The sequence below is a fragment of the Streptomyces sp. NPDC085946 genome, from assembly GCF_044540485.1.
Lineage (GTDB): Bacteria > Actinomycetota > Actinomycetes > Streptomycetales > Streptomycetaceae > Streptomyces.
Map to the genome: position 1 here is coordinate 287,251 of NZ_JBITSF010000006.1, position 57,325 is coordinate 344,575.

The 57,325-nt window shown below is 73.1% G+C and carries 49 protein-coding genes and 1 riboswitch (2 of these 50 running past the window's edge); of the genes, 15 read left to right on the forward strand and 34 right to left on the reverse strand.

Annotated features, from left to right (window positions below; all coding sequences use genetic code 11):
- Positions 1–1,028, reverse strand: the 5' portion of a protein-coding gene (locus ACIF8T_RS15350) for a class I SAM-dependent RNA methyltransferase (RefSeq protein WP_400035107.1). 301 nt of this gene lie to the left of the window's left edge; 1,028 of the gene's 1,329 nt are visible here — the first part of the coding sequence; it begins with the start codon at positions 1,026–1,028; its stop codon lies beyond the left edge, outside the window.
- A gap of 55 nt (positions 1,029–1,083) precedes the next feature.
- On the reverse strand, positions 1,084–3,138 hold the full coding sequence (locus tag ACIF8T_RS15355; protein ID WP_400035109.1) for an APC family permease: 2,055 nt from the start codon (positions 3,136–3,138) through the stop codon (positions 1,084–1,086).
- 495 nt (positions 3,139–3,633) lie between these two features.
- Between ACIF8T_RS15355 and ACIF8T_RS15360 the strand changes: the two genes are divergently transcribed.
- The gene (locus ACIF8T_RS15360; RefSeq protein ID WP_400035111.1) at positions 3,634–4,305 is read left to right on the forward strand and encodes an NAD-binding protein; all 672 of its coding nucleotides are present in this window, start codon (positions 3,634–3,636) and stop codon (positions 4,303–4,305) included.
- Entirely contained in the window at positions 4,305–4,982 is a 678-nt protein-coding gene (locus tag ACIF8T_RS15365) for a potassium channel family protein (protein WP_400035113.1), read from the forward strand. Before ACIF8T_RS15360 ends, ACIF8T_RS15365 begins: the two co-directional genes overlap by 1 nt.
- 79 nt (positions 4,983–5,061) lie before the next feature.
- On the opposite strand, the gene ACIF8T_RS15370 is transcribed toward ACIF8T_RS15365, so the two are convergent.
- The 6 genes from ACIF8T_RS15370 to ACIF8T_RS15395 all read right to left on the reverse strand — a co-directional run bounded on the left by ACIF8T_RS15370 (position 5,062) and on the right by ACIF8T_RS15395 (position 9,647).
- The gene (locus tag ACIF8T_RS15370; protein ID WP_400035115.1) at positions 5,062–5,820 is read right to left on the reverse strand and encodes a DUF3159 domain-containing protein; all 759 of its coding nucleotides are present in this window, start codon (positions 5,818–5,820) and stop codon (positions 5,062–5,064) included.
- A gap of 3 nt (positions 5,821–5,823) precedes the next feature.
- The gene (locus tag ACIF8T_RS15375) at positions 5,824–6,222 is read right to left on the reverse strand and encodes an OB-fold nucleic acid binding domain-containing protein (RefSeq protein WP_400035117.1); all 399 of its coding nucleotides are present in this window, start codon (positions 6,220–6,222) and stop codon (positions 5,824–5,826) included.
- 123 nt (positions 6,223–6,345) lie between these two features.
- The gene (locus tag ACIF8T_RS15380; protein ID WP_400035119.1) at positions 6,346–7,554 is read right to left on the reverse strand and encodes an alginate lyase family protein; all 1,209 of its coding nucleotides are present in this window, start codon (positions 7,552–7,554) and stop codon (positions 6,346–6,348) included.
- Between the two features lie 203 nt (positions 7,555–7,757).
- Positions 7,758–8,513, reverse strand: coding sequence for a DUF3710 domain-containing protein (locus ACIF8T_RS15385; protein WP_400035121.1), 756 nt, complete (start codon positions 8,511–8,513; stop codon positions 7,758–7,760).
- 1 nt (position 8,514) lies between these two features.
- Positions 8,515–9,066, reverse strand: coding sequence for a dUTP diphosphatase (dut, locus tag ACIF8T_RS15390; RefSeq protein ID WP_400035123.1), 552 nt, complete (start codon positions 9,064–9,066; stop codon positions 8,515–8,517).
- Positions 9,063–9,647: a PaaI family thioesterase gene (locus tag ACIF8T_RS15395; protein ID WP_400035125.1), complete on the reverse strand. Its 585-nt coding sequence runs from the start codon at positions 9,645–9,647 to the stop codon at positions 9,063–9,065. Before ACIF8T_RS15395 ends, dut begins: the two co-directional genes overlap by 4 nt.
- Before the next feature lie 58 nt (positions 9,648–9,705).
- On the opposite strand from ACIF8T_RS15395, the gene ACIF8T_RS15400 reads away from it, so the two are divergent.
- The gene (locus ACIF8T_RS15400; RefSeq protein ID WP_400035127.1) at positions 9,706–10,167 is read left to right on the forward strand and encodes a DUF3093 domain-containing protein; all 462 of its coding nucleotides are present in this window, start codon (positions 9,706–9,708) and stop codon (positions 10,165–10,167) included.
- 95 nt (positions 10,168–10,262) lie between these two features.
- Here the strand turns inward: ACIF8T_RS15400 and ACIF8T_RS15405 are convergent, their stop codons facing one another.
- The 4 genes from ACIF8T_RS15405 to ACIF8T_RS15420 all read right to left on the reverse strand — a co-directional run bounded on the left by ACIF8T_RS15405 (position 10,263) and on the right by ACIF8T_RS15420 (position 13,857).
- The gene (locus ACIF8T_RS15405) at positions 10,263–11,249 is read right to left on the reverse strand and encodes a hypothetical protein (protein ID WP_400035129.1); all 987 of its coding nucleotides are present in this window, start codon (positions 11,247–11,249) and stop codon (positions 10,263–10,265) included.
- A gap of 13 nt (positions 11,250–11,262) precedes the next feature.
- Positions 11,263–11,559: a DUF4193 domain-containing protein gene (locus ACIF8T_RS15410; RefSeq protein ID WP_003993510.1), complete on the reverse strand. Its 297-nt coding sequence runs from the start codon at positions 11,557–11,559 to the stop codon at positions 11,263–11,265.
- Between the two features lie 405 nt (positions 11,560–11,964).
- On the reverse strand, positions 11,965–13,197 hold the full coding sequence (locus ACIF8T_RS15415; protein WP_400035131.1) for a sensor histidine kinase: 1,233 nt from the start codon (positions 13,195–13,197) through the stop codon (positions 11,965–11,967).
- Between the two features lie 6 nt (positions 13,198–13,203).
- Positions 13,204–13,857: a response regulator transcription factor gene (locus tag ACIF8T_RS15420; protein WP_010353034.1), complete on the reverse strand. Its 654-nt coding sequence runs from the start codon at positions 13,855–13,857 to the stop codon at positions 13,204–13,206.
- 417 nt (positions 13,858–14,274) lie between these two features.
- Between ACIF8T_RS15420 and ACIF8T_RS15425 the strand changes: the two genes are divergently transcribed.
- Entirely contained in the window at positions 14,275–14,448 is a 174-nt protein-coding gene (locus tag ACIF8T_RS15425; RefSeq protein ID WP_400035134.1) for a hypothetical protein, read from the forward strand.
- Between the two features lie 132 nt (positions 14,449–14,580).
- On the opposite strand, the gene ACIF8T_RS15430 is transcribed toward ACIF8T_RS15425, so the two are convergent.
- Together ACIF8T_RS15430 and ACIF8T_RS15435 are read right to left on the reverse strand one after the other, a co-directional pair.
- Positions 14,581–15,396, reverse strand: coding sequence for an inositol monophosphatase family protein (locus ACIF8T_RS15430; protein ID WP_400035136.1), 816 nt, complete (start codon positions 15,394–15,396; stop codon positions 14,581–14,583).
- 8 nt (positions 15,397–15,404) lie between these two features.
- A complete protein-coding gene (locus tag ACIF8T_RS15435; RefSeq protein ID WP_400035138.1) occupies positions 15,405–16,547 on the reverse strand; it encodes a ferrochelatase in 1,143 nt (380 codons plus the stop codon).
- A gap of 164 nt (positions 16,548–16,711) precedes the next feature.
- Here ACIF8T_RS15435 and ACIF8T_RS15440 point away from each other — a divergent pair, with 164 nt between their 5' ends.
- The 3 genes from ACIF8T_RS15440 to sepH all read left to right on the forward strand — a co-directional run bounded on the left by ACIF8T_RS15440 (position 16,712) and on the right by sepH (position 20,710).
- The gene (locus ACIF8T_RS15440) at positions 16,712–17,953 is read left to right on the forward strand and encodes an MFS transporter (RefSeq protein ID WP_400035140.1); all 1,242 of its coding nucleotides are present in this window, start codon (positions 16,712–16,714) and stop codon (positions 17,951–17,953) included.
- Positions 17,913–19,232, forward strand: coding sequence for a D-arabinono-1,4-lactone oxidase (locus ACIF8T_RS15445; protein ID WP_400035142.1), 1,320 nt, complete (start codon positions 17,913–17,915; stop codon positions 19,230–19,232). The genes ACIF8T_RS15440 and ACIF8T_RS15445 overlap by 41 nt, the downstream gene beginning before the upstream one ends.
- A 443-nt stretch (positions 19,233–19,675) precedes the next feature.
- Complete coding sequence (gene sepH / locus ACIF8T_RS15450) at positions 19,676–20,710, forward strand: septation protein SepH (RefSeq protein ID WP_400035144.1); 1,035 nt, start codon at positions 19,676–19,678, stop codon at positions 20,708–20,710.
- A 101-nt stretch (positions 20,711–20,811) separates the two neighbouring features.
- Here the strand turns inward: sepH and ACIF8T_RS15455 are convergent, their stop codons facing one another.
- The gene (locus ACIF8T_RS15455) at positions 20,812–21,654 is read right to left on the reverse strand and encodes a sulfurtransferase (RefSeq protein WP_400035146.1); all 843 of its coding nucleotides are present in this window, start codon (positions 21,652–21,654) and stop codon (positions 20,812–20,814) included.
- Between the two features lie 312 nt (positions 21,655–21,966).
- Between ACIF8T_RS15455 and ACIF8T_RS15460 the strand changes: the two genes are divergently transcribed.
- Positions 21,967–22,767 carry a VOC family protein gene (locus ACIF8T_RS15460; protein ID WP_400035148.1) on the forward strand — a complete coding sequence of 267 codons (801 nt, stop codon included), beginning with the start codon at positions 21,967–21,969 and terminating at the stop codon, positions 22,765–22,767.
- Between the two features lie 22 nt (positions 22,768–22,789).
- On the opposite strand, the gene ACIF8T_RS15465 is transcribed toward ACIF8T_RS15460, so the two are convergent.
- From ACIF8T_RS15465 to ACIF8T_RS15480, 4 genes are all read right to left on the reverse strand, one after another.
- On the reverse strand, positions 22,790–23,440 hold the full coding sequence (locus ACIF8T_RS15465) for a thymidine kinase (RefSeq protein ID WP_400035150.1): 651 nt from the start codon (positions 23,438–23,440) through the stop codon (positions 22,790–22,792).
- A 47-nt stretch (positions 23,441–23,487) separates the two neighbouring features.
- Entirely contained in the window at positions 23,488–24,681 is a 1,194-nt protein-coding gene (locus ACIF8T_RS15470; RefSeq protein WP_400035152.1) for an alkaline phosphatase family protein, read from the reverse strand.
- Positions 24,681–25,268 (reverse strand): DUF5998 family protein, encoded by a 588-nt coding sequence (locus tag ACIF8T_RS15475; protein WP_400035154.1) that lies wholly within the window; start codon positions 25,266–25,268, stop codon positions 24,681–24,683. Before ACIF8T_RS15475 ends, ACIF8T_RS15470 begins: the two co-directional genes overlap by 1 nt.
- A 91-nt stretch (positions 25,269–25,359) precedes the next feature.
- Positions 25,360–28,179 (reverse strand): GNAT family N-acetyltransferase, encoded by a 2,820-nt coding sequence (locus tag ACIF8T_RS15480; RefSeq protein ID WP_400035156.1) that lies wholly within the window; start codon positions 28,177–28,179, stop codon positions 25,360–25,362.
- Between the two features lie 177 nt (positions 28,180–28,356).
- Between ACIF8T_RS15480 and ACIF8T_RS15485 the strand changes: the two genes are divergently transcribed.
- The gene (locus ACIF8T_RS15485; RefSeq protein ID WP_030563197.1) at positions 28,357–28,638 is read left to right on the forward strand and encodes an HPr family phosphocarrier protein; all 282 of its coding nucleotides are present in this window, start codon (positions 28,357–28,359) and stop codon (positions 28,636–28,638) included.
- A gap of 169 nt (positions 28,639–28,807) precedes the next feature.
- Here ACIF8T_RS15485 and ACIF8T_RS15490 read toward each other — a convergent pair whose 3' ends face one another.
- The 4 genes from ACIF8T_RS15490 to ACIF8T_RS15505 form a co-directional block, all read right to left on the reverse strand.
- A complete protein-coding gene (locus ACIF8T_RS15490) occupies positions 28,808–29,503 on the reverse strand; it encodes a GntR family transcriptional regulator (RefSeq protein WP_400035158.1) in 696 nt (231 codons plus the stop codon).
- 228 nt (positions 29,504–29,731) lie between these two features.
- Complete coding sequence (locus ACIF8T_RS15495; RefSeq protein WP_400035160.1) at positions 29,732–30,502, reverse strand: M23 family metallopeptidase; 771 nt, start codon at positions 30,500–30,502, stop codon at positions 29,732–29,734.
- A gap of 14 nt (positions 30,503–30,516) precedes the next feature.
- A riboswitch (cyclic di-AMP (ydaO/yuaA leader) is annotated at positions 30,517–30,685 on the reverse strand.
- 189 nt (positions 30,686–30,874) lie between these two features.
- The gene (locus ACIF8T_RS15500) at positions 30,875–32,263 is read right to left on the reverse strand and encodes a M16 family metallopeptidase (RefSeq protein ID WP_400035162.1); all 1,389 of its coding nucleotides are present in this window, start codon (positions 32,261–32,263) and stop codon (positions 30,875–30,877) included.
- Positions 32,260–33,663: a M16 family metallopeptidase gene (locus tag ACIF8T_RS15505; protein WP_400035164.1), complete on the reverse strand. Its 1,404-nt coding sequence runs from the start codon at positions 33,661–33,663 to the stop codon at positions 32,260–32,262. Before ACIF8T_RS15505 ends, ACIF8T_RS15500 begins: the two co-directional genes overlap by 4 nt.
- Before the next feature lie 266 nt (positions 33,664–33,929).
- On the opposite strand from ACIF8T_RS15505, the gene ACIF8T_RS15510 reads away from it, so the two are divergent.
- Positions 33,930–36,383 (forward strand): DNA topoisomerase (ATP-hydrolyzing) subunit A, encoded by a 2,454-nt coding sequence (locus tag ACIF8T_RS15510; RefSeq protein ID WP_400035166.1) that lies wholly within the window; start codon positions 33,930–33,932, stop codon positions 36,381–36,383.
- Here the strand turns inward: ACIF8T_RS15510 and ACIF8T_RS15515 are convergent.
- Positions 36,380–37,486: a CobW family GTP-binding protein gene (locus tag ACIF8T_RS15515; protein ID WP_400035168.1), complete on the reverse strand. Its 1,107-nt coding sequence runs from the start codon at positions 37,484–37,486 to the stop codon at positions 36,380–36,382. The two genes, ACIF8T_RS15510 and ACIF8T_RS15515, sit on opposite strands and share 4 nt — an antisense overlap.
- 241 nt (positions 37,487–37,727) lie before the next feature.
- A complete protein-coding gene (locus tag ACIF8T_RS15520) occupies positions 37,728–38,894 on the reverse strand; it encodes a citrate synthase (RefSeq protein WP_400035170.1) in 1,167 nt (388 codons plus the stop codon).
- A gap of 110 nt (positions 38,895–39,004) precedes the next feature.
- On the opposite strand from ACIF8T_RS15520, the gene ACIF8T_RS15525 reads away from it, so the two are divergent.
- The 4 genes from ACIF8T_RS15525 (at position 39,005) to ACIF8T_RS15540 (ending at position 43,870) form a co-directional block, all read left to right on the forward strand.
- A complete protein-coding gene (locus tag ACIF8T_RS15525) occupies positions 39,005–40,270 on the forward strand; it encodes a citrate/2-methylcitrate synthase (RefSeq protein ID WP_400035172.1) in 1,266 nt (421 codons plus the stop codon).
- Positions 40,271–40,323: 53 nt separating this feature from the next.
- Entirely contained in the window at positions 40,324–41,265 is a 942-nt protein-coding gene (locus tag ACIF8T_RS15530) for a sucrase ferredoxin (RefSeq protein ID WP_400035174.1), read from the forward strand.
- A 251-nt stretch (positions 41,266–41,516) separates the two neighbouring features.
- Entirely contained in the window at positions 41,517–43,193 is a 1,677-nt protein-coding gene (locus tag ACIF8T_RS15535) for an ATP-binding protein (RefSeq protein WP_400035176.1), read from the forward strand.
- Positions 43,190–43,870, forward strand: coding sequence for a response regulator (locus ACIF8T_RS15540; RefSeq protein ID WP_400035178.1), 681 nt, complete (start codon positions 43,190–43,192; stop codon positions 43,868–43,870). Before ACIF8T_RS15535 ends, ACIF8T_RS15540 begins: the two co-directional genes overlap by 4 nt.
- 139 nt (positions 43,871–44,009) lie before the next feature.
- Here ACIF8T_RS15540 and ACIF8T_RS15545 read toward each other — a convergent pair whose 3' ends face one another.
- The 3 genes from ACIF8T_RS15545 to ACIF8T_RS15555 all read right to left on the reverse strand — a co-directional run bounded on the left by ACIF8T_RS15545 (position 44,010) and on the right by ACIF8T_RS15555 (position 48,421).
- Positions 44,010–45,602, reverse strand: a complete 1,593-nt coding sequence (locus ACIF8T_RS15545) for a cation acetate symporter (RefSeq protein ID WP_400035180.1) — start codon at positions 45,600–45,602, stop codon at positions 44,010–44,012.
- Positions 45,599–46,150, reverse strand: a complete 552-nt coding sequence (locus ACIF8T_RS15550; RefSeq protein ID WP_400035182.1) for a DUF485 domain-containing protein — start codon at positions 46,148–46,150, stop codon at positions 45,599–45,601. Before ACIF8T_RS15550 ends, ACIF8T_RS15545 begins: the two co-directional genes overlap by 4 nt.
- Before the next feature lie 147 nt (positions 46,151–46,297).
- Positions 46,298–48,421 (reverse strand): type IIA DNA topoisomerase subunit B, encoded by a 2,124-nt coding sequence (locus ACIF8T_RS15555; RefSeq protein ID WP_400035184.1) that lies wholly within the window; start codon positions 48,419–48,421, stop codon positions 46,298–46,300.
- Positions 48,422–48,865: 444 nt separating this feature from the next.
- Here ACIF8T_RS15555 and ACIF8T_RS15560 point away from each other — a divergent pair, with 444 nt between their 5' ends.
- Positions 48,866–49,096: a hypothetical protein gene (locus ACIF8T_RS15560; RefSeq protein WP_365829378.1), complete on the forward strand. Its 231-nt coding sequence runs from the start codon at positions 48,866–48,868 to the stop codon at positions 49,094–49,096.
- A 191-nt stretch (positions 49,097–49,287) separates the two neighbouring features.
- Here ACIF8T_RS15560 and ACIF8T_RS15565 read toward each other — a convergent pair whose 3' ends face one another.
- From ACIF8T_RS15565 to ACIF8T_RS15590, 6 genes are all read right to left on the reverse strand, one after another.
- Entirely contained in the window at positions 49,288–50,148 is an 861-nt protein-coding gene (locus ACIF8T_RS15565) for a S1 family peptidase (RefSeq protein ID WP_400035187.1), read from the reverse strand.
- 131 nt (positions 50,149–50,279) lie between these two features.
- Positions 50,280–51,821, reverse strand: coding sequence for an RNA polymerase sigma factor (locus tag ACIF8T_RS15570; RefSeq protein ID WP_400035189.1), 1,542 nt, complete (start codon positions 51,819–51,821; stop codon positions 50,280–50,282).
- Positions 51,822–52,259: 438 nt separating this feature from the next.
- Entirely contained in the window at positions 52,260–53,147 is an 888-nt protein-coding gene (locus ACIF8T_RS15575; RefSeq protein WP_400035191.1) for a FadR/GntR family transcriptional regulator, read from the reverse strand.
- Between the two features lie 221 nt (positions 53,148–53,368).
- Entirely contained in the window at positions 53,369–55,585 is a 2,217-nt protein-coding gene (locus ACIF8T_RS15580; protein WP_400035193.1) for an ATP-binding cassette domain-containing protein, read from the reverse strand.
- A gap of 105 nt (positions 55,586–55,690) precedes the next feature.
- Positions 55,691–56,449, reverse strand: a complete 759-nt coding sequence (locus ACIF8T_RS15585) for an NUDIX domain-containing protein (RefSeq protein WP_400035195.1) — start codon at positions 56,447–56,449, stop codon at positions 55,691–55,693.
- 130 nt (positions 56,450–56,579) lie between these two features.
- Positions 56,580–57,325, reverse strand: the 3' portion of a protein-coding gene (locus ACIF8T_RS15590) for a glycogen debranching N-terminal domain-containing protein (protein WP_400035197.1). Its footprint extends 1,174 nt past the window's final position; the window shows 746 of its 1,920 coding nt (coding positions 1,175–1,920); the start codon falls outside the window, past its right edge; its stop codon occupies positions 56,580–56,582.

Below are 57,325 nucleotides of genomic sequence, written 5' to 3' on the forward strand. Positions count from 1 at the left end.
ACGCGGTCGAACTCGGCGAGGTTGTGCCGGGCGTCCTCCACCGCGCGCTTGCTCGACTCGATGCCGAGGACCGCGCCCTGCTCGCCGAGGCGGTCGGCGAGGGCGCCCGCGAAGAGGCCGACGCCGCAGTACAGGTCGAGGGCCGTCTCGCCCTTGCGGGGCAGCAGCCCCTGCATGACCGCCGTCACCAGGGTGTCGGCGGCCTTCGGGTGGACCTGCCAGAAGCCGCCGTTGCCGACCCGGTGGGTGCGGCCGTCGGCGCGCTCGCGGACGAAGGGGCGGCCGTGGACGCGGTGGACGCCGCCGGAGCGCTCGTCCACGCGCAGCACCGACACCGGGCGGTCGAGTTCCACGAGCGGCAGCCGCGCGCCCGGCTTCGGGGTCAGCACGACCTGGCGGTCCTGCGAGCCCGTCGCCGCGATCGCCTCGACGGAGTCCATGCCCGTCCAGTCGCGCTTCTCGATGCCGAGCTCGCTGACGCCCTCGGCGGCGATCATGCAGTGGTCGATGGGCTCGATCTCGTGCGAGCGGTGGCGGCGCAGGCCCGCGCGGCCGTCGGCGGTGATCGCGTACTGCACGCGGGTGCGCCAGGACGGGACCTGGCCGGCGGGCACCTTGTCGCCCTCGGCGGGCACCACCGTGCCGTCCCAGCCGGCCTCCTCGGGCGTCAGCCCGGCCAGCCGCTGGAGCTGCTCGGCGACGACCTCGCCCTTCAGGCGCCGCTGCGCCCCGGGCTTGGCGTGCTGCCAGTCGCAGCCGCCGCAGCGGCCGGGGCCGGCGAACGGGCAGGGCGCGTCGATGCGGTCCTTGGAGGCGTCCAGGATCGTGACCGCGTCGGCGCGCAGGAAGCGGGCGCCCTCCTCGCCCTCCGTGACCCGCGCCACGACCCGCTCGCCGGGCAGCGCGTGCCGGACGAACAGCACCTGGCCCTCGGACGTACGGGCGATGCAGTGGCCGCCGTGGGCGACGGGGCCGATCTCGACCTCGTACTCCTCCCCCACCAGCGACTTCCTCGGTTCTGCCTGCATGGCGGGGTGACTCCACTACTTCGGCGAAAGGACGGGCGGACAACAGCCCACCAGTCTACTGGGACGGCGAGGAGTCCTTCGCCCGCTCCTCCGCCGGACCGCGCCGCACCGCGCCCGGCGCGCGCTTGCTCCACTCCTGCTCCCTGCGGGCGCGGCGCTTGGCCGCCTCGGAGGACTGGAGCTGGTACGGCACCGAGGTCACCATGACGCCCGGCGTGAACAGCAGCCGGCCCTTGAGCCGCAGCGCGCTCTGGTTGTGCAGCAGGTGCTCGTACCAGTGGCCGACCACGTACTCGGGGATGATCACGGCCACCGCGTCGCGCGGCGACTCCTTGCGCAGGCTCTTGACGTACTCGATGACCGGCCGCGTGATCTCGCGGTACGGCGAGTCCAGGACCTTCAGCGGGACGTCGATGCCGCGCCGCTCCCACTCGTCGCGCAGCGCCTTGGTCTCCGCCGGGTCGACGTTGACGCTGAGCGCCTCCAGGGTGTCCGAGCGCAGCAGCTTGGCGTAGGCGAGCGCGCGCAGCGTCGGGCGGTGGATCTTGGAGATCAGGACGACGGAGTGGACGCGGGACGGCCGCACGATGTCGTCGCTCGGGCCCTCCGGCGCGGCGATCTCCGCGGAGACGCGGTCGTAGTGCTTGCGGATCGCGGTCATCGTCACGTAGAAGATCACCATGCCGAGCAGCGCGACCCAGGCGCCGTGCGTGAACTTGGTGACGAGGACGACGACCAGCACCAGGCCGGTGAAGAAGGCGCCGAAGGCGTTGATGGCCCGCGAGCGGATCATGTGGCGGCGCTTGGCCTGGTCCCGCTCCGCGGCCAGGTGGCGGTTCCAGTGCCGGACCATGCCGATCTGGCTGAGCGTGAAGGACACGAACACGCCGACGATGTACAGCTGGATCAGGCGCGTGGAGTCGGCGCCGTAGATCCACACCAGGAGCATGGCCGCGCCGGCCAGCAGCACGATGCCGTTGGAGAAGGCGAGGCGGTCGCCGCGGGTGTGGAGCTGGCGCGGCAGGTAGCGGTCCTGCGCGAGGATCGAGCCGAGCAGCGGGAAGCCGTTGTAGGCGGTGTTCGCGGCGAGGAACAGCACCAGCGCCGTGGCGGCGGCCAGCACGATGAACAGGATGCTGCCGTCCCCGAACACGGCCTCGGCGACCTGCGAGATCACCGGGTTCTGGACGTAGTCGGGGCCGACCGGGACGCCGTCGCGGACCAGGTCGACGGCCGGCTTCTCGGCCATCCGGACGTGGGTGGCGGCGGCCAGCGCGATGATGCCGCAGAACATGGTGACGGCGAGCAGGCCCATGAGCGCCAGCGTGGTCGCGGCGTTCCTCGACTTGGGTCGGCGGAACGCCGGGACGCCGTTGGAGATCGCCTCGACGCCGGTGAGCGCGGCGCAGCCGGAGGAGAAGGCGCGCAGGAGGAGGAAGACCAGGGCGAAGCCCGCGAGGCCCGGGTGCTCCGGTTTGATCTCCAGGTCCGCCGTCGGGGCCCGCATCTCGTCGCCGAGCACGATCCCGCGGAACGCCCCCCACGCGATCATGGTGAAGACGCCGGCCACGAAGACGTAGGTCGGGATGGCGAAGAGGGTGCCCGATTCCTTGACGCCGCGCAGGTTCATCAGCGTCAGCAGCAGGATGACGGCGATCGCGCAGAAGACCTTGTGCTCGACGACGAACGGGATCGCGGAGCCGAGGTTCTCGATGCCGGAGGAGATGGACACGGCGACGGTGAGGACGTAGTCGACGAGCAGGGCGCTCGCCACCGTCAGGCCGGCCCGGGGCCCGAGGTTGGTGTTGGCCACCTCGTAGTCGCCGCCGCCGCTCGGGTAGGCGTGCACGTTCTGCCGGTAGGAGGCGACCACCGTGAACATCAGCACCACGACCGCCGCCGCGATCCAGGGGCTGAAGTGGTACGCCGACACCCCCGCGATGGACAGCACCAGCAGGACCTCGCCGGGCGCGTACGCCACGGAGGACAGCGGGTCGGAGGCGAAGACGGGTAGTGCGATGCGCTTCGGCAGGAGCGTTTCCCCGAGCCGGTCACTGCGCAGTGCGCGCCCGATCAGGATCCGTTTGGGCACGTCGGTCAGTTTGGACACAACAGAGGATCGTAGGCCTTCGAACGCGAGGTCGCCCACCCGCCACCCCCGCCCCGCGGGCCCTCTGCCCTCCGGGTGAAATCGTGGAGCCGTGCGGCTGCGGATTCCGCAGGCCGTGGCGATGGCATGGCTATATGACTGATCCTGCCCTTTTCCCCGGCCGTTGCCGCTCCCAGGAGGTTCCATGCACGCGACCGCAGAGCTGATCGGTGCCGCAGTCGCGCTCCTCGGCCTCGGAATCCTGATCCGCGCGAGCGTGCGCAGCATCAGCCGTCGTTGACTGCTTCTTTGCCGTGTCTTGCCGATACGTTGGACAGCAGCGCGCCCGCGGGGCCGCCCGGCCCCCGGGAGGCGTCAGGATTCCGCCACAGCGGCATGATGGTGCCCGGCGGCCCCGTACGGAGGCCGTGCCGTGTTGCCCGGCGAGCCGAGAGAGAGACATGAGCAGAACAGTGACGCGGGCCGTCGGGTCCGTGGGAAGCGTGGTGTGAGGCCGTGCACATCGTCATCATGGGCTGCGGCCGAGTGGGTTCCGCTCTGGCGCAGACCCTGGAGGAACAGGGGCACACGGTCGCGGTGATCGACCAGGACCCCACCGCGTTCCGCCGCCTGGGCTCCTCGTTCGGCGGTCGCCGGGTCACCGGGGTCGGCTTCGACCAGGACACGCTGCGCGAGGCGGGCATCGAGGAGGCCGGCGCCTTCGCCGCGGTCTCCAGCGGTGACAACTCCAACATCATCGCCGCGCGCGTGGCCCGCGAGATGTTCGGCGTGGAGAACGTGGCGGCCCGCATCTACGACCCCCGGCGCGCCGAGGTCTACCAGCGCCTGGGCATCCCCACCGTCGCCACCGTCCGCTGGACGGCCGACCAGATGCTGCGCCGCCTGCTCCCCTCGGGCGCCGAGCCGCTGTGGCGCGATCCCACCGGTGGCGTCCAGCTCGCCGAGGTGCACGCCTCCACGGCCTGGGTGGGGCACAAGATCAGCAAGCTCCAGGAGGAGACCGGCGTGCGCGTCGCGTTCCTCACCCGGCTCGGCGAGGCGATGCTGCCCACCTCGCAGACGGTGCTGCAGGAAGGCGACCTGGTGCATGTGATGATGCGCACCGACGAGGTCGACAAGGTCGAGGCGGCTTTCGCCAAGGGACCCGAAGAGGAGGGCGGTCACTGATGAGGGTCGCCATTGCCGGAGCCGGGGCGGTCGGCCGCTCCATCGCGGGCGAGCTGCTGGAGAACGGCCACGAGGTCCTGCTCGTCGACAAGGCGCCGACCGCGATCTCGGTCGAGCGCGTCCCGCAGGCCGAGTGGCTGCTCGCCGACGCCTGCGAGATCACCTCCCTGGACGAGGCGGCGCTCCAGCGCTGCAACGTCGTCATCGCCGCGACCGGCGACGACAAGGTCAACCTCGTCGTCTCGCTGCTGGCGAAGACGGAGTACGGCGTCCCGCGGGTCGTCGCCCGGGTCAACAACCCCAAGAACGAGTGGCTGTTCAACGAGTCCTGGGGCGTGGACGTCGCCGTCTCCACGCCGCGCCTGATGTCGGCCCTGGTCGAGGAGGCGGTGAGCGTCGGCGACCTGGTCCGCCTGCTCCGCTTCAGCCACGGCGACGCCAACCTCGTCGAGCTGACCCTGCCGGAGGAGTCGGCCCTGGCCGGCACCCAGGTCGGTGACGTCGAGTGGCCCCAGGACACCTCCCTGGTCACCATCATCCGCGGCACCCGCGTGCTGACCCCGACCCAGGAGGACTCCCTGGAGGCGGGCGACGAACTCCTCTTCGTGGCCGCCCAGGCCCGCGAGGAGCAGCTGGAGGACCTGCTGTCCGTGCGGCGCCGGGACACGGCGGGCTGACCGCCGCCACGGCCCGCGGCACAGGAGGAGGGGCGCCCCGGAAGTCCGGGGCGCCCCTCCTCCTGTGCGAGCCGGTGTCCTACGCGTCCTTGCGGTGCCGTCCGCCGGTCGCCCCGTCGCCCTCGGCGGCCCGCGCCGCCTGCCGCTCCTGCTCGGCGCGCTCCTCCGCCTCCATCTCGGCGAAGACGTCGATCGGTGCGGGCGCCTTCGCCAGGAAGACCCACGTCAGCCACACGGCGAGCAGGAACGGCGGGATCTTCAGCGCGACCAGCACCCAGCCCAGCTGGGTGGTGTCGGCCCACCAGTACAGCGGGAAGAGGATCGCGCACTTGGCGAGCAGGATCAGGCCCCAGGCCCAACTGGCCTTGGCGTACGCCTTCTTGCGGCCCGGGTTGCGGGTGCGCCAGGAGAGGTTCTCCTTGAAGACCGGGCCGAGGATGAGTCCGATCAGCGGGACCCCGCACAGGGTGGTGACGATGTACGCGAGTCCCAGGCCCAGCGTGTAGAGCATGCCGGGCAGGTAGAAGTCCTTCGCGTTGCCGGTCATCATCGCGAAGACGACGCCGAAGGCGACGCCGAAGACCCCGCTGAAGGCGTGCTTGACGGTGTCCTTCATCGCCAGCCGGACCACCACCAGCACCAGCGACACCGCGAGCGCGGCGATCGCCGACAGGTGGAGGTCCTTGTTGATCGTGTAGATGGTGACGAAGAGGAGACCGGGCAGCACCGTCTCGACCATGCCCCGGACACCGCCGAACGCCTCGAACAGCGCGGCCTCCGTCACCGCCCGGGCATCGTCGGCAGATGTGTCGTCGGTCGGCTTGTCGAGTGACGTCACGGGCTACTCCCGTCCGAGGGGTCTCAGTTCGTACTTGGGGTTGAACAGCACCCGGCGGCCCCGGCTCATGGAGATCCGGCCCGATGCGATCAGCTTGCGGCCCGGCTCTATCCCCGTGATGGAGCGCCGGCCCAGCCACACCACGTCCAGCGCGGCGGAGCCGTCGAACAGCTCGGCCTCCAGGGCCGGGACTCCGGCACGCGGGCGCAGGGTGACCGTGCGCAAGGTACCAGTAACCGTCACGATCTGGCGGTCCTGGCAGTCGCCGATCCGTATGCAGCCGGCGGTCTCCGCGTCCTCCCGCAGCTCCTCGGACTCCAGGTCCTCCTGCGACGAGGAGAGCCGGTCGAGCATGCGCCGGAACCGGCCCGCCGACTTCTCGGAACGAGGAACAGCACTCATATCTGAAGCGTACCGGGGTGCGCCGGCGGCTTCGTCACCCCGGTGCGCCGCTCCGCGCCGGCCGCTCCCGGCCGTCCGCCGGGCACTGTCCTGACCTGCTCTTCCGCGGCCGGGTCCCGGCGGTCAGGCCGGGTTGTCCCCGTGGGTGAGCGTCTCCCAGGCGACGAAGAGGTTGTTGCTGCCCGCCTGGCGGTTGCGCTCGGTCAGCGCCTGGGTGTTGGTCATGGCGTGGCCGAGACGGTGGTGCAGCGCGTCGAGGCCGACCTCGGTGACCGGCCCGAGCCCGAGGTGCAGGGAGCCGCCGCACAGCCGGCTCGGGACGGCCGTGCCCCGTTCGTCCTTCGCCTGGAAGCCGAGCGCGTGCCGCAGCCGCTCCCCGACGCCCGTGCCGTACAGGTCCTGCCCCTGGATGCGGCTGGTCCCGGCGACGTGCGAGACGGCGGACAGGCCGTACCCGGTGTGCGTGAAGTCGCGGCAGGTCTTCTGGGTGAGCCCGGTGACGAAGGTGGACTGGCCCTGCCGGTACCGGACGATCTCGTCCCGGGTGTCGAGGTTCTGGCCGGGCACGGTCTTCGGCAGGTCGCCGTCGGAGGCGAGGTAGACGTAGGCGGCCGTCCGGGCGCGGAACCTGGCCATGGCCCTGTCGTACGCCGCCTTGTCCTCCAGGAAGACGGAGATGCCGACGGCGGCCTCCGTCATCGACAGCTCCCAGTTGCCGTTGGAGTTCGAGCCGTTGACGATCTCGGGGAGGTAGACGTCCCGCGGCATGGTCGCGAAGCGGCCGGAGCCGGCCCAGGTGCCGGGGTAGGTGTGCTTGATGATCTCGGCGGCCTTCGGCCAGGAGGAGCCGGCCCAGCAGGTCTGCAGGGGCGCGTTGCTGTCGGTGTGGTCCCGGAGCACGGCGGACCAGGCGTCCATCAGCTCGATGGCCTTCCTCGCGTGCCGTTCGTCGCGGGTGACGTACCAGGCGAGGGCCTGCGTGTAGGCGGCCAGGGCGTCCTCGCGCTCGTCGGTGCAGCCGTGGTCGGGACGGGAGTACGAGCCGCACTCGACGACCGCGCGGGGCTCGGGCGTGCGGTTCAGGTCGGCGTACCTGCTCGCCGTCATCTGGTCGAAGGCGCCCTTCCACGGCTGGGCACCGGCGGCGACCCGGCCGCGCGCGAAGTCCAGCTGGGCCCGGGAGACGGTGACGCCGGGGTGGACGAAGGCGGCGGGCGCGGCCTCGGCGCGGCCGGTGTCCGGCCCGAGGAGGAGGGTGCCGACCAGGGCGGTGGTCAGGGCGGCGAACAGCGCGGCACGCGGTCCGCGGCGGCGTGCGGGAGCAGGGGGCATGTGGGGGGCCGTCCGTTCTCGTCCGTGAACGATGAGCGCGCCTTTGAACGCGCGGGATGGCCGGTGACGCCAGGTACAGACCAATAGAACGTCAAGGGTCCGCGCACCCCCGGCCGCGCGCGGGCACGAAAAAGGGCCGTACCCGTGCGGGGTACGGCCCTTGTCTGCGCGCCCGCGGCCGGCGGGCCTCGGCGCTTCCGGGGTCAGCGGACCTCGGTGATCTCCGGACCGCGCTGCAGCTGTCCCATGCCGCCGGCGAAGCGCGAGCCCTGGTCCTCCTGCTGCACGCCCTCGGGAACCATCTGGGCGTCGTTCGGCAGCTTCAGGACGATCGGGTCGCGGGGCGCCATCGGGCCCTCGCCGCGGACCACGACCGTGTCGCGGAAGATCTGCTCCAGCAGCCCGGCGGCCTGCGGCTGCACCGCGCCCTGACCCGAGATGACACCGCGCAGGAACCACCGCGGACCGTCCACGCCGACGAACCGCACGACCTGGAAGCCGCTGGTGCCGTCCGGCAGCTGCACCGGCACCTGGGCCCGCAGCTCCCAGCCCAGCGGCCCCTCCACCTCGTCGACGATGCCGCCCTGCTGGGTGATGCCGGCGCCGATCTCCTCGCGCACCTCGCCCCAGATGCCCTCGCGCTTGGGCGCGGCGAAGGCCTGCAGCTGGATGGCGCTGTCCCGGAGCACGACGGTGGCCGCGACGATCGCGTCGCCCGCGACCTCGACCCGCAGCTCCATGCCGTCGACGCCCGGCACGAACAGACCGCCCAGATCGACCCGGCCCTCGCCGGGCTCGCGGACCTCGGAGCTGTCCCACGGCCCGTCGGGCCGCGGCGCCGGCTCCAGCCTCAGGCGCTCCGCCTCTGCGTCCGCGTCGGTGTCGACACCGTCGACGACCTGCTCGGCCTCGCCGGCCGCGTCCTCGGCGGCACCCTTCTTCTTGCGACGTCCGAACACGTCACTGTCCTTCCCGGTCGGATACGACCGAAGCGTATCGATTCCCACCCGCCTGGCCGCCCGCGGCGGCCTGACCGCTTGTGCCGCTCGTCCCGCCCACGGCGGCATGGCCGCCGGTGGACCCGAAGCCCCCCTCGGCCCGCGCCGAGTCGGGAAGCTCCGCGACCTCCTGGAAGCGGACCCTCTCGACCTGCTGGACGACCAGTTGGGCGATCCGGTCGAAGCGCTCGAACCGCACGGGCTCGCGCGGGTCGAGATTCACCACGATCACCTTGATCTCCCCACGGTACCCGGCATCGACCGTCCCCGGGGCATTCACGAGGGCGACGCCGCAGCGGGCGGCCAGGCCGGATCGCGGGTGCACGAAGGCCGCGTACCCCTCCGGCAGGGCCACAGACACCCCGGTGGGCAGCACGGCCCGTTCGCCGGGCGCCAGTTCGCACGCCTCGGTGGTGCGCAGATCGGCACCCGCGTCCCCCGGGTGCGCGTACGCCGGAAGCGGTACGTCCGGGTCGACGCGCCGGATCAGCACGTCCACGGGAGCGCGGCTCACGGGTTCACCTCGAAGGCACGGGCGCGCCGGACCTGGTCCGGGTCGTTCATGGCGGCCCGGATCTCCTCCTCGCGGCCGTGGTCGACGAAGTGGTCGACCTTGACCTCGATGAAGAGCGCGTCGGCGCGGACGGCGACGGGGCCGTCGGGGCCGCCGATGCGCCCGGTGGCGGTGCAGTAGATCTTCCGGCCGGCCACCGCCGTGACCTCCGCCCGCAGGAACAGGGTGGTGCCGACGGGCACCGGCCGGACGAAGTCGGTCTCCAGCCGCCCGGTCACGGCGATCGTGCGCAGCAGCCAGTTCAGCGAGCCCAGCGTCTCGTCCAGCGCGCTGGCGAGCACCCCGCCGTGCGCGAGGCCGGGAGCGCCCTGGTGGGCGGGGCGCACGGTGAACTCGGCGGTGAGGGACACGCCCTCGCCGGCCCGTGCCTCCAGGTGCAGCCCGTGGGGCTGCTCGCCGCCACAGCCGAAGCACTGGCCGTAGTGCGCGCCCAGGAGCTCGCCGGGCGCGGGGGCCTCGGGGTGCCGCACCGGTGTCACGGCGTCGGCCGGAGGCTGAAGAGCTGCGGAAGTACCACTCACAGGCGCAGACCTTACCCGCGCGTCGGCGTCCTCCCGACACCGTGCCAAGCTTGGTTCCATGCAGCTCTCCGCCGCCCCGTACGAAGAACGCCTCACCGCCCCCCGGTCCTGGTGGCTGCTCTCCTGCCTGGTGGGCGTCTCGATGGCCCTGGTCCTCGCGCCGTTCGGCACGCTGCCGCTGCTCGGCGGCCTGGCCGGCGGCACCGCGGTCGCCGCGGTCGTCGCCAGTTCCTACGGCTCGGTCCGCATCCGCGTGGTCGGCGGCCTGCTCGTCGCGGACGAGGCGAAGATCCCGGTGGCGGCGCTCGGCGAGGCGGAGGTCCTGGACGCCGAGGAGGCCCGCGCCTGGCGCATGCACAAGGCCGACCCCCGCGCCTTCATGCTGCTGCGCGCCTACATCCCCACGGCGCTGCGCGTCCCGGTCACCGACCCCGAGGACCCGACGCCGTACGTCTACCTGTCCACCCGTGAGCCGGAGCGCCTGGCCGAGGCGCTGCGGGCGGCGAGGGACGCGGCCTAGAACACCCGGCCGTACGCGTACACCGGCGCCACCGGCCGCCCCGCGCGTCCTCCGCGCCCCTTCCCGCGGCCCCGGGTGTCCTCGGTCCGGCGGTCTCAGCGCCCGTCGTCCTCGCCGCGGCCCTCGTAGTCCTTGACGGCGTCCTCGGCGATCGCCTCGACGTCCAGGGCGTGCGCCGGGCGCTCCAGGGCGGGCAGGCCGGCGAGCGCGTCCCACGGCACCTGCATCGTCCGCAGGTCCGCCCGGACCCGGTCGGCGAGCTTCCTGGTGTCGCGGCGGTTCATGGCCGCGCCCACGGCGGCCCCCACCATGAACGGCATCAGGTTGGGCAGGTTGCGGACCGTCCGCTTCATGATCCGCTGGCGCAGTTCGCGCTTCATGCGGCTGTTCATCGCCGCGCTCACCGTGGACGGCTTGGCCGCGTCGATGCCGCGCTCCTCCGTCCACGCGTTCAGGTACGCGGTGCTGCGCTCCTTGAGGTTGCCGGCCGGGCGCACGCCGTACACCTCGTGGAGTTCGGCGATCAGCTTCAGCTCGATCGCCGCGACCCCGGTGATCTCGGCGGCCAGCTCCGTCGGCATGGCGGGCGGCACGGGCAGCATCGCCGCCGCCCCGACCCCCGCTCCGACGGTGGCGGTCGCCTTCGCCGCCCCCGCCACGAGCTTGTCCGCGAGCTGCTCGGGCCCGAGGCCCGGGAACTGCCGGCGGAGCGTCGCCAGGTCCCGTACGGGGATCCGCGGGGCCAGGTCGATGATCCGGTCGGCGAGGTACGCGAGCCCCGCCCGTGCCCGGTCCCCGCCCTTGCGGGCGCTGTCCCGGGCCTTGTCCCGGAAGGCCGCCGCCCTTCTGCGGGCGGCCGGCTCCGGACGAGCCGGAAGGGCCCCGGTCCCGGTGGCGGGCACGGGGGCCTCCGCGGCGGCCGGGAGGTCACCCCGGCCGGCTGCCGGTTCGAGCGAGGCCGCCCCCGTGTCGGTGGAGGCCCGCTCGTCGTCACGCGTGCCGTGCTGCGGGCCGTCGGACGGCCCTTCGTCCGCTCCCCGCCGGGAGAAGCGGCGCTTCCGAGGAGGGGTCGAGCCAGTCACGGCCGACCCGCCCTCAGTCGCAGTCGCGGCAGATCGGCTGGCCGTTCTTCTCGCGGGCCAGCTGGCTGCGGTGGTGGACCAGGAAGCAGCTCATGCAGGTGAACTCGTCCTGCTGCTTCGGCAGGACCCGGACGGCCAACTCCTCGTTCGAGAGGTCGGCGCCGGGCAGTTCGAGGCCCTCGGCGGCCTCGAACTCGTCGACGTCCACGGCGGAGGCCGACTTGTCGTTTCGTCGAGCCTTCAGCTCTTCGAGGCTGTCCGAGTCGACGTCGTCGTCGGTCTTGCGTGGAGTGTCGTAATCGGTTGCCATGTCGCTCTCCCCCTCTGGGTGTCTGCGGTGTCTCCAGCGCACGTAACGCGTGAGAGGCCGGACTTGTGCCCGACCCGAGGCGGAGATTTTGCCTCACATCAAGGTCTGTTACTCAATCGACACCCAACCGGACTCCTCATGAGTGATCGGCTTGGATGGCGATGGGGACCGTACACGGTCCGAAGGCCGCACTACAAAGGCGTCTCACCGTGTACTTCCCGTGATCAAGACCCCTGAAAACCAGGAGTTTCCCGGCTTTCCGGCCGGACTCATGATCACGGAGAGTAGAGAGTCGGAAAACCGCACCTGTGATCGATCACACACCGGGACGCCCGGACCTCGCGCCGAGAATTCAGCGCAAAGCGAACATCCCCGTGTGCCGGGGCGCCGATCGACGGCATGATCTCAGACCGGCAGCGTGACCCGCATCACGAGCCCGCCCCCCTCGCGCGGCTGGGCGTAGATGTGCCCGCCGTGCGCCCGGGCCACGGACCGGACGATGGACAGGCCGAGGCCGACGCCCTTGTCGCTGCCCGTGCGCTCGGTGCGCAGCCGCCGGAACGGCTCGAAGAGGTTGTCGACCTCGTACGCCGGCACGACCGGGCCCGTGTTGGTGACCACCAGCACCGCCTGGCCGTGCTGGACCTCGGTGGTGACCTCCACCCAGCCGCCCTCGGGGACGTTGTAGCGCACGGCGTTCTGCACCAGGTTCAGGGCGATGCGCTCCAGCAGCACGCCGTTGCCCTGGACGACCGCGGGTCCGCGCTCGCCGCGCAGCTCCACGCCCTTGGCGTCCGCCTCGCCGCGCACCTGGTCGATGGCCTGCCCGGCGACCTCGGCGAGGTCCACGGGCTTGCGCTCGACGATCTGGTTGTCGCTGCGCGCGAGCAGCAGCAGGCCCTCCACGAGCTGCTCGCTGCGCTCGTTGGTGGCCAGCAGCGTCTTGCCGAGCTGCTGGAGCTCCACCGGCGCCTGCGGGTCGGACAGGTGCACCTCCAGCAGCGTGCGGTTGATCGCCAGCGGGGTGCGCAGCTCGTGCGAGGCGTTGCCGACGAACCGCTGCTGGGCGGTGAAGGCCCGCTGGAGGCGCTCCAGCATGTCGTCGAAGGTGTCGGCCAGCTCCTTGAGCTCGTCGTCCGGGCCGTCCAGCTCGATGCGGCGGGACAGGTCCGAGCCCGCCACCGCGCGGGCGGTGCGGGTGATCCGGCCGAGCGGGGACAGCACGCGCCCGGCCATGGCGTAGCCGAACGCGAAGGCGATCACCGCGAGGCCGAGCAGGGCCAGCAGGGAGCGGCTGAGCAGGTTGTCCAGGGCGTTCTGGCGCTGCTCGTTGACGCATTCGTTCATGGCGCTGTTGAAGGTGCTGGGCGAGGCCTGGTCGGGCAGGTTGCAGATCTCGCTGGTGACCTTGCCCTCGACGATCCTGAACGGCAGTTCGCTGCCCACGTTCAGCGCCTGGGCGGCCAGCAGGTAGATGATCGACAGCAGCAGGATGCCGGCGATCAGGAACATGCCGCCGTAGAGCAGCGTGAGTCTTATCCGGATCGTCGGGCGCAGCCAGGGGAAGGGCTGCACGGGCCTGCGGGGGTCCCAGGTGGGTTTGGGGGGCGCCTGGGGAGGCGCGGGGGTGGTGGCCACGGGGCATCAGATCCGGTAGCCGGAGCCGGGGACGGTGACGATGACCGGCGGCTCGCCCAGCTTGCGGCGCAGGGTCATGACCGTGACGCGCACGACGTTGGTGAACGGGTCGGTGTTCTCGTCCCAGGCCTTCTCCAGCAGCTGCTCCGCGGAGACCACCGCGCCCTCGCTGCGCATGAGGACCTCCAGCACGGCGAACTCCTTGGGCGCGAGCTGGACCTCCCTGCCGTCGCGGAAGACCTCGCGGCGGTTGGGGTCGAGCTTGATCCCGGCGCGCTCCAGCACGGGCGGCAGCGGCACGCTGGTGCGCCGCCCCAGGGCGCGCACGCGCGCGATCAGCTCGCTGAACGCGAACGGCTTGGGCAGGTAGTCGTCGGCGCCGATCTCCAGGCCCTCGACACGGTCGCTGACGTCACCGGACGCCGTGAGCATCAGCACGCGGGTGGGCATGCCGAGTTCGACGATCTTGCGGCAGACGTCGTCGCCGTGCACGAGCGGGAGGTCGCGGTCGAGGACGACCACGTCGTAGTCGTTGACGCCGATGCGCTCCAGGGCGGCCGCACCGTCGTACACGACGTCGACGGCCATGGCCTCCCGGCGCAGTCCGGTGGCCACCGCATCGGCGAGCAGCTGCTCGTCCTCGACGACGAGTACGCGCACGTCGCTTGTCCTTCCTCATGTCCGCCCGCGGACGCCGGACGGGGCGCGCGCGGGCAGGGGTCTTCGGGGGTGTGTGCCTCCATCCTGCCCTTTTCGGCCATAAGTCGGCGGTAAGGCGGGGTGAGCACAGGGTTGCGGGAAGGGGCGGGCGAGGGGAAGAAGAGATTTTCTCGTGCGGTTGAGGTTTCCGCGGAAGATGGCCCGGGGAGGACGGCTTTACATCCCGCGATCACGCTCTGCTTGTACCGCACCACCATGCGGTGCGGCATCCCTCCGCTTCCGCAGAGCGGCGTGGATGTCCGGCACCGTCGCCGCCCGGCCGACCGGCGCCGGGCACCCCTCGCAGACGTGATCGCCCCTTCCGAATGGCACACCCCCGTGCCAGCCGACCCACGACCCAGGACGAGGGGGCGCAGCATGGACGCATTCACCGCAGGACTTCTGCAGCGCATAAGGGCGACCGAGTCCGATCTGTCCCGGGCTCGCGACGAGGGCGACGAGTTCCTCGTCGAGGTGGAGCAGGGCGAGCTCGACGACCTGCGCCGCCTCGCCGCCGAGCACGGTGTGGAGGTCAGCGCGTTCAGCGTCTGATCCGCGCGTACGGCAGGGCCCCGGCGAATCCAGCGCCGGGGCCCTGTCGTGTCTGCGTACCCGGCCGCGCCGGCGTCCGGAACGCGGCCGGAACACCTCTTCCCGCCGGCGCCGGAGGCGTCCGCCCGGGCGTCAGTCGTGCCAGGCGCCGAAGTCCTCCAGCAGCCGCTGGAGGGGCTCGAAGACGCCGGGGGTACCCGCGACCGTCAGGTCGCGTGACGGGCGCTCTCCGGGCCGCCCACCGGTCAGCGCGCCCGCCTCCCGGGCGATCAGGTCGCCCGCCGCGACGTCCCACGCGTTCAGCCCGCGCTCGTAGTAGCCGTCGAGGCGGCCCGCGGCCACGTCGCACAGGTCGACCGCGGCCGAGCCCCCGCGCCGGATGTCCCGCAGCAGCGGGATCAGCCGCCGGGCGACCTCGGCCTGGTGGGCGCGGACCTCGGTGACGTAGTTGAAACCGGTGGAGACCAGGGCCTGCTCCAGGGGCGGCGCGGGGCGGCAGGCGAGCCTGCGCTCGCCGTCCCGGGCGTCGGTGGCCCAGGCGCCGCCGCCGCGGACCGCGTGGTACGTCTCGCCGCGCATCGGAGCCGCGACGACCCCGACGACGGTCTCGCCGTCCTGCTCGGCGGCGATGGAGACGGCCCAGGTGGGCAGCCCGTACAGGTAGTTGACCGTGCCGTCGAGCGGGTCGATCACCCAGCGCACGCCGCTGGTGCCCTCGGTGGCGGCCCCCTCCTCGCCGAGGATGCCGTCGTCGGGGCGGTGGTCGGCGATCAGGCCCGTGATCAGCTTCTCCGCCGCGATGTCCATCTCCGTGACGACGTCGATGGGGCTGGACTTGGTCGCGGCGACGGCGAGGTCGGCCGGGCGGCCGTCCCGCAACAGCTCGCCCGCGCGGCGGGCGGCCTCACGGGCCAGGTCGAGCAGGTCCGAGTGGAGGGGGTCGGTCACGGGGCTCCTCACGCGTAGGGGCTGTCGGCGCCGGCCGCGGCGGGCCGGGGGGCACGGGCGGGGCAGCAGCCCACCGGGCACAGCTGGTGGCTCGGGCCGAGCGCGCCCAGGGCGCACGGTGTGACCTGCTGCCCGCGCTCGGCCTGCGCGCGCTCCAGGACGAGCTCGCGGACGGCGGCGGCGAACCGCGGGTCGGCGCCGACGGTGGCCGAGCGGCGCATCGGCAGGCCCAGCTCCTCGGCCTTGGCCTTGGCCTCCGTGTCGAGGTCGTACAGGACCTCCATGTGGTCGGAGACGAAGCCGATGGGGGCGATCACGACGGCCGGGACGCCGGCGGCGTGCCGCTCCTCCAGGTGGTCGCAGATGTCCGGCTCCAGCCAGGGGATGTGCGGGGCGCCGGAACGGGACTGGTAGACGAGCTGCCAGGGGTGGTCGACGCCGGTGCGCTCGCGGACGGCGTCGGCGATCAGCCGCGCGACGTCCAGGTGCTGCCGGACGTAGGCCCCGCCGTCGCCGTGGCCCTCGACGGGACCGGAGGTGTCCGCGGCGGAGACCGGGATGGAGTGGGTCGAGAAGGCGATGTGGGCGCCGTCGCGGACGTCCTCGGGCAGCTCGGCGAGGGACCGGAGCACGCCGTCGACCATGGGCTCCACGAAGCCCGGGTGGTTGAAGTAGTGCCGCAGCTTGTCGACCGCGGGCAGCGGCAGGCCCTCCTGTTCGAGGGTCGCCAGCGCGTCCGCGAGGTTCTCGCGGTACTGGCGGCAGCCGGAGTACGAGGCGTAGGCGCTGGTGGCGAGGACGAGGACGCGGCGGCGGCCGTCGCGGACCATGTCGCGCAGCGTGTCCGTCAGGTAGGGGGCCCAGTTGCGGTTGCCCCAGTAGACCGGCAGGTCCAGGCCGTGCCCGGCGAAGTCCTTGCGCAGGGCGTCCAGCAGCGCGCGGTTCTGGTCGTTGATCGGGCTGACCCCGCCGAACATGAAGTAGTGCTGTCCGACCTCCTTCAGACGTTCCCGGGGGATGCCGCGCCCGCGCGTCACGTTCTCCAGGAACGGGACGACGTCGTCCGGGCCCTCCGGGCCGCCGAACGAGAGCAGGAGCAGGGCGTCGTAGGGAGTGGCGTCGTGGGGGGTGGCATCGAGCGCGTCTGACATGGGTCGATCCTCCCATCCGGCACCGACAGCCGGAAAACGGCGGGGGGTCCGGTACCGGCCGCGGTACCCGGAAAGCGGTGCGTTAGGGTCACCTAACCAGTAAGCTCTTTCGACTGCGGTCGCACCTTACTGAGCCTTTTCCCGCGCGCCCTTCGGAGAACCCGTTGCCCAGCCCCTACCGCGCCCTGTTCGCCGCCCCCGGCTCCAAGGGCTTCTCCGCCGCGGGCTTCCTCGGCCGCATGCCGCTGTCGATGATGGGCATCGGCGTGGTGACCATGGTCTCCCAGCTCACCGGCCGCTACGGCCTGGCCGGCGCCCTGTCGGCCACCATCGCGCTGGCCGCCGCGGTGGCGGGCCCGCAGGTCTCGCGCCTGGTCGACCAGTACGGGCAGCGGCGCGTGCTGCGCCCCGCCACCCTGCTCTCGCTCGTCGGGGCGGCCGGGCTGCTGTTCGCCGCGCACTACGGGTGGCCGGACTGGGTGCTGTACGTGTGCTGCGTCGGCGTCGGCTGCGTGCCGAGCGTCGGCGCGATGATCCGCGCCCGCTGGGCGGCCCTGTACCGGGGCACCCCGCAGCTGCACACCGCGTACTCCTTCGAGTCCGTGGTGGACGAGATCTGCTTCATCTTCGGGCCGATCATCTCCATCGGCCTGTCCACGGCGTGGTTCCCGGAGGCCGGTCCCCTGCTCGCCGCCTGCTTCCTGGCGGTCGGCGTCTTCTGGCTGACCGCGCAGCGCGCCACCGAGCCGGAACCGCACCCGCGCGGGAAGACGGGCGGCGGCGGCAGCGCGCTCCGCGCGCGCGGTCTGCAGGTCCTGGTGGCCACCTTCGTGGCGACCGGGGCGATCTTCGGTGCCGTCGACGTGGTCACGGTCGCCTTCGCCGAGGAGCGGGGGCACAAGGCCGCCGCGAGCCTGGTGCTCGCCCTGTACGCGGCCGGTTCCTGCGTGGCGGGCATGGTCTTCGGGCTGATGCGCTTCTCGGGAGCGCCGGAACGCCGGTGGCTGCTGGGCGTGTGCGCGATGGCCGTGAGTATGATCCCCCTCCTACTGGTCGGGAACCTGCCGTTTCTGGCCGTGGCGCTGTTCGTTGCGGGTCTGGCCATCGCTCCCACGATGATCACGACGATGTCCCTCATCGAAGAGCACGTACCACGCACGCAGTTGACCGAGGGCATGACCTGGGTGAGCACCGGACTCGCGGTCGGGGTCGCGCTCGGTTCCTCGGTGGCCGGCTGGGTGATCGACGCGGCCGGGGCGCGTGCCGGGTACGTGGTGCCGGCGGTCGCCGGGGCCGTCGCGGTCGCGGTCGGTTTCCTCGGGTACCGCCGGCTGCGCAGGCCGGCTCCGGGTCGGGGAGGCTCCGTTGGGCAGCACAGCGAGCGGGAACAACGGCACGTGGCGTAACTGGGGCGGCAACGTCGTCGCACGACCCGCGCGGGAGGTCGCCCCCGCCTCCGTCGAGGAACTGGCCGAGGCGGTACGCCGGGCCGCCGAGGACGGCCTCCAGGTGAAGGCCGTCGGCAGCGGCCACTCGTTCACGTCCATAGCGAGCACCGACGGCCTGTTGATACGCCCTCATCTGCTGACGGGCATACGCCACGTCGACCGGGAGGCCATGACGGTCACGGTGGAGGCCGGCACCCCGCTCAAGAGGCTCAACGTGGCCCTCGCGCGCGAGGGCCTGTCGCTGACGAACATGGGCGACATCATGGAGCAGACCGTCTCCGGGGCCGTCAGCACCGGCACGCACGGCACGGGCCGCGACTCCGGTTCGATCGCGGCGCAGATCCGCGCCCTGGAGCTGGTCACCGCCGACGGCTCCGTCCTGACCTGTTCCGAGGAGGAGAACCCGGAGGTCTTCGCGGCCGCCCGGATCGGTCTGGGGGCGCTCGGCGTCGTCACCGCGATCACGTTCGCGGTGGAGCCGGTCTTCCTGCTCACGGCCCGCGAGGAGCCGATGCCGCTCGACCGGGTCCTCGCCGACTTCGACGAACTGTGGGCCGAGAACGAGCACTTCGAGTTCTACTGGTTCCCGCACACCGGCAGCACCACCACCAAGCGCAACAACCGCAGCGCCGGCCCCGAGCGGCCCGTGCCGCGGCTCAAGGGCTGGTTCGAGGACGAGTTCCTGTCCAACGGCGTCTTCCAGGTGGCCAACTGGGTGGGCCGCGCGGTCCCCGCCGCCGTCCCCGCGATCGCCCGGATCTCCGGCAGCGCCCTGTCGGCGCGGACCTACACCGACATCCCGTACAAGGTCTTCACCTCCCCGCGCCGGGTGCGCTTCGTGGAGATGGAGTACGCCGTTCCGCGCGAGGCCGTCGTCGGCGCGCTGCACGAGCTGAGGGCCCTGATCGACCGCTCGGGGCTGCGGATCAGCTTCCCCGTGGAGGTGCGGACCGCCCCGGCCGACGACATCACGCTGTCCACGGCGTCGGGACGCGACAGCGCCTACATCGCGGTCCACATGTTCCGGGGGACGCCCTACCAGCGGTACTTCACCGCCGCCGAGCGCATCTTCACCGCGCACGAGGGGCGCCCGCACTGGGGCAAGGTGCACACGCGGGACGCCGAGTACCTCTCCGAGATGTACCCGCGCTTCGGCGAGTTCACGGCGCTGCGCGACCGTCTCGACCCGGACCGGCGCTTCCAGAACGCCTACCTGCGGAGGGTCCTCGGGGCGTAGCCGGTACGCTCACCCGCGCGGGACGGGCACGCACGAGCGAAGCCATTGGTTCCCTTTCTGGCGATTGCGTGAAGTTCGCCACGTTCCGAGACCGGAAAACCGGGCAGGGGGCGGCCAAGTCGCACGCCTTGACAGAAGTTGGGCGGCGCGCCCATCCACGCAGGTGGTCCGAATGGAGTACTGTTGCGAGCCCTGGGTGCGGGCTCCCGTCAGGGTGCACGGACCTCGGAGGACCGCCGGGAGGGGGCTAGTTGCACAGGGTGACGGTGTTGGTCACTTAGCGTTGCGAATAGGTAACCGTGCCATAACGGCGTTCCAGGGCCCGCGCCCGACACGCCGGGCAACTCGGCAAGGTTGTGGCAGGCTGCACCCGGGCAGGCCACACTCGACTAGCGGAAGCAGCGACGCACGTGACGTCGGCAGGCACCACCCGGGAGGTCCCCATGCCCGAACTGCGTGTCGTGGCCGTCTCGAATGACGGCACACGGCTGGTGCTGAAGGCTGCGGACAGCACGGAGTACACGCTTCCGATCGACGAACGGCTCCGCGCCGCCGTGCGCGGCGACCGTCCCCGCCTCGGCCAGATCGAGATCGAGGTGGAGAGCCACCTCCGCCCCCGCGACATCCAGGCGCGTATACGAGCCGGCGCGACCGCGGAAGAGGTCGCGCAGATGGCCGGCATCCCCGTCGACCGCGTCCGCCGCTTCGAGGGCCCGGTGCTCGCCGAACGCGCCTTCATGGCGGAGCGGGCCCGCAAGACCCCCGTCCGGCGTCCCGGGGAGAACTCCGGCCCGCCGCTGGGCGAGGCCGTCCAGGAGCGGCTGCTGCTGCGCGGCGCGGACAAGGACACCGTCCAGTGGGACTCCTGGCGCCGTGACGACGGCACCTGGGAGGTCCTGCTGGTCTACCGGGTCGCGGGCGAACCGCACTCGGCGAGCTGGACGTACGACCCGCCGCGGCGGCTCGTGCAGGCCGTCGACGACGAGGCGCGCTCGCTGATCGGCGAGTCCGACGACCTCGCCGCGCCCGAGCCCAGCTTCCCGTTCGTGCCGCGCATCGCCCGGCTGCCCCGCGACCGCCCGCTGGACCGTCCCGCCGACCGCGAGCGGCCGAGCCTGCCCGCACCGGTGCCCGAGCCGGCCGAGGAGGGCGCGGGCGAACGCGACTCGCTGACCAGCCTGCTGGAGGCGGTGCCGAGCTTCCGCGGCGATCTCGTGGTCCCCGAGCGGGCGCCCGACTCCGACGAGGAGCCGACGGAGAACGAAGCCGAGGCGGAGGAACCCCCGGCGCCCGCGGCCTCGGCCGGATCCGCCTACGCGGACGTCCTCATGCCGCGCTCCGTCGGCAGCCACCGCGACCGCCTGGTCGGCGCCACCGACCGCCAGGCCGAGGCGGACGGCGTCCGCCCGGGCCGCCGTGCGGCGGTGCCGAGTTGGGACGAGATCGTCTTCGGGACGCGGCGCAAGAAGCAGGAGTAGAAGCAGGAGCAGGAGCGGGCGGGCTCACGGAGTCGCACGAAGGGCCGCGGCCGGTCGGCCGCGGCCCTTCGCCGTACCCGCGTTCCCGCGGAAGGCTCGCGCTACTGCGGGTCCGGTCCCGTGGCGACCGGACGGTCCGGGTCCGAGGACCACTCCGACCAGGAACCGACGTACAGCGCCGCCGGGATGCCCGCGACCGCAAGGGCCAGCACCTCGTGCGCGCCGGAGACGCCCGAGCCGCAGTACACGCCGACGTCCGCGCCGTCGGACACGCCCAGGTCCTCGAAGCGGGACCGCAGTTCCCCGGCGGGCAGGAAGCGGCCGTCCGGGCCGACGTTCTGCGTCGTCGGCGCGGAGACCGCGCCCGGGATGTGCCCGCCCACCGGGTCGATCGGCTCCACCTCTCCCCGGTAGCGCTCCCCCGCCCGGGCGTCCAGCAGCACCCCGGACCGGGCCAGGGCCGCCGCCGCGTCGGCGTCGAGCAGCCCCGACGCCGCCGGACGCGGCTCGAAGTCGCCCTCGGCGGGCGCCGGGACGTCCGTCGTCAGCGCTCCCTCCCAGGCCGGCAGCCCGCCGTCGAGGACGCGCACGTCCGGGTGACCCGTCCAGCGCAGCAGCCACCACGCCCGGGCGGCCGCCCAGCCCTGCCCGCCGTCGTAGGCCACCACCGGACGTCCGGGCGACACGCCCGCCCGGCGCATCGCGGCGCCGAACCCCGCGAGGTCGGGCAGCGGATGCCGGCCGGCCCCGCCCGGCGCGCCCGCCAACTCCCGGTCCAGATCGACGAAGACGGCCCCGGGGAGGTGTCCGGCCGCGTACTCGGCCCGCCCGTCGAACGGCGGCTCGCCGGCCGCGCTGAGCTGCCAGCGGACGTCGAGCAGGACGGGCGGGTTCGGGCCCGCCAGGGCCTCGGCGAGTTCCGGTGCGGAGATGATGGCGTTCATGGCCCCATCCTCGCGCACGGGCCGGCCGGGCGTCCCCGCTCCGGCAGCTCCGCGACCGGAGCGTCCTGAATACGGCCTGTACGGGAACGGACACATGCTGTACAGCTGATCGACACACGTCAGCGAGCGCGCCGCGACGGACCGGAGCCCCGCATCGGGCATCCTCCGGGCAGGGGCCGCCACGCGGGGCGTGCCCGACTCGCCGCGCCACGGCCGGTGCGAGCTTCGGCACCGGATCCGTCGGGCGGACGCGCACGGCCCCGGCGGGGCCGAGGAGAGCACGGCCACCGCGGGGCCGAGAAGAGAGTGACGATGACCGACGCATCGGGGTCCGCCCGCCCGAACGGCGAAGCGCCCGCTCGGCACACGCCCGGCACACCCTGCTGGGCGAGTCTGATGGTGCACGGACCGGCCGCCACCCAGGAGTTCTACGGAGCGCTGTTCGGCTGGGAGTTCCAGCCGGGCCCGCAGCAGCTCGGCCCCTGCCTGCGGGCCCTGCTGGGCGGACGCGAGGTGGCCGGCATCGGCCACCTGCCGCCGGACCTCCACCTGCCCGTCGCCTGGACGCCCCACTTCGCCTCCGACGACGTGGACCTGACCGCCGAGAGCGTCCGGCTGCGCGGCGGCACCATCGGGGTCGGCCCGCTGGACGCCGCCGACGCCGGCCGCCTGGCGATCGGCTCCGACCCGTCGGGGGCGGTGTTCGGCATCCGGCAGGCGCCCGCCCACCACGGCACCGCCGTCTCGGACGTGCCCGGCACCCCGGTCTGGAACGAACTGGTCACCTTCGAGTCGGAGAACATCGCCAAGTTCTACGCCACGGTGTTCGGTTACGAGGAGGAGCCGGACGTCTCCGTCGACCACGACCACGTCACCCTGCGCCTCGACGGCCGCCCGGTCGCCGCCGTCCACGGCCGGGGGCGCGCCCTGGCCCACGACCGGGGCGCGCACTGGACGACGTACTTCCGGGTGGCGGACACCGACGACGCCCTGGAGCAGGTGCGGCGCCTGGGCGGCCACGTGGCCGGAGCGGCCCGGGACACCCCCCGGGGCCGGGTGGCCGCGGTGACGGATCCGGAAGGGGCCCGCTTCTCGCTGCTGGGTCCGCGCTGAACGGGCCCGCGACGGGGTGCGCTCAGGCGTGCGGCACCGGCAGCACGTCCGGGGAGAGCGCCGCCGCGCGGGCCGTCGCTGCGGTCATGCGGCGGCGGTGGTGGCGGCGGCACAGCACCTCGTAGCCGACCTCGTCGGCGGAGTCGGTGACGTCGCCCACGACCACCTGGGCGCCCTCGACGACCATGACGCCGCCGACCGTGCGGGCGTTGTGCGTGGCGCGGGCGCCGCACCAGCACAGGGCCTCGACCTGGAGCACCTCGACGCGGTCCGCCAGCTCCACCAGCCGCTGGGAGCCGGGGAACAGCTTGGAGCGGAAGTCCGTCGTGATGCCGAAGGCGTAGACGTCGACGCTCAGGTCGTCGACCACGCGCGCGAGCTGGTCGATCTGCTCCGGCGCGAGGAACTGGGCCTCGTCGGCGATCACGTAGTCCGCGCGTCCGCCCTGCGAGAGGTGGTCGACGAGGTGCGCGTAGAGGTCCATGTCGTCCGCCACCTCGACCGCGTCCGTGACCAGGCCGAGGCGTGAGGACAGCTTGCCCTCACCGGCACGGTCGTTGCGGGTGAGGATCATGCCCACGAGGCCGCGCGCCGAGCGGTTGTGCTCGATCTGGAGAGCAAGCGTCGACTTCCCGCAGTCCATCGTTCCGGAGAAGAAGACCAGCTCGGACATGGGGAGTTGAGCACCTTTCGGCGGAGGGGCGGGGCGGTGGGGGCGGTTCAGGAGCGTACTTCGAGCAGGGGGACCAGCTGCTCGGCAGGGGTCATGGAACCGTGGTTGCCGACCATCGCCGACTCCTTCGGCTCCCGCTCGGAGGCGATCAGCAGCACGTCGTCGCGCGCGGCGGCGACCACGTCGCCGATGCGGTGGTACACCCGCTCGTCGACCTGCGGGCCGAACCAGCCCGCCGCGATCGCCTCGTCCCGCGAGGCCACCCAGAACTGCTCGCCGAGCACCTCGCGCCAGCAGGTCAGCACGTCGTTCTCGGCGCCCCGCACGGCGTAGACGTGCCGGGCGCGTCCCTCGCCGCCGAGCAGGGCGACACCGGCGCGCAGCTCCCAGTCCTCGTCGAAGTCGATGCGGTGCTGCTCGTCGAACGGCACGTCGATCATGCCGTGGTCGGCGGTGACGTAGAGGGCGCTGCGCGGCGGCAGTTGCTCGGCCAGGCGCTGGACCAGGCGGTCGACGTGCATCAGCTGGCCGCGCCAGGTGTCGGAGTCGACGCCGTGGCGGTGGCCGGCGCCGTCGAGCTCGGCGTAGTACGTGTAGACCAGGGCGCGGTCGCCGGCGGCGAGTTGCTCGGCCGCCAGGTCCATGCGCTCCTCGCCGGACAGCCGCCCGTGGAAAGTGCCGCCGCTGAGCGCGACCTTGGTCAGCGGGGTGGTCTCGAAGGCCGGGGAGGACACCTGGGCGGCGTGCACCCCGGCCTCGTGGGCCAGCTGGAAGACCGTGGGGTACGGCTGCCAGGGGCGCGGCGGGGCCCACGGCTGCCAGCGCAACTGGTTCATCAGCTCGCCGGTGTCCGGGTTGCGCACGGTGTAGCCGGGCAGGCCGTGGGCGCCCGGCGGCAGGCCGGTGCCGACGGAGGCGAGGGAGGTCGCCGTGGTCGCCGGGTAACCGGCGGTGAGGGGCCGGCCCGTGCCGCCGCGCGAGCCGGCCAGGAGGGACGCCATGAAAGGGGCCTCGTCGGGGTGCGCCCCCAGCTGCTCCCAGCCGAGGCCGTCGATGAGGAACACGCAGGCGCGGTCGGCGGGCGCCAGCTCCTCGATCCCGCCGGTCATGCCGGGCACGCCCATGCCGGCGGCGAGCGTGGGCAGCAGGTCGGCGAGCGAGCCGGTGCCGTAGGCGGGCACGGGCGCGGAGTCGACGGCGAGCGGTTCCGGGTGGTGGTCCCAGGAGGCGAGGTGCGTCATCAGCGGGTGACGTCCGCGGTCGCCTCGGAGAGGGCCTGCGCGAAGGCGAGCGCCTGGCGCACGGTCTCCGGGCCGTCCCCGGCCTCGCTGACGCGCAGGCTGAGGTCGTCGGCCGTCGAGCTGCCCGTGTAACCGTGGTCGGCATCGCAGTTGGGGTCGCCGCAGGCGGCGGGCTCCAGGTCGATGCGGGAGACGGCGCCCCAGCCGATGGTGAGCACCACCTCGCGGGGCAGGGTGCCCGGGGTGTACTGCTCCGGGTTCCCGACCACCCGGCTGACCACGATGGACGAGATCCGGCCGAGCTTGACGGACTCCGTGGACGTTGTCGCGTACGGGGTCGGCGAGGTGGTGTCGGCGGTCTGCTCGTCGGTGTGGCTGACGATGAAGCGGTGGTCGGTGAGGACCAGCACGGTCACGTGCCGCCGCACCTCGTTCTGGTCGAACGTCGTCTCCTGGTGGACCAGGTACGACCGGATGGGCTCGCCGCCCACGGCGGCCTCCACCGCTTCGGCCACGAGAGCCGGGTAGTAGCCGCTGCGCTCGATCGCCGTGCGCAGCCCCTGGGTCGTCGTACTGGTCTTGGCCATGACGCCCATCCTACGGCGGGCCACTGACTGCGAGGCACCGCTCGCCCGCCGTGCGCACCCGGGGAGGAGGTGGGGGAAGGATCCGCGGGCCTCAGTACGCGGGGAGGGTCCGCGGGCCCAGGTCGTCGCGGGCGGGGGGCGGCGCCAGGCGTACGGAGGCGCCGAGCACGCTCAGCCCGCGCGGGGCGACGACGACCGGCTCCAGGGTGACCGCGACGACCTCCGGGTGGTCGTCGACCAGCCGGGACACGCGCAGCAGCAGCTCCTCCAGCGCCGGGGTGTCGACCGGCGCCGAACCGCGCCAGCCGAACAGGAGCGGGGAGGTCCGGATCGACCGGATCAGCGAGGTCGCCTCCCGGTCGGTGACCGGGACCAGCCGGTGCGCCATGTCCCCGAGCAGCTGGGAGGCGGCCCCGGCCAGCCCGAAGGAGAGCACCGCCCCGGCCGCCGGGTCGATGACGGCCCGTACGACGGTGTCGACGCCGCGCGGCGCCATCCGCTGCACCACCGGGCGCACCTCCTCGGGCCTGCCGAAGAGGTCCGTCAGCTCGGCGTACGCCCGCCGCAGTTGCTCCTCGTCCGTGAGGTCCAGGCGGACGCCGCCCAGGTCGGCGCGGTGCCGCAGGTGCGGGGCGGTGGCCTTGAGGGCGACGGGGTAGCCGAGGGCGCGCGCCGCGTCGGCGGCGGCGTCGGCCGTCGGGGCGACCAGGGCGCGGTGCACGTCGATGCCGTACATGCCGAGCAGGTCGCAGGTCGCCTCGGTGCCGAGCGTGAGGCCCTGCCCGCGCGTGAGCAGGCCGTCGATCAGCCGGGCGGCGGCCTTCTCGTCGATGTCCTCGTACTCGGGCACCTTGCCGGGCTCGGCGGCCTCCCGCCGCCACTGGGCGTACGTCACCGCCTGGGCGAGGGCGCGCACGGCGCGCTCGGCGGCGGGGTAGGCGGGGATGAGGCGGGCTCCCTCGGGGGCCTCGACCGCGGACGGCGGACGCCGGTCCGGCGGGAGGGTCTGGGCACCGCCCGGGGTGGCGGCCCCGGCCTGGGGCGCGGTGCTCGCCGCGGCGGACAGCGCCTGGGCCAGTCCGCCGAGCTCCACGTGGACCACGAGGACCGGCTTGGAGGGGACCGCGGCGGCGGCCGACCGCAGGGCCTGTGCGAGGGCCGCGTCCCAGGCCGCGCTCTCCCCCACGGTCGGTATCGCGGTCACCACGACCGCGTCGCAGGTGTCGTCGGCCAGCGCCCGGGACAGCGCCGCGTGGAAGTCCGCCGGCGTGGCCGCGGTGGTCAGGTCCAGCGGGCGGTGGGGCCGCAGCCCTTCGGCGAGGCACGCGTCGTAGCTGAGCAGTCCCAGCGACTCGGAGTTGCCGAGGATGGCCACCCGGGGCCCGGCGGGCAGGGGCTGGCGGGCGAGCAGCAGGCCCGCGTCGACGAGGTCGGTGATGGTGTCGACGCGGATCACGCCGGCCTGCCGCAGCAGCGCCGAGACGGTGGCGTGCGGCAGCCGGGTCGCGCGCACGGCGTGTCCCTGGGGGGCCGCTCCGTGCCGGGCGCCCTGGACCACGACCAGCGGCTTGGCGGCGGCCGTGCGGCGTGCGAGGCGGGTGAACTTGCGGGGGTTTCCGATGGACTCCAGGTACATGAGGACCACGTCGGTGTCGGGGTCCTCGTACCAGTACTGCAGGAGGTCGTTGCCGGAGACGTCGGCCCGGTTGCCGGAGGAGACGAAGGTGGAGACGCCGGTGACGCCGGTGACGCCGCCGCCGCGCCGGTGCAGCCGGGACAGCAGCGCGATGCCGATGGCCCCGGACTGCGCGAACAGGCCGATCCGGCCGGGGCGCGGCATCTCGGGGGCCAGTGAGGCGTTCAGCCGGACCTGCGCGGAGGTGTTGATGACCCCGAAGGCGTTGGGCCCGATGATCCGCATGCCGTACGCGCGCGCGTGCCGGACGAGGGCGCGCTGGCGCTCGCGCCCCTCGGGGCCGCTCTCGGCGTACCCGGCGGAGAGCACCACCAGTCCCTGCACGCCGTGCTCGCCGCACTCGGTGACCACGTCGGGGACCTGCTCGGCCGGGACCGCGACGACCGCGAGGTCGACGGGGGCGTCGATGTCCCGCACCGAGCGGTAGGCGGGCACCCCGTCGAGCTCCTCCTGCTTCCCGGGCAGCGCACGGTTCACGGCGTACAGGCGGCCGGTGAAGCCGGCGTCGCGGATGTTGCCGAGCACGCTGCGGCCCACGCCGCCGGGGGCGCGGCCGGTGCCGACGACGGCGACCGAGCCGGGCGCGAGGAGCCGCTGCACCGACCGGGCCTCGGCGCGCTGCTCGCGCGCGTACTGCACGGCCACCGAGCGGTCCGTGGGTTCGAGGTCGAACTCCAGGCGGACGACGCCGTCCTCGAAGCTGCGCTTCTGGGTGTACCCGGCGTCGGTGAACACCTTGATCATCTTGGTGTTGGCGGGCAGCACCTCGGCGGCGAAGCGGCGGATGCCGCGCTCCCGGGCGACGGCCGCGACGTGTTCGAGGAGCGCGGAGGCGACGCCCCGGCCCTGGTGGGCGTCCTGCACCAGGAAGGCGACCTCGGCCTCGTCGGCGGGCGCGGACGCGGGCATCCCGTCGGCGCCGATCCGGTCGTAGCGTACGGTGGCGATGAACTCGCCGCCGATCGTGGCCGCGAGTCCCACCCGGTCCACGAAGTCGTGGTGCGTGAAGCGGTGGACGTCCTTCGCGGACAGGCGCGGGTAGGGCGCGAAGAAGCGGTAGTACTTCGACTCGTCCGACACCTGCTCGTAGAAGCTGACCAGGCGGTCCGCGTCGTCGACGGTGATGGGGCGGACACGGGCGGTGCCGCCGTCGCGCAGCACCACGTCGGCTTCCCAGTGGGCGGGGTACTCGTGCCGGTCCGACGAGGTCTGCATGGGCCCCAGAGTACGGCTCGCGTCCGGCAGCGGCGCGGGGCAGTCTGTGGAGGACGGAGGTTCGGGCCGAGGCCGCGGCCCGATCGCCGCCGTCCCGGCGGGGACGCGCGTCCCTTCCGGGCTTCACGTTGTGGGAAACTGGTCTAGACAACCCTGAACACCGAAGGGCAGCAACACATGGCTGAGCGCCGCGTCAACGTCGGCTGGGCCGAGGGCCTCCACGCCCGCCCCGCCTCCATCTTCGTCCGAGCCGCCACGGCCGCAGGCGTCCCGGTGACGATCGCCAAGGCAGGCGGCAACCCCGTCAACGCGGCCTCCATGCTGGCCGTCCTCGGCCTCGGCGCCCAGGGCGGCGAGGAGATCGTCCTCGCCTCCGACGCCGAGGGCGCGGACGCCGCCCTGGACCGGCTGGCCAAGCTGGTCGCCGAGGGTCTCGAGGAGCTCCCCGAGACCGTCTGAGCCGCAGCGCGGCAAGGGGCCGGGCCGTGTCGTCCTTTTCGGGCGGCGCGGCCCGGCCGTTTTTCACGGCGGGCGCCCGAGAAATTCGAGGGCACACACGGGGCGCACGCGGAAAAGGGCAGCGGAAATAACCCCCGCGAATACCACTTCTTTGTATACGGCGCCCGTGTTAATACCGCAGATTCGGCGTGTTTACGGGATGTTGCGAATTCCTCACACGCTCCGCGCGGTCGCCGCCCGGGCCCGGCCGCAGCCGGTGCGCGGCGGTCGCGCGCTCGGTGTGCAGCGCCGTGAGCGCCCGCGCGCGCTCGCTGTCGCCGCGCGCCACCGCGTCCACGATCGCGCCGTGCTCCGCCCAGGAGTCCGCGGGGCTGGCCGACGCCTCCACGGAGTACATCCAGGCGATCTTGTGGCGCAGCTGGGTCAGCATCGCCGTCAGGGCGGGGCTGCCGCAGGCCTGCGCGAGCGTCTCGTGGAACCAGCCGCCCAGGGAGCGCAGGTCCTCGCTGTTGCCCCGGCGGGCCCGCTCCTGCCCCAGCCGGACCAGGCCGCGCAGCACCTTGAGATGGGCCTCGGTGCGGCGCTGGGCGGCCCGGGAGGCCCCGAGGGGCTCCAGGAGCATGCGCATCTCCAGCAGGTCGCCGGCCTCCTGCTCGGTGGGTTCCGCGACGCACGCGCCCGCGTGCCGCCGGGTCACCACGAAGCCCTCGGCCTCCAGGGTGCGCAGGGCCTCCCGGACGGGCACGCGCGAGACGCCGTAGCGGCGGGCGAGCAGTTCCTCGGTGAGCCGGCTGCCGCGCTCGTAGACACCCGCGACGATGTCGTCCCGGATCGCCGTGCACACCGAGTGCGCCGGAATACGCATGACCGACCTCCGCCTTAATCCCCGTGAAACGTCGACGATGGACGCGTGTTCCGTGACTCTATTGCAATGAGCCGGAATTTCCGACGGCGGGCCGGAATCCATGGATATTTTTTGGACAACCGGCCGTTTCGGCCGGCCGTTCCGGAACGGCGAAAGCCCCGGCTCGGGGAGCCGGGGCCGTGCGGAGCGGGCGTCCGCCGGCGTGCGCGCGCCGGGACGGAGCTCGTCTCAGAGGTTCACGCCGTGCGCGCGGAGGTAGGCGACGGGGTCGATGTCCGAGCCGTACTCGGCGCTCGTACGGGCCTCGAAGTGCAGGTGCGCGCCGGTGACGTTGCCGGTCGCGCCGGACAGGCCGATCCGCTGGCCGGGGACGACCTGCTGGCCCACCGTGACGCCGACCGACGACAGGTGCCCGTACTGGGTGTAGGTGCCGTCGTTCATCCGGATGACGACCTGGTTGCCGTAGGCCCCGCCCCAGCCGGCCTCGACGACGGTGCCCATGCCGACCGCCTGGACGGGGGTGCCGCTCGCGGCGTGGAAGTCGACGCCGGTGTGGCTGCCGGAGGACCAGACGGCGCCGCCGGCCCGGTAGCCGGTGGAGACGTAGGAGCCGGCGATGGGCGACACGAACGTGTTGAGGCGCTTGCGCTCGGCCTCCCGGGCGGCGCGCTCCTTGGCCTCACGGGCCTTCTCGGCGGCCGCGGCGGCCTTCTCGCGCGCGGCCTCCTCGGCGGCCCTGCGCTCGGCCTCGGCCTCCTCGGCGGCCTGCTTCTGGGCGGCGGCCTGGGCGTCGACCTGCTCGGCCACGGAGTCGCCGATGGTGACGACGGGGGTGAGCGCGGTCTGCTCGACGACGGGCTCGGAGGCGGCGAAGGCCGGGGCCGCGACGGAGCCGACCACGCCGGTGGTGGCGAGGGCGGCGACGCCCGCCGCGCGGGCGGTGCCGCGCTGCACGCGGCTGGGACGGCGGTGCTTCCCGGTGGCGCGGGTGAACGCCATGAAGTGTGTGGGTCCTTTCCTTCCTTCTCGCCTACCGGGTTAGCTGACGGGTTCGGAGCAGGAAGGTCTCCTACGGACCCCCTCGCGGCTCGCGCGGGCGTCCGATTCACCCCGGGGGACGTGGTGCGATGGGTCCCCGGCTCCCCTGGCTCGCGCCGTACGGGGACTCGGCGATGACTGCCCGCTGCCGCGGGTGCGGCGCACTGCCTGACGAACAGCCGGGACGAAGCTAAGCGGGCCGACTTTCAATTCCCAAACGAATCGCGGCTTTTGTAGCGCATCCCACAGGCCAGACAGGCAACTCCTGCCCCAATTCGGGCATAAGGAAGCCCTGGCGACTCCGTGTCACCAGGGCTCCCCGCGCACGTGCCCCTACTCGGCGGGGACCACGGTGACTTCGCCGATGCCGAGGGCCGCCACGGGCTCCTCGATGCGGCTCGCGTCGCCGACGAGGACGGTCACCAGCCGGTCCACCGGGAAGGCGCTCACGGCCGCCGCGGTGGCCTCCACGGTGCCGGTCGCGGCGAGCTGCCGGTACAGCGAGGCCTGGTAGTCGTCGGGCAGGTGCTGCTCGACCTGGTCGGCCAGCGTGCTCGCGACGGCCGCCGCGGTCTCGTACTTCAGCGGCGCCACCCCCACCAGGTTCTGCACGGCCACGTCGCGCTCGGCGTCGGTGAGCCCTTCCGCGGCCAGCGTGCGCAGCACCGCCCACAGGTCCTGCAGGGCGGGGCCGGTGTTCGGGGTGTCCACCGAGCCGCTGATGGCGAGCATCGCGGCACCCGTGCCCTCCGGGGTGGAGCGCAGAACCTGCGCGAACGACCGCACGCCGTAGGTGTAGCCCTTCTCCTCGCGCAGGACGCGGTCCAGGCGGGAGGTGAGGGTGCCGCCGAGGCAGTACGTGCCGAGCACCTGCGCGGGCCAGACGCGGTCGTGCCGGTCCGGGCCGATCCGGCCGATCAGCAGCTGCGTCTGGACGGCGCCGGGACGGTCCACGATGACGACGCGTCCGGTGTCGTCGGCGGTGACCGGCGGCACCGGCCGCGGGTCGGCCGCGGAACCGGTCCACGCGCCGAGCGTGTCGCCGAGCAGCGCGTCGAGGTCGATGCCGGTGAGGTCGCCGACGACCACGGCGGTGGCCGTGGCGGGGCGGACGTGCCGGTCGTAGAAGGCGCGGACGGCCGCGGAGTCGATCTCGGCGACCGTCTCCTCGGTGCCCTGCCGGGGCCGCGACATGCGCGAGTCCGCCGGGAAGAGCTGCCGGGAGAGCTCCTTGGCGGCCCGCCGGGAGGGGTTGGCCAACTCGTGCGGGATCTCGTCGAGGCGGTTGCGCACCAGCCGCTCGACCTCGCTGTCCGCGAAGGCGGGCGCCCGGAGCGCGTCGGCGATCAGGCCGAGCGCCTTGGCGAGGCGGGAGGCCGGCACCTCCAGGCTCAGCCGGACGCCCGGGTGGTCGGCGTGCGCGTCGAAGGTGGCGCCGCAGCGCTCCAGCTCGGCGGCGAACTCCTCGGCGGAGTGCTTGTCGGTGCCCTCGGAGAAGGCCCGCGCCATGATCGTGGCGACGCCGTCGAGACCGGCCGGCTCGGCGTCCAGGGGCGCGTCCAGGAGCACCTCCACGGCGACGACCTGCTGGCCGGGACGGTGGCAGCGCAGCACCGTGAGCCCGTTGCCGAGGGCGCCGCGCTCGGGCGCGGGGAACGCCCAGAGCCGGGGCTCGCCCGCCTGCGGCCGGGGGTGGAACTCCATCGGGGCGAGCTCGGTCACTTCGCCGCCTCCTCGTTGTCGTCGGTGGCTTCCACGGTCGCCGCGGACCGGGGGTCTTCGGTGCGCTCCGCTTCCTCGGCGTGCTCCGGGTCGGCGGGGGCGGTCGGCTCGTAGACGAGCACCGCGCGGTTGTCGGGCCGCAGGCGGGCCGCGGCGATCTCCCGGACCTCCTCGGGCGTCACCTCCAGCACCCGCTGGACGGCGGTCAGGGCGAGCTGCGGGTCGCCGAACAGCACGGCGTACCGGCACAGTTCGTCGGCGCGGCCCGCGACGGTGCCGAGCCGGTCCAGCCACTCGCGCTCCAACTGGGCCTGGGCGCGCTCCATCTCCTCGGCCGTGGGGCCCTCCGCGGCGAACCGGGCGAGCTCCTCGTCGATGGCGGCCTCGATGACCGGCACCTCCACGTCGCCGGACGTCTTCACGTCCAGCCAGCCCAGGGAGGGCGCCCCGGCGAGCCGCAGCAGGCCGAAGCCGGCCGCCACCGCCGTGCGGTCGCGCCGCACCAGCCGGTTGTACAGGCGGGAGGACTCGCCGCCGCCGAGGACGGTGAGCGCCAGGTCGGCCGCGTCGCACGCGCGCGTGCCGTCGTGCGGCAGGCGGTAGGCCGCCATGAGGGCGCGCGCCGGGACCTCCTCCTCGACGACCTCGCGCAGCTGCTCGCCGATGACGTCGGGCAGCGAGCCGTCGCGCGGGGCGGGCTTGCCGTCGTGGGCGGGGATGGAGCCGAAGTACTTCTCGATCCAGGCGAGGGTCTGCTCGGGGTCGATGTCGCCGACGACCGACAGCACCGCGTTGTTCGGCGCGTAGTACGTGCGGAAGAACGCGCGCGCGTCCTCCAGGGTCGCCGCGTCCAGGTCGGCCATGGAGCCGATCGGCGTGTGGTGGTAGGGGTGGCCCTCCGGGTAGGCGAGGGCGGTCAGCTTCTCGAACGCGGTGCCGTAGGGGACGTTGTCGTAGCGCTGCCGGCGCTCGTTCTTGACGACGTCGCGCTGGTTCTCCATGGACTCGTCGTCCAGGGCGGCCAGCAGGGAGCCCATGCGGTCGGCCTCCAGCCAGAGGGCGAGCTCCAGCTGGTGGGCGGGCATGGTCTCGAAGTAGTTGGTCCGCTCGAAGCTGGTCGTGCCGTTCAGCGAGCCGCCCGCGCCCTGGACGAGCTCGAAGTGGCCGTTGCCCTTGACCTGGGCGGATCCCTGGAACATGAGGTGCTCGAAAAGGTGAGCCAGGCCGGTGCGCCCCTTGACTTCGTGGCGCGAGCCGACGTCGTACCAGAGGCACACCGCCGCGACCGGGGTCAGGTGGTCCTCGGAGAGCACCACGCGCAGGCCGTTGGCCAGGCGGTGCTCGGTCGCTGTCAGGCCCCCGGAGCCTGCCTGGGTTGTGGCCGTGTGACCCATGGGCATGTACGTCCTCTCGATCGCCGAGCGGTCGTCGAAACCGCCGTTTTCCTGCCGGTCCTGCCACTGTATGCAAGCGTGCGGGACCCTGGTGGAGTTCCCGGGCGGCGTACGCCCACAGCGAGATCGGCACGACCACGGGCGGACCGCGTAGCCTGCGGACACTGCCAGTGCGGGGCCGCCGATGCCGGGTCCTGGTCCGCGCTGTCAGTGCCGCGGTCCACAATGGTCCGCGTCAGACCCGTCCACGCCTCAGCAAGGAGCCGGCAGCGATGGCCCGCCGCAGCACGAAGACCCCGCCGCCCGACGACCCGTACGAGGAGAAGATCCTCGACATCGACGTCGTCGACGAGATGCAGGGCTCCTTCCTCGAGTACGCGTACTCGGTCATCTACTCCCGTGCCCTGCCGGACGCGCGCGACGGCCTGAAGCCGGTGCACCGCCGCATCGTCTACCAGATGAACGAGATGGGCCTGCGCCCCGAGCGCGGGTACGTCAAGTGCGCCCGGGTCGTCGGCGAGGTGATGGGCAAGCTGCACCCGCACGGCGACGCGTCGATCTACGACGCGCTGGTGCGCATGGCCCAGCCGTTCTCCATGCGCGTGCCCCTGGTCGACGGCCACGGCAACTTCGGCTCGCTGGGCAACGACGACCCGCCGGCGGCCATGCGGTACACCGAGTGCCGGATGGCCGAGGCCACGAGCCTGATGACGGAGTCCATCGACGAGGACACCGTCGACTTCCAGCCCAACTACGACGGCCAGGAGCGCGAGCCGGTGGCGCTGCCCGCCGCCTTCCCGAACCTGCTGGTCAACGGCGCCTCGGGCATCGCGGTCGGCATGGCCACGAACATGCCGCCGCACAACCTGCGCGAGGTGATCGCGGCCGCCCGCCACCTGATCCGGTACCCGAACGCCGACCTGGACGCGCTGATGAAGCACGTCCCCGGCCCCGACCTGCCCACCGGCGGCCGGATCGTCGGCCTGTCCGGCATCCGGGACGCCTACGAGTCGGGCCGCGGCACGTTCAAGATCCGCGCGACGGTCACCGTCGAGGACGTCACGGCCCGCCGCAAGGGCCTCGTCGTCACGGAGCTGCCCTTCACGGTCGGCCCCGAGAAGGTCATCGCCAAGATCAAGGACCTGGTCGGCTCGAAGAAGCTCCAGGGCATCGCCGACGTCAAGGACCTCACCGACCGGCAGCACGGCCTGCGCCTGGTCATCGAGATCAAGAACGGCTTCGTGCCGGAGGCGGTCCTGGAGCAGCTGTACAAGCTGACGCCGATGGAGGAGTCCTTCGGCATCAACAACGTCGCCCTGGTGGACGGCCAGCCGCTCACGCTGGGCCTGAAGGAGCTCCTGGAGGTCTACCTCGACCACCGCTTCGACGTCGTACGGCGCCGCTCCGAGTTCCGCCGCGGCAAGAAGCGCGACCGCCTGCACCTGGTGGAGGGCCTGCTCACGGCCCTGCTGGACATCGACGAGGTCATCCGGCTGATCCGCTCCAGCGAGAACTCCGCGCAGGCGAAGGAGCGCCTGATGGGGCACTTCTCGCTCAGCGACGTGCAGACGCAGTACATCCTGGACACCCCCCTGCGCCGTCTGACCAGGTACGACCGCATCGAGCTGGAGACGGAGAAGGACCGGCTCAACGCCGAGATCGAGGAGCTGACCCGGATCCTGGAGTCGGACGCCGAGCTGCGCAAGCTGGTCTCCTCGGAGCTGGCCGCGGTGGCCAAGAAGTTCGGCACCGACCGCCGTACGGTCCTGCTGGAGTCGTCCGGCGCCCCCGCCGCCGTACCGCTGCAGGTGGCGGACGACCCGTGCCGGGTGCTGCTGTCCTCGACCGGCCTGCTCGCCCGCACCGCGAACGGCGACCCCTTCCCGGAGGACGGCTCCGGCAGGCGCGTCAAGCACGACGTGATCGTCTCGGCGGTGCCGGCCACGGCCCGCGGCGAGGTGGGCGTGGTCACGTCGGGCGGCCGCCTGCTGCGGATCAACGTGGTCGACCTGCCGCAGCTCCCTCAGGAGATGCCGACGCCGAACCTGTCGGGCGGCGCGCCGCTGGCGGAGTTCGTCTCCCTGGAGGACGACGAGGACGTGGTCTGCCTGACCACGCTCGACGAGTCCTCGCCGGGCCTGGCGCTCGGCACCCGGCAGGGCGTCGTCAAGCGGGTGGTGCCGGACTACCCGGCCAACAAGGACGAGCTGGAGGTGATCACCCTCAAGGAGGGTGACCGGATCGTCGGCGCGGTCGAGCTGCGCACCGGCGAGGAGGACCTGGTCTTCATCACCGACGACGCGCAGCTGCTGCGCTTCCAGGCGTCCCAGGTCCGCCCGCAGGGCCGCCCGGCGGGCGGGGTGGCGGGCGTCAAGCTCGCCGAGGGCGCGAAGGTCATCTCCTTCACCGCCGTCGATCCGGCGGTGGACGCGGTCGTCTTCACGGTCGCGGGCTCGCGCGGCACGCTGGACGACTCCGTGCAGACGACGGCCAAGCTGACCCCGTTCGACCAGTTCCCGCGCAAGGGCCGGGCCACCGGCGGCGTGCGCTGCCAGCGGTTCCTCAAGGGCGAGGACTGCCTGTCCCTGGCCTGGGCGGGACCGTCCCCGGCCCGCGCCGCGCAGAAGAACGGCTCCCCGGCGTCCCTGCCGGACATGGACCCGCGCCGGGACGGCTCGGGCGTCTCGCTGCCGAAGACGGTGTCGGTGGTGGCGGGGCCGGCCTAGGCCCCGGTGTCCGCGGGTTCGTCGGCGTAGGGGGTCCACTCGGTGGGCCCCTCGTCCTCGGGGTCCCGGACGTAGCGGAGGACGCCCCACATGCCGCGCTCGTCGGCGTGCGGGGTGTCGCTCTCGCAGGCCTCCAGCTCCTTGCCGAGGGCGGGGGTGTCGATGCCGGAGCCGATGAGGACGAGCTGGGTGAGGCGTTCGTCGCCGGGTGCCCAGGGCTCCGGGTAGAAGCGGAGGAACCGGCCGACGGCGTGCACGCCGTAGCGGTTGCGCGGGTCGTGCGCGCCGAAGTCGACGTAGCCCTTGATGCGGTACAGCCCCTCGGGCCGGCTGTCGAGGAACTCCATCAGCCGGCGCGGGTCGAGGGGGGTGCCGGTGACGAAGGAGAGGCTGTCGTAGCCGGTGTGCAGGTGTCCGGCGTGCTCGTCCGGGCCGTGGTCGTGCAGGTCGTCGAAGGAGAGCTGGCCGACGCGCTCCTCGCCGGGCCGGCAGTCGAAGAGGAACTCCGGGTCGATGCGTCCGTAGGAGGCCGGGACGACGGCGGCGCGGTCGACGAGGGACCGGACGAGCCCGAGCACCCGTTCCCCGTCGGCGGCCCGGTCGATCTTGTTGACCACGACGAGGTCGGCGAGGCCGAGATGCCGGTCGATCTCGGGGTGCCGGGCCCGGGTGTCGTCGAACTCGGCGGCGTCGACGACCTCGACGAGCCCGCCGTACACGATGTCCGGCTGTTCGCTGGCGAGCACCATGCGCACGAGTTCCCGGGGTTCGGCCAGGCCGCTCGCCTCGATGACGACGACGTCGATGCCGAGGGCGGGCTGCGCGAGCCGCTCCAGGTAGGTGTCCAGCTCACCGGCGTCGACGGCACAGCACAGGCACCCGTTGCCCAGGGACACGGTCGAGTCGCCGAGCGCGCCCGCCACCGCCATCGCGTCGATCTCGATGGCCCCGAAGTCGTTGACGACGGCGCCGATCCGGCTGCCGCCGCTGCGGTGGAGGAGGTGGTTGAGCAGCGTCGTCTTCCCGGATCCGAGGAATCCGGCCAGGACGACGACCGGGATCCGGCGCGGGCCGGGGCCCGGGCTCTGACGCGGCTGGCTCACCGTGCGACCTCTCTCCCACCGACGCGCGCCGGCTCGCGGCCGCGGCACACGTACGAAGAATCAATGCCGGTCCAGGATATGAGCGCGTCGTCGCCGTCGACGCCAGGCGCTGCCCCCGTGCGGGCCGCTGTCCCGGACGCCCGGCCGTCCGGACCGCAGGGCACGTACGGGGCCGGGCACCGGCCCGGATGCCCCGGCAGCGCGCCTGAGCGGCGCGGTGCGGCGCCGGGGCACGCTCGTCTCACGCCGCTCCCGGCACCGGCACCGGCGCCTCCGGCCCCACATAGCGCGCCGCCGGCCTGATGATCTTCGAGTCCTCCGCCTGCTCCAGGATGTGGGCGCTCCAGCCCACCACGCGCGCCGCCGCGAAGGTGGGGGTGAACATCTCGCGCGGCAGGCCGCAGAGTTCCATGACGAGGCCCGCGTAGAACTCGACGTTGGCGTGGAGGTCGCGTCCGGGCTTCAGTTCCGCGAGGATCGCCTCCACCCGGCGTTCCACCTGGACCGCGAGGTCCACGCGGGGGCCGCCGAACCGCCGGGCGATCTCCCGGAGCATCCGGGAACGGGGGTCCTCGGTGCGGTAGACGGCGTGCCCGAAGCCCATGACGCGTTCCCCGGACAGCACCCGTGCGCGCACCCAGGCATCGATGCGCTCGGGGCTGCCGATGGCGTCCAGCGTGTCCAGGGCCCGGCTCGGCGCTCCTCCGTGCAGCGGCCCGGACAGCGCCGCCACCGCCCCGGCGAGGCACGCCGCCACGTCCGCCCCCGTCGACGCGATGACCCGGGCCGTGAAGGTCGACGCGTTGAATCCGTGGTCGACGGTGGAGATCAGGTACTGCTCGACCGCCCGGGCGTGCCGCTCGTCGGGCTCCGCGCCCGTCAGCATGTACAGGTAGTTCGCCGCGTACGGCAGGTCCTCCCGCGGCTCCACCGGCGTGCGGCCCCGGCCCAGCCGGTACAGCGCGGTGAGCAGCGTCGGTACGGCCGCGGCCGCCTCCAGCGTGTCCTGGCGGCGCCGGCCGGCGTCGATGTCGTACACCGGGCGGTACCCCTTGGCCGCGCCGAGCAGCGAGAGCGCCGTGCGCATCCCGGCGAGCGGGCCGGAGCGCCCGCCGGCCGCCGCGATGGCGGGCAGGGCCGCCCGCACCTCCGCCGGCAGCCGCCGCAGGGCGGCGGTCTCGGCGGCGAAGGCGGCGCCGCGCCGGGCGTCCGGCAGCTCACCGAGGACGAGCAGGTGCCACACGTCCTCGAAGCTGCGGGTCCGGGCGAGCTCGACGGCCGAGTACTGCCGGTAGTGGTAGAAGCCCTCGTGACCGCGGACGTCACCGGTACGGGTGTCGGCGACGACGACACCCGCCAGTCCCCTCGGTACGTCGATCGATGCGGCGGCCGGCCTGGTGGCGGACATGTTTCCTCCCTCGACTTGATTCGACTCTCCATGCATGACCGAATGCCTGTCAATATTGATTGAATCAATAGAACCATCAATGAGTCGCGGAGACGGATACGGTGACCTCCATGCGCGACCAAGACCCCGCCCCGATCGACACCGGACGGCGCCTGAGCACCAAGGAGGCCGCCGAGCTGCTCGGCGTGAAGCCGGAGACGGTCTACGCCTACGTCAGCCGCGGCCAGCTCAGCAGCCGGCGTGCCCCCGGCGGCCGGGGCAGCACCTTCGACGCCGGCGAGGTCGAGGCGCTCGCCCGGCGCAACAGGCGTGAGAGCGCGGGGAGTCCGGGCTCCGGCGGCGAGCTGTCCGTGCGGACCCGCATCACGCTCATCGAGCAGGACCGGTACTACTTCCGGGGCGTCGACGCGGTGGACCTGGCGGCCCGCCACACCTACGAGGAGGTCGCCGAGTGGCTGTGGACCGGCCGGATCCGTCCCGGCGCCGCCTTCACCGCGCCCGCCGCCTCCGTCGCCGCCGCTCGCCGGGCCGCCGACGCGCTGCCCGAACACACCACGCCGACGGACCGGTTGCGGGTCGCCGCGATCGCCGCGGCGAGCGCGGACCCGCTGCGGTTCGACCTGTCCGAGGACGCCGTGCTCGGCGCCGCGCGGACCCTCGTCCCCACCCTCGTCGCCGCTCTGCCGCCGCTCCGGCTCACCCCGGCCGGTCGCCCGGACGAGGGCCCGCTCGCCGGCCGGCTGTGGACGCGGCTCAGCGGGCGCGACCCGGACGCCGCGTCGCTGCGCGCCCTGGACCGCGCGCTCGCCCTCCTGGCCGACCACGACCTGGCCGCCTCGACGCTCGCCGTCCGCGTCGCCGCGTCGGCCCGCGCGCACGCCTACGCGGCCGTCTCCGCCGGGCTCGGCGTCCTGGAGGGCCCGCTGCACGGCGCGGCCGGCGGGCTCGCCCACCGGCTGCTGCTCGACGTCCTGGAGCAGGGCGACGCCGCGCCCGTGATCGCCGGCGAGCTGCGGGCGGGCCGGCGCGTCCCCGGACTCGGCCACCGGCTGTACGCGGGCGAGGACCCGCGCGCGCGTGCCCTGTTCGCGCTCCTGGAGGAGATCCCGTGCGCGGCGCCCGCCCTCGCCGCGGCCCGCGACGTCGTCGCCACCGCCGCCCGCCGCACGCCCCTGCACGCCAACGTCGACCTGGCGCTCGCCGTGCTCACCACGTCCTTCGGCATGCCCGCCACGGCGGGCGAGACGATCTTCGCCGTGGCCCGTACGGCGGGCTGGATCGCGCACGCGCTGGAGGAGTACGGCGAGCGCCCGCTGCGGATGCGCCCGAGCGGGGTGTACGTGGGTCCCAGGCCGCCGCGGGCACTGCCGGAGTAACGCACGGCGGGGCCGGAAGTCATCGCGGCGCAAGTCAGGTTAGGCTCACCTCTGTGAGTACGTGCTCAACCGCGTCCCGGGACCACGACGAGCCCGTTTCGGGAACCGCGGCCACCGCGAGGACCTGGCTGCTGCTGGAGCAGCCCGGGCCGTGGGGCGCCAAGGCGCTCACTTCGAGCCACCTGGACCCCGCCCTGGGCCGCGCCCTCGACGCGGCCGCGAAGGGCACGGACGTACGCATCGCGCTCATCCGCCGCCCCGGACGCCACGCGGACCGCCGCGTGCCCGCCACGCGGCGGGTCTACGCGGCCCACACCGTGCCCGGACGGGTGTGGCTGCACGGCGCCACGATCGGCGATCCCCGGCGCCTGCTCGACCTGGACTTCCGCGCGCTCGGCAGGGGCGACCACCGCGGCTTCGACACGGTGCTCGGCGGACGCCCCCACGAGGGCGGCCCCCTCGCCCTCGTCTGCACCAACGGCAAGCGCGACCGCTGCTGCGCGCTGCTCGGCCGGCCCCTCGCGGCGGAACTCGCCTCGTCCGGGGCGCAGGACGTCTGGGAGGTCACCCACCTGGGCGGTCACCGCTTCTCGCCCACGGTGCTCGTCCTGCCGTACGGGTACGCGTACGGCCGGGCCGAGGCGGACGCCGTGCGGGAGGTGCTGCGCGGCGCGCGGGAGGGCCGGATCGTCGTGGCGGGCTGCCGGGGGAACTCCGCCTGGGAGCGGCCCGGCCAGGCCGCCGAGCTGGCCGTGCGCACGGCGGCCGGCGAGTACGCGGCGGAGGCGCTCGACGTGGTCCGCACGGACGGCGCCGCCCCGCGCTGGGAGGTGACCGTCGCCCACGCCGACGGGCGGCACTGGCGGGTCGTCGTGGCCCAGGGCGCGTCCCTGCCGCCCCGCCCGGAGAGCTGCGGTGTGTCGGTGCTGGGGTCCCCCGCGCGGATGGACGTGGTGGAGATCCGCGAGCTGGCGGTGGCGGCGCTGGCCGGCTGACGGCCCCGGGACGAGCCCTCCCGGGGCGTCTCCACGCGCGCGTGCCGTCCGCGTCGCACCCACTCGGCGGAGCGCAGCCGTGCGCCCCGGCCGGGTGCCCCGCGCGACACCCGGCCCGGCACCTCCTGCCCCGGCCCGGCATCCGGTACCCCGGCACGCCCGCCCCGCCCGCAGCCTCCCCACCCGCCCCACCAGGAGACGCACGCCACACCCCTACGGCACGGCGTACCCGTCCACGTACCGTCGTGGGTATGAGCCGCACTCCCCCCGCACGCCGCCTGCGCCTCGGCCTGCCCAAGCGGGTCTTCTCGCAGGTCCTGCTGATGCAGGTGGCGATCGCCGCGGGTGTCGCGGTGCTCGCGACCGGGCTGTTCCTGGCGCCGCTCGGCGACCAGCTGGACGACCAGGCGATGCGCCGCGCGCTCGCGATCGCGCAGACCACCGCCCAGCAGCCGCAGATCGCCGAGGACCTGACGCGCACCCGGCCGTCGCCGGACGGGCCGGTGCAGCGGGAGGCGGAGCGGATCCGGAAGGCCACCCGCGCGGAGTACGTCGTGGTGATGGACCGGCGCGGGGTGCGCTGGTCGCACACCGACCCGCGGCGGATCGGCGGGCTCGTCTCGACGGACCCCGGCCGCGCGCTGGCCGGGCACGAGGTCATGCAGATCGACGACGGCACCCTGGGCCGCTCCGCCCGCGGCAAGGTGCCGCTGCGCGACGGCGACGGCGACATCGTCGGGGCGGTGTCGGTCGGCATCGCGTACGACAGCGTCCGGGCCCGGCTGCTGCACGCCATCCCGGGGCTGTTCGCGTACGCCGGCGGCGCCCTGGCCGTCGGCGCGCTGGCCGCCTGGCTGATCTCCCGGCGGGTCCAGCGGCAGACCAGGGACCTGGCCTTCTCCGACATCGCGGCGCTGCTCGCGGAGCGCGAGGCGATGCTGCACAGCATCCGGGAAGGCGTCGTCGCCCTGGACCGCGCCGGCCGCATCCGCCTGCTCAACGACGAGGCGCAGCGCCTGCTGGACATCGACGGCGACGCGGTGGGCAGCAGCCCCGACGAGGCGCTCGGCACGGGCCGTACGGCCGACGTGCTGGCCGGGCGGGTGACCGGGACGGACCTGCTCACCGTGCGCGGGCAGCGCGTGCTGGTCGCCAACCGCATGCCCACAGACGACGGCGGAGCGGTGATCACCCTGCGCGACCGCACCGAGCTGGAGCAGCTCGGCCGGGAGCTGGACTCCACCCGGGGCCTGATCGACGCGCTGCGCGCCCAGGACCACGAGCACGCCAACCGCATGCACACCCTGCTGGGCCTGCTGGAGCTGGAGATGTACGACGACGCCGTGGAGTTCGTCGGCGAGGTGGTCGGCGACCACCGGGCCACCGCGGAGCAGGTCACCGAGCGGATCGGGGACCCGCTGCTCGCCGCCCTGCTGGTGGGCAAGGCGGCCGTCGCGGCCGAGCGCGGCGTCACGCTGTGGGTCTCGGACCGCACGCGGCTGCCGGACCGGCTGGTCGACCCGCGGGGACTCGTCACCGTCCTGGGTAATCTCGTCGACAACGCCCTGGACGCCGCCGCGGGCACCGCGCACGCGCGCGTGGAGGTCGAGGCGCGCGCCGAGGGACGCACCGCGGTCCTGCGCGTGCGCGACACCGGACCGGGGATCCCGGAGGAGCACCGCGAGATGATCTTCGCCGAGGGCTGGTCCACCAAGAAGCCGCCGGCGCACCGCGAGCGCGGCATCGGGCTCTCCCTGGTGCGCAGGCTCGCCGAGCGGCAGGGAGGCAGCGTGACGGTGACAGAGGCGCACGGCGGGGGCGCGCAGTTCACCGTCGTGCTGCCGGAGGCGCTGGCCGGGCCGGGCCCGGAACCGGCGGTCCTGGGCGTGCCGTCCGCCGCGCAGAGCGTCGAGGAGGAGTCGCGATGATCGAGGTCCTGGTCGTGGACGACGACGTCCGCGTCGCGCGGGTGAACGCCGCCTACGTCGAGAAGGTGCCGGGCTTCCACGTCGCCGGCGAGGCCCACAGCGCGGCGGAGGCACTGCGCCGTCTGGAGATGCCGCCCCGCCTCGACCTGGTCCTCCTGGACCACTACCTGCCCGACGGGACGGGGCTCGCGGTCGTCCAGGAGATGCGCCGCAGGGGCCATCAGACGGACGTGATCATGGTGACGGCGGCCCGGGACGTGTCCACCGTGCAGGCGGCGATGCGGCACGGCGCGCTGCAGTACCTGGTCAAGCCGTTCGCGTTCGCGGGCCTGCGTGCCAAGCTGGAGGCGTACGCCCAGCTGCGCCGCACCCTCGACGGCGGTGGCGAGGCCGAGCAGGCCGAGGTGGACCGCATCTTCGGGGCCCTGTCGGCGCCGTCGGAACCGGACCTCCCCAAGGGCCACTCCCCCACCACCGCCGAGCTGGTCCGCCGGTCCCTGATGAACGCCGAGGGCCCGCTGTCCGCCCAGGAGATCGCCGAGCGGACCGGGGTGAGCCGTCAGACGGCGCAGCGCTACCTGAAGCTCCTGGAGCGCACGGGACGGGCCCGGCTGACCCTGAAGTACGGCGACGCGGGCCGCCCGGAACACCGTTACGTGTGGGCGACCCGCGCCTGAGGGCACGGCCCATAGGGGGCGGGGAAGGAAACCGTGCCCCCTCTCGATACGGATCCGCGGGCCGGCGCGCTCAGCGCGGTGCGCACGGCCCGCGCCGCCCGCGCCCGGCCGTCCCCGGGGGCCGCGGGGACCGCGGGGACTACGCGGCCCCCGCCCCGGTCAGCGACCGCACCTCCGTCTCGGCGTGCTTGGCCTCGTCCGGGACCTCCGGCGAGGTGACGGTGCCGAGCCAGCCCGCGAGGAAACCGAGCGGGACGGAGACCAGGCCGGGGTTCTGCAGGGGGAAGTACTGGAAGTCGGCGTCCGGGAAGAGGGACGCGGGGCTTCCCGAGACCACCGGGGACAGCAGCACCAGGACCACGGCCGGGACCAGTCCGCCGTAGACGGCCCACACGGCGCCGCGCGTGGTGAAGCCGCGCCAGAACAGCGAGTACAGCAGCACGGGCAGATTGGCCGAAGCGGCGACGGCGAAGGCGAGGCCCACCAGGAAGGCGACGTTGAGGTCGCGCGCCAGCAGGCCCAGGGCGATCGCGACGACACCGATGCCGACGGCGGCGACCCGGGCCACGGCCACCTCGCTGCGCTGCCTGCCGCCCCGGCGGCGCAGGGACGCGTACAGGTCGTGGGCCACGGACGCCGAGGAGGCGAGCGTGACGCCGGCGACCACGGCGAGGATCGTGGCGAAGGCGATCGCGGCGACGACCGCGAACAGAACCGTTCCGCCGGTGGAGGAGGCGCCGCCGCCCAGGTCGAGCGCCAGCAGCGGCACCGCGGTGTTCCCGGCCGCGTTGGACCCGCGGACGGCGTCGGGCCCCACGATGGCGGCCGCGCCGAAGCCGAGGACGATCGTCATCAGGTAGAAGCCGCCGATGAGGCCGATCGACCAGACGACCGAGCGGCGGGCGGCCCGCGCGGTGGGCACGGTGTAGAAGCGGGACAGGATGTGCGGCAGTCCCGCCGTGCCGAGGACGAGGGCGAGTCCCAGGCTGATGAAGTCGAAGCGGGCGGTCCAGTCCCCGCCGTACTTCAGCCCCGGCGCCAGGAAGGCCGCCCCGTGCCCGCTGCGCTCGGCCGCCGTGAGCAGCAGCCGGTCGACGTCACCGTGGAAGCGCACCAGGACGAGCACGGTGAGCACGATCGTGCCGCCGAGCAGCAGGACCGCCTTGACGATCTGGATCCACGTGGTGGCCCGCATCCCTCCCAGCGACACGTAGATCACCATGAGCGCGCCGACACCGATCACGGTCCCGGTCTGCACCGACTCGTCCGTGCCCCCGAGCAGCAGCGCGACCAGGCTGCCCGCGCCCACCATCTGCGCCACCAGGTAGAGAACGGACACCGTGACCGAGGAGGTTCCCGCGGCGATCCGCACGGGCCGTTCCCTCATGCGCGCCGCCACGACGTCGGCGAGCGTGAACCGGCCGCAGTTGCGCACCAGTTCGGCGACGAGGAGGAGCACCACGAGCCAGGCCACCAGGAAGCCGACGGAGTACAGCATGCCGTCGTAGCCGTAGAGCGCGATGAGCCCGGAGATGCCGAGGAAGGAGGCGGCCGACATGTAGTCGCCCGCGATGGCAAAACCATTCTCCAGGGGGGTGAAGAGACGGCCGCCCGCGTAGAACTCCTCCGCCGAGCCCTGCCGCCGGCGGCTCGCCCACGTCGTGATCGCCAGGGTGACGGCGACGAAGGCGCTGAACAGCAGCAGCGCCAGCGTCCGGTGGTCCCCGCTCATGACGCACCGCCTCTCGCTCCGCGGGTCATCTCCTGGGTGTCCCAGCGCAGTTCGAGGGCCGCCCGGTCCCTGCGCAGCCGCGCGTGGCGGACGTACGCCCAGGTGAGCAGGAAGGTGGTGAGGAACTGGCCGAGCCCCGCGAGCATCGCCACGTTCACGGCGCCCGTCACGGGCCGGGCCATGAGCCCCGGGGCGGCCGTGGCGGCCACGACGTAGGCCAGGTACCAGGCGAGGAAGGCGGCGACGGCCGGCACGACGAACCGCCGGTACCTGCCGCGCACCTCCTGGAAGGCCGCGCTGCGCTGCACTTCGAGGTACACGTCGGCCGCCGCCGTCCCGTCCGCCGTACGTGCCGGCGGCACCGCCGGTCCGGGAGCCGCCGCGCCGGCCGACTCGCCCCAGCCGGAGGCGAGCGCGTCGTACCAGGGGTCGTCGTACCCCGTCTGTCCGGCTTCCTCGGCGAGGGCCGCGGCGGGCGCGTCGGGGTGCGCGGCGGAACCGTCGTGACCACCCCCGTCCACGCGGGGGTGACCGTTGCTTGACTGCATGTCCAAGGATGGACAGAACGGGAAGATCCCCGACTCTTCTTCCCCGTGCTCTTCACCCCATCAGGTGACGCACCTCCCCGGTGCCGCCGCGGACGTGCCGGCGGCCGCCGCGCCGGGCCCCGTCCACCGGCCCGGCGCGACGGCGCCCTACGCGTCGATCCGCGAGCGGTCCAGCGTCGCCGCCGAGTTGGAGATGAACTCCTTGCGGGGGGCGACGTCGTTGCCCATCAGCAGGTCGAAGACCTGCTCGGCGGACTCCAGGTCGGTCAGGTTGATCCGGCGCAGGGTGCGGCGCCGCGGGTCCATGGTGGTCTCGGCCAGCTGGTCCGCGTCCATCTCGCCCAGACCCTTGTAGCGCTGGATGGAGTCCTTGTAGCGGACGCCCTTGCTCTGGAACTCCATGAGCTTGTCGCGCAGTTCGCGGTCCGAGTACGTGTAGACGTACTTGTCCTGGCCCTTCTTCGGCTGGACCAGCTCGATGCGGTGCAGCGGCGGCACCGCGGCGAAGACCCGGCCCGCCTCGACCATCGGCCGCATGTAGCGGTGGAACAGCGTCAGCAGCAGCGTGCGGATGTGGGAGCCGTCCACATCGGCGTCGGTCATCATGATGATCTTGCCGTACCGCGCCGCGTCGATGTCGAAGGTCCGGCCCGACCCGGCCCCTATGACCTGGATGATCGCGCCGCACTCGGCGTTCTTCAGCATGTCCGTGACGGACGACTTCTGGACGTTGAGGATCTTGCCGCGGATCGGCAGCAGCGCCTGGAACTCGGAGTTCCGGGCGAGCTTCGCCGTACCGAGCGCGGAGTCCCCCTCGACGATGAACAGCTCGCTGCGGTCGACGTCGTCGCTGCGGCAGTCGGCGAGCTTGGCGGGCAGCGAGGAGGACTCCAGGGCCGTCTTGCGGCGCTGGGCGTCCTTGTGCTGCCGCGCGGCGATGCGCGTCCGGGCCGCGGCGACGGCCTTCTCCATGACCACCCGGGCCTGCTGGGCGGCGTCCCGCTTGGTGGAGGTCAGGAACGCCTTGAGCTCCTTGGTGATCACGTTGTTCACGATGCGGCGGGCCGCCGAGGTGCCGAGCACCTCCTTGGTCTGGCCCTCGAACTGCGGCTCGGCCAGACGCACGGTGACGACCGCCGTGAGGCCCTCCAGGGCGTCGTCCTTGACGATGTCGTCCTCGGCGACGCGCAGCAGCTTCTTGGCGCGCAGCACCTCGTTCATCGTCTTGGCCACGGCCTGCTCGAAGCCGGCGACGTGGGTGCCGCCCTTGGGGGTGGCGATGATGTTGACGAACGACTTGACCGTCGTGTCGTAACCGGTCCCCCAGCGCAGCGCGACGTCGACGCCCAGCTCGCGGGTGACCTCGGTGGGCGTCATCTGGCCGCGGTCGTCCAGGACGGGCACCGTCTCCTTGAAGGTGCCCTGCCCGGTGAAGCGGAGGACGTCGCAGATCGGCTTGTCGCTCGCCAGGAACTCGCAGAACTCGCTGATCCCGCCGTCGAAGCGGAACGACTCCTCGCCCTTGCTGCCGCCCTCGCCGAGACCGAACTCGTCCCGGACGACGATGGTCAGGCCGGGCACCAGGAACGCCGTCTGGCGGGCGCGCTGGTGCAGGTTGTCCAGGGAGAGCTTGGCGTCCTTGAGGAAGATCTGGCGGTCGGCCCAGTACCGCACGCGCGTGCCGGTGCGGGTCTTGGGGATCTTCTTGGTCTTGCGCAGCCCGCTCCTGGCCTCGAACTTCGCGTCCGGGCCGTTCCCGCCGAAGGCGCCGGGGACACCGCGGCGGAAGCTGATGGCGTTGGTGTGCCCGCCGCGGTCCACCTCGACGTCCAGCCGGGCGGACAGCGCGTTCACCACGGAGGCGCCCACGCCGTGCAGACCGCCGGAGGCGGCGTACGAGCCGCCGCCGAACTTGCCGCCCGCGTGCAGCTTGGTCATGACGACCTCGACGCCGGAGAGGCCGGTCTTGGGCTCGACGTCGACCGGGATGCCGCGGCCGTTGTCCCGGACCTCCACCGAGCCGTCGTCGTGGAGGATCACCTCGATGTGGTCGCAGTAGCCTCCGAGGGCCTCGTCCACGGAGTTGTCGATGATCTCCCACAGGCAGTGCATCAGACCGCGGCTGTCGGTCGAGCCGATGTACATACCGGGGCGCTTGCGCACGGCCTCGAGCCCTTCGAGGACGAGCAGGTGCCGCGCGGTGTAGTTGGAACCGTCCCGGTCTGCTCCTGCCAGCAGCGCTGTGGACGGGACGGACGTCTCGGCGGTCACGCGGTTCGCTCCTCGCTGAATTTCAGGTGGGGCCCTTCTGGGTAAGGGCGCGGCTTCGGTTACCGGTGAGAGGGTACCGAGGCCTGGTAGAGCCGTTGTAACGCCACCCTCGCCGGGATCTCACCCTAGTCCACGATCGCATGCATGTTCGATCCCTCGATGGAGTGAAGTACACATCACGTTCCCTTCGAGGCATGAACCATTTAGGCTCCGGGCACGTCCTCATGAACAACCCGGCAAGCCAGCCGGCGAGGATTGACACTGACCGACAGCGCGAACCCGTACGGCACGACAGACACGCACTACGGCACATTCGCCGCCAACCGGCAGCAGCCAGCCGCCTCGGAAAGATTTTTTCGAGGAAAAGCCGCGAGCGGGAACGTTTTGGGGCTGGTTGGATGTTGACCCTGGTACGACAGCTCGTCGAGCTAGAGAAGAGGCGACGTGACTACTGTTCTGACTTCCGCAAGCCCGCTGACGGCCGCTGACCGATGCGACCGCTGCGGCGCCCAGGCCTACCTGCGCGTCGTCCTGCTGAGCGGCGGAGAACTGCTCTTCTGCGCCCACCACGGCCGCAAGTTCGAGCCGGAACTCAAGAAGATCGCCGCTGAGATACAGGACGAGACGGAGCGGCTGACCTCCATTCCTGCCACCGCTTCAGAAGATGAGCGCTGACCCCTAGCGTCCCGACGACGAGCCGAGCCGGCACAGGCCGGTGAAGCGGGCGGTTGCCTCTGCACGCAGAGGCAACCGCCCGTCGTCGTACGCGGGAGGAGCCGACCGGTCTGCGTTGCCCCCAGAAGCCCGGTCACGCCCTGGCACACCCCGGAACCCGCCCCGGCTCCACGGTGTCCCCAGCAGCCCGCTCAGGCCCCGCCGGGCGCGCTGCGCGGCCCGCCGGCGTCCGTGTCCCAGCCGAGTTTGCGCATCACGTCGGAGACACGGGTGTAGACCCCCGGGCTGCCCGCCCGCCCGCAGCCGCTCCCCCAGGAGACGAGTCCGATCAGCCGCCCCTGGGCGACCAGCGGCCCGCCGCTGTCCCCGTGGCAGGCGTCCGGACCGCCCGCGAGCTCCCCGGCGCACAGCATGGTCTCCGCCCCGTACGTGCCGTCGGAGCTCCCCGGATACGCCCGCTCACAGAGCGCGTCGGGCAGCACGCGCACCCGGGCCGCCCGCAGACTGTGCGGGTAGTCACCCCCGCCCGTGGCGTCCCCCCACCCGTAGACCGTCGCGGCCGTGCCCATGCCGTAGGCGAGGTCGCCCTCGGCCGCCATGTCGATCACCGCGTCGGCCGGGACGGACTCGGCCAGGGTGAGCACCGCGAAGTCACCGGACTTGACGCCCTCGTCGTAGTGCGGGTTCACCCACGTCGCCGTCACGGCGATCTCCCGCCCCTGGTCCGAGAGCAGGTCCGTGCGTCCCGTGATGACCTTGAGGTCGCCGGCCCGGTCCGGCGGGGCGCCCAGGGTCTCCTCGTCCACGCAGTGGGCCGCGGTGAGCACGGTGGTGGGACCGACCGCCACGCCTCCGCAGAACTGTCCCGCCCGGCTCTCCCCGAACCGCTCACGGCTGGAGAGCGCCACGGTCCACGGACTCTGTGACACGTCGACCGGGAATCCGCCGACGACGACGTCGGCGACCGCGGGGGTGGCGGACGCCAGCGGTATCGCGGACGCGGCGGCCGCCAGGACCAGCGGTCCGGCCAGATACCGGGCAAAGCGACGCATGCGCACTCCTCACTCTCGGGTGATCGTGGGACACCCAGAGTGATACAGCCCGCCGTGCCTCGCACCCGCAGGACGGCGTGAGGCCCGGCCCCCTCGAGGGGGCCGGGCCTCACGCGTCGTACGACCGCGGCCTAGTCGAGGTAGTCGCGCAGGACCTGCGACCGCGACGGGTGGCGCAGCTTCGACATCGTCTTGGACTCGATCTGGCGGATGCGCTCGCGCGTGACGCCGTACACCTTGCCGATCTCGTCGAGGGTCTTCGGCTGACCGTCGGTGAGACCGAAACGCATGGAGACGACGCCCGCCTCGCGCTCGGACAGGGTGTCGAGCACGGAGTGCAGCTGCTCCTGGAGCAGCGTGAAGCTGACCGCGTCGGCCGGGACGACGGCCTCGGAGTCCTCGATGAGGTCACCGAACTCGCTGTCGCCGTCCTCGCCCAGCGGGGTGTGCAGCGAGATGGGCTCGCGGCCGTACTTCTGGACCTCGATGACCTTCTCGGGGGTCATGTCGAGCTCCTTGGCCAGCTCCTCCGGGGTGGGCTCGCGGCCCAGGTCCTGGAGCATCTGGCGCTGCACGCGCGCGAGCTTGTTGATGACCTCGACCATGTGCACCGGGATGCGGATGGTGCGCGCCTGGTCGGCCATCGCGCGGGTGATCGCCTGACGGATCCACCAGGTGGCGTACGTGGAGAACTTGTAGCCCTTGGTGTAGTCGAACTTCTCGACCGCGCGGATCAGACCGAGGTTGCCCTCCTGGATGAGGTCCAGGAAGAGCATGCCGCGGCCGGTGTAGCGCTTGGCCAGGGAGACCACCAGGCGGAGGTTGGCCTCCAGCAGGTGGTTCTTGGCGCGGCGGCCGTCCTCGGCGATGATCTCCAGCTCGCGCTTGAGCTTGGGGGCGAGCTTGTCGGAGTTGGCCAGCTTGTCCTCGGCGAACAGACCCGCCTCGATGCGCTTGGCGAGCTCGACCTCCTGCTCGGCGTTGAGCAGGGGGACCTTGCCGATCTGCTTGAGGTAGTCCTTGACGGGGTCGGCGGTGGCACCGGCGGCGGCGACCTGCTGGGCCGGGGCGTCGTCCTCGTCCTCGTCGGAGAGGACGAAACCGGCGCTCTCGGTGCCCTCGGGCTCGTCGGCGACCTTGGTGTCCTCCAGCACCTCTTCCTCGAGGAGCTCGACCTCGTCGTCCTTCTTGGCGCCGGTCTTCTTGGCCGCCGTCTTCTTCGTGGCGGCGGCGGTGGTCTTCTTCGCCGTCGCCTTCTTGGCGGTCGCCTTCTTGGCAGCAGCCTTCTTGGCGGGGGCCTCTTCCTCGGCGGCGGGGTCGGCGGCGGGCGCCGCCGGCGTGGCGGTGGCGGTGGCCTTCCTGGTGGTCACCGTCTTCGCCGCGACCGTCTTGGTGGCGGTGCGCTTGGCGGGACTCTTCGCTGCGACGCTCTTGCGGGTGCGCTTGGGCTCTGCGGCACTGACCATCAGCGTCACACCCTCTTCCTCGAGGATCTGGTTGAGGCTGCGCAGTACGTTCTTCCACTGAGTGGCCGGAATCTGGTCAGCTTCGAAGGCCCGACGCACGTCATCGCCGGCGATCTGCCCCTCAGCCTTTCCCCGCTCGATGAGCGCCATGACAGAGACGGACTCGGCGATCTCCGGCGGGAGCGTACGGGATGTGCTGGCCGACACGAACAACCTCTCGGAACGTTGGAAAACGGCTTCCGGCCCCGTCCACAGGGGACAGGAGCCGACCGCCGGCTTGGGGATGGGCCGACGGTGCGGGCGGGGGCCGGGAGATGCACAGCGCCGTCACCGGCGTCCGTATTCCCTCCGCGGCTGTCACCTCTTAGGTCATCGCGTTCTCTCCGCGAGCGTTACGCCCAATCTGCGTGGCCCGAGTCACACCCCGTAAGCATGCAAAAACGGTCAGATGCAATCAAAAGAGATCGTCTTGTGACTCCGACTTGTGACTCCGACCGAACTGCTTCGGAGGATGCGCCGTCCTGGCGCGCCATCGGGCCCCGCGGGATCACCAGGATCCCGCGAGGCCCGACGGGAGACGGCTCACCAGCCGGGCGTCGCCACAGGAGGGGGGTGGCACGACCGGCCGCGCCGCCTGCGGAACGGTCAGTGCTCGCGGGGAGCGGGCACCACGCGTTCCACCTCGGGGTGGACCGTGAGCAGCTGGCGCATGGCCGTCTCGGCCGCCGCGCCGTCACCGGCGGACACGGCGTCGACGATCCGGCCGTGGTGCGCCAGGGAAGCCTCGTTCGGCCGCTCGCACCCCGCGACCGGGCCGCCCGACACCTGGAGGGCGGCGGACACGATCCCGGAGAGGTGCTCCAGCATGCGGTTGCCCGCGATCTGGATGAGCAGCGAGTGGAACTCGGAGTCGGCACGGGAGAAGGTGAGCGCGTCGCCCTGGCCCAGGGCGTGGCCCATGATCTCGACCATGTCGGCCAGGCGCTGCTGGACGTCCTGGCGGTCGTGCCCGGCGGCGAGACGCGCGGCGAGCGGCTCGATCGTCCAGCGCAGCTCGCTCAGCTCCCGGCGCTGGTCGTCGCGCTGCGGTCCGAAGGCGCGCCACTCGATGATGTCCGGGTCGAGGAGGTTCCAGTCGCTGACGGGGCGCACGCGCGTGCCGACGTTCGGGCGGGCACTGACCAGGCCCTTGGCCTCCAGGACGCGGAGCGACTCGCGGACGACGGTGCGCGAGACCTCGAAGCGCTGACCGATCTCCTCGGGCACGAGCGGACGGTCGGCGCCCAGATCGCCGGAAACGATCATCTGACCCAGTTGCTGGACGAGTTGGCCGTGCAGTCCGCGTCCGCGGCTGCCCGCGGCACGCCGGCCCACACGGCCCAGCTCGGGGTCCGCGCCCTCCCAGACGGGGACTCCGACGCGGTCGACGGCGGGCGCCTCGGCGTAGGGGTAGCGGTCGAGTTCGCCCGGGTTCGTGAGGCCGGAGTCGGCGGAGCGGGCGGCGGTCATCATGGTGTGCGCAAGGGTACTCACGCATCCTTTGTCGGCGCTGCTTCCAACTCCCTTGAGGTCTTTGGTGAAAAGCACACGAAAGGGTGATCGCTCACGCCGTCGCAATTGACGCCTTATCGGAAAGAAATGGGCGCCCTCCGGGGAGTTGTGCACAGGGACGGACCGGACGACTGCGGAACGTAGCCGATGCGTGACCGGGGCGGACGCCGGGCCGGCACGGGTGCGGGGCCCGCCGACCGCCCTCAGCGGGCCCTGCTGCGCAGGGTCGTGAGCAGGTACGCGCCGAGGAGAACGGTCAGCGACAAGGCCAGCGCGCCGCCCTGGGGTTGCGCGATCACCCGCAGCGCGCCTTCCAGGTGACGCTCCCCTCCGAAGGGCCACCACGGCAGGAACACCTCCCGCAGCCGTGCGGGGAACCCGGCCGCGGCCCGCACGGACTGTCCGTCCAGGACGGCCCGCACCGGGGGTACGACGAGGAGCGGCACGGCGACGACGGCGGCGAGCCCGCCCGTGGTGGACCGGAAGACGCCCCCCGCCAGCACCCCGGCCCAGGCGGACCCGACCAGGAGCCCGGCCCAACTCGCGCCGAGGGGCAGCCAGTCGGCGGGAACCTCCGTGAGCTCCCGTCCGTAGACGAGATAGAGCACTTCGGCGTCGCACCCCACGGTGAGCACGGCCAGCACCAGGGCGGTCACCGAGGCGACGAGGAGTTTGGCGGCCAGCAGCCCCAGCCGGCGGGGCACGGTGCCGCGGTCCGCGGCCAGCGCGGGGTGGCGGAACTCGTCGCCGGAGGAGAGCGCGCCGAGCAACGCCGCGCCGAGGGCCGCGGGCGGCAGGGGCAGCTCCCGCGGCCACGCGGCGAACAGGCGCGGCTGCGGAGTGTGCCCGATGCGGGCCAGCACCACGGCGGTGAGCGCCGAGACGGCCAGGACGGCGGCCCCGACGATGAAGCCCGTGCCGACCCCGAGAGCACGGCGGATCTCGTAGCGGAGCGGGCGCAGGGGGCCGGGGGCGGGGCGGACGGAGATCGGAGGCGGGAGAGCGGGCAGGGCTTGGGAGGAGTCGGCTTCGGCGGACTGGAGAGCGTGCCGCGACGCCGCGTCGGCTCCTTGTCCGGGAGCCGACCGGGGGTCTTCGGCGGGGGTGGAGGGGGTGGGGGCGGGGGTGGGGGCGTCGGGCTCGGTGGCGTGGGGGTGCGGGGCTGAGGTTGTCCCGTCGCGGGAGGTCTGCGCGTCTTCGTGGGCGCGCGGCTCGGCCGGCGTGCGGCCCGACGCGTCAGCCGGGTACCGCTCCGGTGCGGTGGAGGAGCCGGAGGGACCGGCGGCCCGCTCCAACCCGGAGGGCCGTGCTCCGGTCGCCTCCATCAACGGGTCGGCGGAGACACGAGCCGTGCCGGACGGCTGCGGCGTCGCCGTGTCGGACGGTTGCACTGTGTTCGCGTCGGACGGCTGCGGCGTGGTCGCGCCGGACGGTTGCGGCGTGGTCGCGCCGGACGGTTGCGGCGTGGTCGCGCCGGACGTCCCGGTGGCGCCGACCCGTCCGGGGGCGGTGGGCGGGGACCCGGGCGGCGTCGTTCCCGCGCCGGGTCCCATGTCGCCCACTTCGTCCGCGAGTTGATGGACGACGATGCCGTGGCGGAACGCGGTCTCGCCGACCACGGCGCAGGTACCGCCGTACACGGAGAGGCGGTTGCCGTCCTCCCGCACGATCTCCATGGAGCGCTGTGAGGTACGGGCCTCCTTGGCGAGCAGGGCGGCCAGGCGGGCGGCGTGCGGGCTGCGCACGGCGACGCGGGGACGCAGGCGGGTGCGCGCGAACTCCGCGGCCTCCTGGTCGGCCACGAGCCTGCCCCGGTCGAGCGTGACGACGTGGTCGGCGGCGCGCGCGGCCTCCTTGGGATCGGCCGTGGTGAAGAGGACCGTGCCGCCCTGGGACGCGTACGCCCGCAGCGTGTCGAACAGCCAGTGGCCCTCGCGCGCCGAGAGCCCGTCGGCCGGGTCGTCGAGGACGAGGGTGTGCGGGTCGGCCAGCAGGGCGCAGGCCAGTCCGAGACGGCGGTCCGTGCCGCGGGAGAGGGTGCCGAGGCGTTCGTCGCGCAGGCTCACGAGCCCGACTGCTTCGAGGACTTCGTCGGCGCGCCGGACCGGGACGCCGGCGGCGGCGCACAGCATGCGCAGATGGCCCCGTACCGTGCGGGCGGGGTGCCCCGGTACGTCGCCCAGCAGGACGCCGACCTCACGGGAGGGGTGGGCCATGCGGTGCAGGGGACGGCCTCTGAAGTAGGTCACGCCCCGCCCCTGTTGGAGTTCGAGCATGAGCCTCAGCGCCGTCGTCTTGCCGGCGCCCGGTGCTCCGAGCAGTGCGGTGACGCGGCCCGCGCGCGCCTCGAAGGAGACGTCGTCCAGGGCGGGCGGGAGCTCTTTGCGCGGGGTGCTGGTCAGTCCGATGGCCTCGATCACTCGCAGCAAGATAGCGCGCTATGTCCGTTTTTTCGGTTACGCACGGCTCGCTCCGCACCAGGTGATCGGCCACGGCCCGCCCCCGTGTTCGCCGTTCGCCGCCCGTCAGACCTCGGGGCGCAGCATCGGGGGGTTGAGCAGGGTGGCGCCTCCGGCGCGGAAGAGCTGGGCCGGGCGGCCGCCCTGGCGTGTGGTGGTGCCGCCGGTGGGGACCAGGAAGCCGGGCGTGCCGGTCACCTTGCGGTGGAAGTTGCGCGGGTCGAGCGCCACGCCCCACACCGCCTCGTAGACGCGGCGCAGCTCGCCGACGGTGAACTCGGGCGGGCAGAACGCCGTGGCCAGCGACGAGTACTCGATCTTCGAACGCGCCCGCTCCACGCCGTCGGCCAGGATCTGAGCGTGGTCGAAGGCGAGCGGCGCCACGGGCTCCCCGTCGCGGCCGTGACCGCCCTGCTGCAGCAGTTCCTCCACCGGCGCCCAGCGCGCGTTGCTGGCGTCGCCGCCGGCGCGCGGCGCGGGCAGGTCGGGGGCCAGGGCGAGATGGGCGACGCTGACCACCCGCATCCGGGGGTCGCGCTCGGGATCGCCGTACGTGGCGAGTTGCTCCAGGTGTGCGCCGTTGTCCTGCGCAGGGGCGGCCGGGTCGTGGACACGCAGCCCGGTCTCCTCGGCCAGCTCGCGCGCCGCGGCCTGCGCCAGGTCTTCGTCGGCCCGTACGAAGCCGCCGGGAAGCGCCCAGCGCCCCTGGAAGGGCGCTTCACCCCTGCGTACCGCGAGCGCGCACAGCGAGTGACTGCGAACGGTCAGCACGACCAGGTCCACGGTGACGGCGAAGGGCGGAAAGGCTGACGGGTCGTAGGGCATGCCGCGATCATAGTCGTCTGCCTGACGATAAACACTCCCCTCGGTGCCCTCCGCGGCAGTTGATCGATATCGGTCAGGAATGGGTCTCGCCTCCCGTCCCGGTCGCCGTGCGGTGGCGCGTCATGCCAGGTCACACCCCCAGTTGCAGTCCGTCGGCGGCCTCCTCGACCATGGCGAGTCCGAGCCGGCTGACCCGTACGGAGAAGGGGGCGCCGGCGATCCGCAGCCCCGTGACGCCGATCTCGCCCAGGGGAGCACTGCTCATGGGCCGCAGTGTGACCGTCCCGGCCGGTGCGTCGGGGCGGATGCCCATGAGCGTCGTCAGGAGCAGGATCGCGGAGGCCGCCGACGTCGCCGCGGGACGGCAGGCGGCCGGGTGCGGGAGGGGGGCGCTCCCCTCGGTGCGCTGCTCCCCCGCGTACATCTCGGGCAGCCGGTGGCCGAAGCATTCGGCTGCCGCGAGTACGCCCCGCAGCAGTGAGGTGGCCTCCTTGTCGTATCCGGCGGCGGCCAGGCCCGCCACGGCGAGTGCCGTCTCGTGCACGCGCACGGCACCGGCACGGTGACCGAACGGGTTGTGTCCCGGTTCCTTGGCGCCCAGCCCGCGCAGGCCCCAGCCCGAGTCCATGGCCGGGCCGCCGAGCAGGCGGGCGAGGTGTTCGGTCCGGGCCCTGTCGAGGAGACCGGGGGCCCATGCCCCGCCGCCCAGCAGCCCGGTGTCGAGGAGGTGGACGGCGGCCGCGCCCAGGTACGGGACGGGCCGGCCGTCCGGATCGCGGGCCGCCGCGGGCCGGCCGCCGCTCAGGTCGTCGATCCAGAAGTCCTGCCGGAACGCGGTGCGCAACGCCTGCGCCCACTGCCGCAGCCCCTCCCCGC

Coding starts and splice junctions, on each gene's coding strand:
- ACIF8T_RS15465 (WP_400035150.1), bottom strand. CDS start 23,440: ATGTCCGAGCTGGTCTTCTTCTCCGGAACGATGGACTGCGGGAAGTCG.
- ACIF8T_RS15520 (WP_400035170.1), bottom strand. CDS start 38,894: ATGTCCGCCACCAGGCCGGCCGCCGCATCGATCGACGTACCGAGGGGA.
- ACIF8T_RS15505 (WP_400035164.1), bottom strand. CDS start 33,663: ATGCCCATGGGTCACACGGCCACAACCCAGGCAGGCTCCGGGGGCCTG.
- ACIF8T_RS15460 (WP_400035148.1), top strand. CDS start 21,967: ATGACCGACGCATCGGGGTCCGCCCGCCCGAACGGCGAAGCGCCCGCT.
- ACIF8T_RS15455 (WP_400035146.1), bottom strand. CDS start 21,654: ATGAACGCCATCATCTCCGCACCGGAACTCGCCGAGGCCCTGGCGGGC.
- ACIF8T_RS15585 (WP_400035195.1), bottom strand. CDS start 56,449: ATGCCCTACGACCCGTCAGCCTTTCCGCCCTTCGCCGTCACCGTGGAC.
- ACIF8T_RS15480 (WP_400035156.1), bottom strand. CDS start 28,179: ATGCAGACCTCGTCGGACCGGCACGAGTACCCCGCCCACTGGGAAGCC.
- ACIF8T_RS15545 (WP_400035180.1), bottom strand. CDS start 45,602: ATGAGCGGGGACCACCGGACGCTGGCGCTGCTGCTGTTCAGCGCCTTC.
- ACIF8T_RS15525 (WP_400035172.1), top strand. CDS start 39,005: ATGCGCGACCAAGACCCCGCCCCGATCGACACCGGACGGCGCCTGAGC.
- sepH (WP_400035144.1), top strand. CDS start 19,676: ATGCCCGAACTGCGTGTCGTGGCCGTCTCGAATGACGGCACACGGCTG.
- ACIF8T_RS15400 (WP_400035127.1), top strand. CDS start 9,706: ATGCAGCTCTCCGCCGCCCCGTACGAAGAACGCCTCACCGCCCCCCGG.
- ACIF8T_RS15510 (WP_400035166.1), top strand. CDS start 33,930: ATGGCCCGCCGCAGCACGAAGACCCCGCCGCCCGACGACCCGTACGAG.
- ACIF8T_RS15485 (WP_030563197.1), top strand. CDS start 28,357: ATGGCTGAGCGCCGCGTCAACGTCGGCTGGGCCGAGGGCCTCCACGCC.
- ACIF8T_RS15425 (WP_400035134.1), top strand. CDS start 14,275: ATGGACGCATTCACCGCAGGACTTCTGCAGCGCATAAGGGCGACCGAG.
- ACIF8T_RS15535 (WP_400035176.1), top strand. CDS start 41,517: ATGAGCCGCACTCCCCCCGCACGCCGCCTGCGCCTCGGCCTGCCCAAG.
- ACIF8T_RS15380 (WP_400035119.1), bottom strand. CDS start 7,554: ATGCCCCCTGCTCCCGCACGCCGCCGCGGACCGCGTGCCGCGCTGTTC.
- ACIF8T_RS15495 (WP_400035160.1), bottom strand. CDS start 30,502: ATGGCGTTCACCCGCGCCACCGGGAAGCACCGCCGTCCCAGCCGCGTG.
- ACIF8T_RS15475 (WP_400035154.1), bottom strand. CDS start 25,268: ATGGCCAAGACCAGTACGACGACCCAGGGGCTGCGCACGGCGATCGAG.
- ACIF8T_RS15540 (WP_400035178.1), top strand. CDS start 43,190: ATGATCGAGGTCCTGGTCGTGGACGACGACGTCCGCGTCGCGCGGGTG.
- ACIF8T_RS15375 (WP_400035117.1), bottom strand. CDS start 6,222: ATGAGTGCTGTTCCTCGTTCCGAGAAGTCGGCGGGCCGGTTCCGGCGC.
- ACIF8T_RS15410 (WP_003993510.1), bottom strand. CDS start 11,559: ATGGCAACCGATTACGACACTCCACGCAAGACCGACGACGACGTCGAC.
- ACIF8T_RS15435 (WP_400035138.1), bottom strand. CDS start 16,547: ATGTCAGACGCGCTCGATGCCACCCCCCACGACGCCACTCCCTACGAC.
- ACIF8T_RS15470 (WP_400035152.1), bottom strand. CDS start 24,681: ATGACGCACCTCGCCTCCTGGGACCACCACCCGGAACCGCTCGCCGTC.
- ACIF8T_RS15550 (WP_400035182.1), bottom strand. CDS start 46,150: ATGCAGTCAAGCAACGGTCACCCCCGCGTGGACGGGGGTGGTCACGAC.
- ACIF8T_RS15565 (WP_400035187.1), bottom strand. CDS start 50,148: ATGCGTCGCTTTGCCCGGTATCTGGCCGGACCGCTGGTCCTGGCGGCC.
- ACIF8T_RS15490 (WP_400035158.1), bottom strand. CDS start 29,503: ATGCGTATTCCGGCGCACTCGGTGTGCACGGCGATCCGGGACGACATC.
- ACIF8T_RS15365 (WP_400035113.1), top strand. CDS start 4,305: ATGAGGGTCGCCATTGCCGGAGCCGGGGCGGTCGGCCGCTCCATCGCG.